The sequence below is a fragment of the Streptomyces sp. NPDC004752 genome (genome assembly GCF_053601275.1).
Genome location: NZ_JBSGBN010000010.1, coordinates 1 through 57671, shown reverse-complemented (window position 1 = coordinate 57671; position 57671 = coordinate 1). Strand labels below are relative to the sequence as shown.

General features: G+C 71.0%; 44 protein-coding genes and 4 pseudogenes (1 of these 48 running past the window's edge). 31 read left to right on the top strand and 17 right to left on the bottom strand.

Going from position 1 to position 57671, the window contains the following annotated elements:
• The 6 genes from ACWEKM_RS06550 to ACWEKM_RS06525 all read left to right on the top strand — a co-directional run.
• Positions 1 to 1255: the 3' portion of a DNA gyrase/topoisomerase IV subunit B gene (locus tag ACWEKM_RS06550; RefSeq protein WP_451620045.1), read on the top strand. Its footprint begins 869 nt before the window's first position; 1255 of the gene's 2124 nt are visible here — the last part of the coding sequence; the start codon falls outside the window, past its left edge; its stop codon occupies positions 1253 to 1255.
• Between the two features lie 528 nt (positions 1256 to 1783).
• On the top strand, positions 1784 to 2293 hold the full coding sequence (locus ACWEKM_RS06545) for a DUF1453 domain-containing protein (protein ID WP_451620044.1): 510 nt from the start codon (positions 1784 to 1786) through the stop codon (positions 2291 to 2293).
• Positions 2294 to 2304: 11 nt separating this feature from the next.
• On the top strand, positions 2305 to 3456 hold the full coding sequence (locus ACWEKM_RS06540) for a sensor histidine kinase (protein ID WP_451620043.1): 1152 nt from the start codon (positions 2305 to 2307) through the stop codon (positions 3454 to 3456).
• On the top strand, positions 3453 to 4133 hold the full coding sequence (locus tag ACWEKM_RS06535) for a response regulator (protein WP_451620042.1): 681 nt from the start codon (positions 3453 to 3455) through the stop codon (positions 4131 to 4133). Before ACWEKM_RS06540 ends, ACWEKM_RS06535 begins: the two co-directional genes overlap by 4 nt.
• Before the next feature lie 234 nt (positions 4134 to 4367).
• Positions 4368 to 4916, top strand: coding sequence for a DUF485 domain-containing protein (locus ACWEKM_RS06530; protein WP_451620041.1), 549 nt, complete (start codon positions 4368 to 4370; stop codon positions 4914 to 4916).
• The gene (locus ACWEKM_RS06525; RefSeq protein WP_451620040.1) at positions 4913 to 6505 is read left to right on the top strand and encodes a solute symporter family protein; all 1593 of its coding nucleotides are present in this window, start codon (positions 4913 to 4915) and stop codon (positions 6503 to 6505) included. The genes ACWEKM_RS06530 and ACWEKM_RS06525 overlap by 4 nt, the downstream gene beginning before the upstream one ends.
• Positions 6506 to 6560: 55 nt before the next feature.
• On the opposite strand, the gene ACWEKM_RS06520 is transcribed toward ACWEKM_RS06525, so the two are convergent.
• Positions 6561 to 7253, bottom strand: a complete 693-nt coding sequence (locus ACWEKM_RS06520) for a response regulator (RefSeq protein WP_451620039.1) — start codon at positions 7251 to 7253, stop codon at positions 6561 to 6563.
• A 161-nt stretch (positions 7254 to 7414) separates the two neighbouring features.
• Between ACWEKM_RS06520 and ACWEKM_RS06515 the strand changes: the two genes are divergently transcribed.
• From ACWEKM_RS06515 to ACWEKM_RS06505, 3 genes are read left to right on the top strand one after another with little or no spacing between them, the layout of a single operon-like run.
• On the top strand, positions 7415 to 8230 hold the full coding sequence (locus ACWEKM_RS06515; RefSeq protein WP_451620038.1) for an ABC transporter ATP-binding protein: 816 nt from the start codon (positions 7415 to 7417) through the stop codon (positions 8228 to 8230).
• Positions 8220 to 9083 carry an ABC transporter permease gene (locus tag ACWEKM_RS06510; protein WP_451620037.1) on the top strand — a complete coding sequence of 288 codons (864 nt, stop codon included), beginning with the start codon at positions 8220 to 8222 and terminating at the stop codon, positions 9081 to 9083. The genes ACWEKM_RS06515 and ACWEKM_RS06510 overlap by 11 nt, the downstream gene beginning before the upstream one ends.
• Before the next feature lie 58 nt (positions 9084 to 9141).
• Complete coding sequence (locus ACWEKM_RS06505; RefSeq protein ID WP_451620036.1) at positions 9142 to 10209, top strand: ABC transporter substrate-binding protein; 1068 nt, start codon at positions 9142 to 9144, stop codon at positions 10207 to 10209.
• Here the strand turns inward: ACWEKM_RS06505 and ACWEKM_RS06500 are convergent.
• The 4 genes and pseudogenes from ACWEKM_RS06500 to ACWEKM_RS06485 all read right to left on the bottom strand — a co-directional run.
• Positions 10209 to 10463: pseudogene (locus ACWEKM_RS06500) on the bottom strand (two-component system response regulator); the annotation flags it as partial. The gene ACWEKM_RS06505 and the pseudogene ACWEKM_RS06500 sit on opposite strands and share 1 nt — an antisense overlap.
• 56 nt (positions 10464 to 10519) lie before the next feature.
• Positions 10520 to 12229, bottom strand: coding sequence for an ATP-binding protein (locus ACWEKM_RS06495; protein ID WP_451620035.1), 1710 nt, complete (start codon positions 12227 to 12229; stop codon positions 10520 to 10522).
• A 171-nt stretch (positions 12230 to 12400) separates the two neighbouring features.
• Positions 12401 to 13357, bottom strand: coding sequence for a sucrase ferredoxin (locus tag ACWEKM_RS06490; RefSeq protein ID WP_451620034.1), 957 nt, complete (start codon positions 13355 to 13357; stop codon positions 12401 to 12403).
• Between the two features lie 10 nt (positions 13358 to 13367).
• Positions 13368 to 14675: a citrate synthase gene (locus ACWEKM_RS06485; RefSeq protein ID WP_451620033.1), complete on the bottom strand. Its 1308-nt coding sequence runs from the start codon at positions 14673 to 14675 to the stop codon at positions 13368 to 13370.
• A 121-nt stretch (positions 14676 to 14796) separates the two neighbouring features.
• On the opposite strand from ACWEKM_RS06485, the gene ACWEKM_RS06480 reads away from it, so the two are divergent.
• Entirely contained in the window at positions 14797 to 15963 is a 1167-nt protein-coding gene (locus ACWEKM_RS06480) for a citrate synthase/methylcitrate synthase (protein WP_451620032.1), read from the top strand.
• 118 nt (positions 15964 to 16081) lie between these two features.
• On the opposite strand, the gene ACWEKM_RS06475 is transcribed toward ACWEKM_RS06480, so the two are convergent.
• Complete coding sequence (locus ACWEKM_RS06475) at positions 16082 to 16318, bottom strand: hypothetical protein (protein WP_451620031.1); 237 nt, start codon at positions 16316 to 16318, stop codon at positions 16082 to 16084.
• Between the two features lie 334 nt (positions 16319 to 16652).
• Positions 16653 to 17237: a DUF6082 family protein gene (locus tag ACWEKM_RS06470; protein WP_451620030.1), complete on the bottom strand. Its 585-nt coding sequence runs from the start codon at positions 17235 to 17237 to the stop codon at positions 16653 to 16655.
• 320 nt (positions 17238 to 17557) lie between these two features.
• Here ACWEKM_RS06470 and ACWEKM_RS06465 point away from each other — a divergent pair.
• Positions 17558 to 18679 (top strand): annotated as a pseudogene (locus ACWEKM_RS06465) (CobW family GTP-binding protein); the annotation flags it as partial.
• 260 nt (positions 18680 to 18939) lie between these two features.
• Here the strand turns inward: ACWEKM_RS06465 and ACWEKM_RS06460 are convergent.
• Positions 18940 to 21399, bottom strand: coding sequence for a DNA gyrase/topoisomerase IV subunit A (locus tag ACWEKM_RS06460; protein WP_451620029.1), 2460 nt, complete (start codon positions 21397 to 21399; stop codon positions 18940 to 18942).
• 312 nt (positions 21400 to 21711) lie between these two features.
• Between ACWEKM_RS06460 and ACWEKM_RS06455 the strand changes: the two genes are divergently transcribed.
• The 4 genes from ACWEKM_RS06455 (at position 21712) to ACWEKM_RS06440 (ending at position 26627) form a co-directional block, all read left to right on the top strand.
• Positions 21712 to 23118 carry a M16 family metallopeptidase gene (locus ACWEKM_RS06455; RefSeq protein WP_451620028.1) on the top strand — a complete coding sequence of 469 codons (1407 nt, stop codon included), beginning with the start codon at positions 21712 to 21714 and terminating at the stop codon, positions 23116 to 23118.
• Positions 23115 to 24503: a M16 family metallopeptidase gene (locus ACWEKM_RS06450; protein ID WP_451620027.1), complete on the top strand. Its 1389-nt coding sequence runs from the start codon at positions 23115 to 23117 to the stop codon at positions 24501 to 24503. The genes ACWEKM_RS06455 and ACWEKM_RS06450 overlap by 4 nt, the downstream gene beginning before the upstream one ends.
• 486 nt (positions 24504 to 24989) lie before the next feature.
• Positions 24990 to 25745 (top strand): M23 family metallopeptidase, encoded by a 756-nt coding sequence (locus tag ACWEKM_RS06445; RefSeq protein ID WP_451620026.1) that lies wholly within the window; start codon positions 24990 to 24992, stop codon positions 25743 to 25745.
• 186 nt (positions 25746 to 25931) lie between these two features.
• Positions 25932 to 26627, top strand: a complete 696-nt coding sequence (locus tag ACWEKM_RS06440) for a GntR family transcriptional regulator (RefSeq protein WP_451620025.1) — start codon at positions 25932 to 25934, stop codon at positions 26625 to 26627.
• A 210-nt stretch (positions 26628 to 26837) separates the two neighbouring features.
• Here ACWEKM_RS06440 and ACWEKM_RS06435 read toward each other — a convergent pair whose 3' ends face one another.
• Positions 26838 to 27119: an HPr family phosphocarrier protein gene (locus tag ACWEKM_RS06435; protein ID WP_451620024.1), complete on the bottom strand. Its 282-nt coding sequence runs from the start codon at positions 27117 to 27119 to the stop codon at positions 26838 to 26840.
• Positions 27120 to 27329: 210 nt separating this feature from the next.
• Here ACWEKM_RS06435 and ACWEKM_RS06430 point away from each other — a divergent pair, with 210 nt between their 5' ends.
• The 4 genes and pseudogenes from ACWEKM_RS06430 to ACWEKM_RS06415 form a co-directional block, all read left to right on the top strand.
• A complete protein-coding gene (locus tag ACWEKM_RS06430; RefSeq protein ID WP_451620023.1) occupies positions 27330 to 30314 on the top strand; it encodes a bifunctional acetate--CoA ligase family protein/GNAT family N-acetyltransferase in 2985 nt (994 codons plus the stop codon).
• Positions 30315 to 30474: 160 nt separating this feature from the next.
• On the top strand, positions 30475 to 31071 hold the full coding sequence (locus tag ACWEKM_RS06425) for a DUF5998 family protein (RefSeq protein WP_451620022.1): 597 nt from the start codon (positions 30475 to 30477) through the stop codon (positions 31069 to 31071).
• A complete protein-coding gene (locus ACWEKM_RS06420; protein ID WP_451620021.1) occupies positions 31071 to 32270 on the top strand; it encodes an alkaline phosphatase family protein in 1200 nt (399 codons plus the stop codon). Before ACWEKM_RS06425 ends, ACWEKM_RS06420 begins: the two co-directional genes overlap by 1 nt.
• Positions 32271 to 32291: 21 nt before the next feature.
• A pseudogene (locus ACWEKM_RS06415) lies at positions 32292 to 32411 on the top strand (transposase family protein); the annotation flags it as partial.
• 174 nt (positions 32412 to 32585) lie between these two features.
• Here ACWEKM_RS06415 and ACWEKM_RS06410 read toward each other — a convergent pair.
• The 3 genes from ACWEKM_RS06410 to ACWEKM_RS06400 all read right to left on the bottom strand — a co-directional run bounded on the left by ACWEKM_RS06410 (position 32586) and on the right by ACWEKM_RS06400 (position 35147).
• On the bottom strand, positions 32586 to 33662 hold the full coding sequence (locus ACWEKM_RS06410; RefSeq protein WP_451620020.1) for a LacI family DNA-binding transcriptional regulator: 1077 nt from the start codon (positions 33660 to 33662) through the stop codon (positions 32586 to 32588).
• Positions 33663 to 33824: 162 nt separating this feature from the next.
• Entirely contained in the window at positions 33825 to 34040 is a 216-nt protein-coding gene (locus tag ACWEKM_RS06405; protein ID WP_451620019.1) for a hypothetical protein, read from the bottom strand.
• Positions 34041 to 34178: 138 nt separating this feature from the next.
• Positions 34179 to 35147 carry a zinc-dependent alcohol dehydrogenase gene (locus ACWEKM_RS06400; protein ID WP_451620018.1) on the bottom strand — a complete coding sequence of 323 codons (969 nt, stop codon included), beginning with the start codon at positions 35145 to 35147 and terminating at the stop codon, positions 34179 to 34181.
• A gap of 491 nt (positions 35148 to 35638) precedes the next feature.
• Here ACWEKM_RS06400 and ACWEKM_RS06395 point away from each other — a divergent pair, with 491 nt between their 5' ends.
• The 7 genes and pseudogenes from ACWEKM_RS06395 (at position 35639) to ACWEKM_RS06365 (ending at position 42675) form a co-directional block, all read left to right on the top strand.
• Entirely contained in the window at positions 35639 to 36451 is an 813-nt protein-coding gene (locus tag ACWEKM_RS06395) for an acetoacetate decarboxylase family protein (RefSeq protein ID WP_451620017.1), read from the top strand.
• Between the two features lie 187 nt (positions 36452 to 36638).
• Entirely contained in the window at positions 36639 to 37268 is a 630-nt protein-coding gene (locus tag ACWEKM_RS06390) for a GntR family transcriptional regulator (protein ID WP_451620016.1), read from the top strand.
• A 178-nt stretch (positions 37269 to 37446) separates the two neighbouring features.
• On the top strand, positions 37447 to 38460 hold the full coding sequence (locus ACWEKM_RS06385) for an Ldh family oxidoreductase (protein WP_451620015.1): 1014 nt from the start codon (positions 37447 to 37449) through the stop codon (positions 38458 to 38460).
• Between the two features lie 40 nt (positions 38461 to 38500).
• Positions 38501 to 39796 (top strand): iron-containing alcohol dehydrogenase, encoded by a 1296-nt coding sequence (locus ACWEKM_RS06380; protein WP_451620014.1) that lies wholly within the window; start codon positions 38501 to 38503, stop codon positions 39794 to 39796.
• A 9-nt stretch (positions 39797 to 39805) separates the two neighbouring features.
• Positions 39806 to 41254, top strand: coding sequence for an NAD-dependent succinate-semialdehyde dehydrogenase (locus ACWEKM_RS06375; protein ID WP_451620013.1), 1449 nt, complete (start codon positions 39806 to 39808; stop codon positions 41252 to 41254).
• A gap of 196 nt (positions 41255 to 41450) precedes the next feature.
• A pseudogene (locus ACWEKM_RS06370) lies at positions 41451 to 41787 on the top strand (IS1380 family transposase); the annotation flags it as partial.
• On the top strand, positions 41776 to 42675 hold the full coding sequence (locus ACWEKM_RS06365; RefSeq protein WP_451620086.1) for a GntR family transcriptional regulator: 900 nt from the start codon (positions 41776 to 41778) through the stop codon (positions 42673 to 42675). The pseudogene ACWEKM_RS06370 and the gene ACWEKM_RS06365, both read left to right, overlap by 12 nt.
• A gap of 383 nt (positions 42676 to 43058) precedes the next feature.
• Here ACWEKM_RS06365 and ACWEKM_RS06360 read toward each other — a convergent pair whose 3' ends face one another.
• Positions 43059 to 44402, bottom strand: coding sequence for an MFS transporter (locus ACWEKM_RS06360; protein WP_451620012.1), 1344 nt, complete (start codon positions 44400 to 44402; stop codon positions 43059 to 43061).
• A gap of 449 nt (positions 44403 to 44851) precedes the next feature.
• Here ACWEKM_RS06360 and ACWEKM_RS06355 point away from each other — a divergent pair, with 449 nt between their 5' ends.
• Positions 44852 to 47623: an FAD-binding and (Fe-S)-binding domain-containing protein gene (locus ACWEKM_RS06355; protein WP_451620011.1), complete on the top strand. Its 2772-nt coding sequence runs from the start codon at positions 44852 to 44854 to the stop codon at positions 47621 to 47623.
• A gap of 533 nt (positions 47624 to 48156) precedes the next feature.
• On the opposite strand, the gene ACWEKM_RS06350 is transcribed toward ACWEKM_RS06355, so the two are convergent.
• Complete coding sequence (locus ACWEKM_RS06350) at positions 48157 to 48960, bottom strand: VOC family protein (protein WP_451620010.1); 804 nt, start codon at positions 48958 to 48960, stop codon at positions 48157 to 48159.
• Between the two features lie 361 nt (positions 48961 to 49321).
• Here ACWEKM_RS06350 and ACWEKM_RS06345 point away from each other — a divergent pair, with 361 nt between their 5' ends.
• Complete coding sequence (locus tag ACWEKM_RS06345; RefSeq protein ID WP_451620009.1) at positions 49322 to 50173, top strand: sulfurtransferase; 852 nt, start codon at positions 49322 to 49324, stop codon at positions 50171 to 50173.
• Positions 50174 to 50273: 100 nt separating this feature from the next.
• On the opposite strand, the gene sepH is transcribed toward ACWEKM_RS06345, so the two are convergent.
• Complete coding sequence (gene sepH, locus ACWEKM_RS06340) at positions 50274 to 51305, bottom strand: septation protein SepH (protein ID WP_451620008.1); 1032 nt, start codon at positions 51303 to 51305, stop codon at positions 50274 to 50276.
• 468 nt (positions 51306 to 51773) lie between these two features.
• Here sepH and ACWEKM_RS06335 point away from each other — a divergent pair, with 468 nt between their 5' ends.
• Complete coding sequence (locus ACWEKM_RS06335) at positions 51774 to 52619, top strand: hypothetical protein (RefSeq protein WP_451620007.1); 846 nt, start codon at positions 51774 to 51776, stop codon at positions 52617 to 52619.
• Here ACWEKM_RS06335 and ACWEKM_RS06330 read toward each other — a convergent pair.
• The gene (locus ACWEKM_RS06330) at positions 52543 to 53862 is read right to left on the bottom strand and encodes a D-arabinono-1,4-lactone oxidase (protein WP_451620006.1); all 1320 of its coding nucleotides are present in this window, start codon (positions 53860 to 53862) and stop codon (positions 52543 to 52545) included. The genes ACWEKM_RS06335 and ACWEKM_RS06330 overlap by 77 nt on opposite strands.
• Positions 53822 to 55060: an MFS transporter gene (locus tag ACWEKM_RS06325; RefSeq protein WP_451620005.1), complete on the bottom strand. Its 1239-nt coding sequence runs from the start codon at positions 55058 to 55060 to the stop codon at positions 53822 to 53824. The genes ACWEKM_RS06330 and ACWEKM_RS06325 overlap by 41 nt, the downstream gene beginning before the upstream one ends.
• A 201-nt stretch (positions 55061 to 55261) precedes the next feature.
• On the opposite strand from ACWEKM_RS06325, the gene ACWEKM_RS06320 reads away from it, so the two are divergent.
• Complete coding sequence (locus ACWEKM_RS06320) at positions 55262 to 56389, top strand: ferrochelatase (protein WP_451620004.1); 1128 nt, start codon at positions 55262 to 55264, stop codon at positions 56387 to 56389.
• A gap of 8 nt (positions 56390 to 56397) precedes the next feature.
• Entirely contained in the window at positions 56398 to 57213 is an 816-nt protein-coding gene (locus ACWEKM_RS06315; protein WP_451620003.1) for an inositol monophosphatase family protein, read from the top strand.
• Positions 57214 to 57671: the final 458 nt, after the last annotated feature.

Below are 57671 nucleotides of genomic sequence, written 5' to 3'. Positions count from 1 at the left end.
CCCGGTGCTCGACGAGCACGGCCAGATGACCCCGACGGAGGTCACCCGCGAGCTCGGCGTGGACGTCGCGCTGCGCTGGGGGACCGGCTACGACACGACTCTGAGGCCGTTCGTCAACATCATCGCCACCCCCAAGGGCGGCACCCACGTCGCGGGCTTCGAGCAGGCCGTCAGCAGGACGATGAACGAGGTGCTGCGCGCCAAGAAGCTGCTGCGTGTCGCCGAGGACGACATCGTCAAGGACGATGCCCTGGAAGGGCTGACCGCAGTCGTCACGGTGCGTCTGGCCGAGCCGCAGTTCGAGGGCCAGACCAAGGAGGTCCTCGGCACGTCGGCGGCCCGCCGCATCGTGAACACGGTGATCTCCAAGGAACTCAAGGCGTTCCTGACCTCCACGAAGCGGGACGCCGCGGCCCAGGCCCGGGTGGTCCTGGAGAAGGCCGTCGCCGCCGCTCGTACGCGCATCGCGGCCCGCCAGCACAAGGACGCTCAGCGCCGTAAGACGGCCCTGGAGTCCTCGTCCCTGCCCGCCAAGCTCGCCGACTGCCGCAGCGACGACGTGGAGCGCAGCGAGCTGTTCATCGTCGAGGGAGACTCCGCGCTCGGCACTGCGAAGCTCGCCCGGAGCTCCGAGTTCCAGGCGCTGCTGCCGATCCGCGGAAAGATCCTGAACGTCCAGAAGTCATCCGTGACCGACATGCTGAAGAACGCCGAGTGTGGTGCGATCATCCAGGTCATAGGGGCGGGGTCGGGCCGGACCTTCGACCTCGACGCCGCGCGGTACGGCAAGATCATCATGATGACGGACGCCGACGTCGACGGCTCCCACATCCGCTGCCTGCTGCTGACGTTGTTCCAGCGCTACATGCGGCCCATGGTCGAGGCCGGCCGGGTGTTCGCGGCGGTGCCTCCGCTGCACCGCATCGAGCTCGTCCAGCCGAAGAAGGGCCAGGACAAGTACATCTACACCTACTCGGACCGTGAGCTGCGCGACAAGCTCATGGAGTTCCAGAGCAAGGGCGTCCGGTACAAGGACTCCATCCAGCGCTACAAGGGCCTGGGCGAGATGGACGCCAACCAGCTGGCCGAGACGACGATGGACCCGCGCCACCGCACCCTTCGCCGGATCAACCTGTCCGACCTGGACGCCGCCGAGCAGGTCTTCGATCTGCTGATGGGCAACGAAGTGGCCCCCCGCAAGGAGTTCATCTCCAGCTCGGCGGCCACGCTGGACCGCTCGCGGATCGACGCCTAGCGACCATGCCGCGGCCCCGCCGGGGGCCGCGGCGGGCTCGACAGCTGTCGAGCCCGCGCCCCAGCCGGTACGGCCCTGGCATCGGCCACACCGGCCCTTGCTGTGGTCCGGCACAGCGGCCCCGCAGGGCCGTGCCGCCGCGGTCCGCGACGGCACCCGGGCTGGGGCAGGTCGACGATCACGCACTGGCGCCGGTTCCGACGCCCGCACGCCGACGCCACCGTGTCCCCAGGCCCGGGCTGTCTCTGGCGCCGGTGGCGACGCCCGCACACCGGCGTCAGTGCGTCACCGGTCGAACTCACCGGACCGAACTCACCGGTCCCCGGCCCTCACACCCGCACCTGCGCTTCCGCATTGCCGGCCGAGTGGCCGGGGCGCGCTGGTTCTCCACCCGTGGGTGGAGGTCGGGCCGCCGTGCGGATCCACCCGTGATCCACCCCGGCTCCGATTCGCCAGCCTGCGAATTTCCGTAGCGTCTTAGGCGTCGGAAGCACCCGCTGCCGGCATCCCCCTTCGACGGAGGCTCTGATGTCCGGGCTGGTCAACGCGTTGGTGATCGTGGCCGTGGTCGCGCTGGTGCTCGCGCGGCAGTTCCGCGCCCGCCCGATCGGCACCGACCGGCGCTGGTGGATCCTGCCCGTGATCCTGGCGGTCGTCGCACTGCGCGAGCCCGGCATGATCGACGCCCACCACCGCACCGAATCCATCGCACTGCTCGGCGCCGAACTGCTCATATGCCTGGCGATGGGCGCCGGCTGGGCCTGGACGACACGGGTGTGGACGGAGTCGGACGGAGTCGTCTGGACGAAGAGCACCAAGGCGAGCGTGGCCGTCTGGGTGGCCGGCATCGCGCTGCGCGTCGGACTCTTCGGCCTCGGCGCGGCGCTGGGCATCCATCAGGACAGCTCGGCCCTGCTCCTTGCGTTCGCGGGCACTCTCGTCGTCCGCTCCGGAATCCTGGTCTGGCGAGCGCAGTCCCTCACCACGGCGGCCGACCGTGCCACGGCGTACGGTGACGCCATGCGCCGGTCGGCGTGAAAGGAGGGCGTGTGACGGAGAACGGCTGGACACGCTGGCCCTCCCGGGAGGCACTCGGCCGCGAAGGGATCACTCGACCGAGGCGTCTGCTCGCCTGGTCGGCGCGAATGGTGGGGATCGGCGTGCTGGCATGGGGCGCCTTCGCCGCCAACCACATCCACGGCTGGGGCACGGTCGCGACGGTGGCCGGGATCCTCCTCACCGTGGTCCTGTCCTGGGGCTTCTACCGCACCACCTACGACCACCGGCTGTGGCCGTCCCTCGTGTTGATCGCTCTGCTCCTGGGCATGGCTGCCCTCGCCCAGGCCACGGGGTTCCAGGGGCCGGCGCTCGTCGTGTGGTGCGGCTGCGCCATCGTGGCGCTGGAGCGGCTCCCGCTCGGCGGGGCGCTGCCCGTTGCCGCGGTCGCCCTCGCCTCGTTCTCTGTGATCAACAACGGCGTCTGGCTGACCACCGCCGCCGTCGTGACGGGCATGGCTCTCGCGGGATACGTCATGCGTCTGGACGCCGAGGCACGCGGCGGCGCCCAGCGTCTGCTCGCGCAGGAGCGGGCCGCCCGGGCCGCCGAGGCAGAGTCCGCGGCGCTCGCGGAGCGGGCCAGGATCGCCCGGGAGATCCACGACGTCCTCGCGCACAGCCTCTCGGCCCAGCTCGTGCACCTGGAGGCGGCCCGGTTGCTGATCGAACGGGACGCGGACCGGGAGCAGATCCTCGATCGGGTGGTGGCGGCGCGCGGCATGGCCCGGGACGGGCTCGCGGAGACCCGGCAGGCGCTGTCCGCGCTGCGTGGCGAGATGACCCCGCTGGAGGACTTCCTGAGCGATCTGGTCAGAGGGAGCGATGGGGCCGAGGTCACCGTGACGGGTGATCGCAGACCGCTGTCCGTCGAAGCGGCACAGGCTGTGCGCCGGGTCGCGCAGGAGGCGCTGACGAACGCCCGCAAGCACGCGCACGGGGCCAAGGTCCGTGTGCTGCTGGAGTACGGCGAGCACGAGGTGAGGCTGGACGTCAGAGATTCGGGCGGTACGCCGGGCGAACTCACGAAGGCCGGCGGCGGGTACGGTCTGCTGGGAATGCGGGAGCGCGCCGAACTGCTGGGCGGCTCGCTGGAGGCCGGGCCCGACAAGGAGGGGTTCGCGGTGACGTTGAAGGTGCCCGTATGACCGAGGAGACGGGAAGGAAGCCCGCGCGGGTGGTCGTGGTCGACGATCAGACCGTCGTCCGCGAAGGCATTGTGATGCTGCTCGGACTCCTGCCGGGCATCGAGGTCGTCGGTGCGGCAGGCGACGGGGAGGAGGCGGTCAGGGCGGTCGCCGAACTCGCGCCGGATGTGGTGCTGATGGATCTGCGGATGCCGCGCTGCGACGGGGTGGAGGCCACCCGCCGCATCCGGGCGGAGCACCCGGGGACCCAGGTCGTGGTGCTCACCACCTTCGGGGACGACGAGTCACTGTTCCCCGCGCTACGAGCGGGGGCACGGGGCTACCTCACCAAGGACGCGGGCGGCGACGAGATCGTACGCGCGGTGGAGAGCGTGCTGTCCGGGGACGCGGGTCTGTCGCCGAGTGTCCAACGGCGATTGCTGGAGCGGCTGTCGGAGCCGGAGCCGCAGCCGGTGCGCGCCGAGGCGCCCGACGGGTTGACCGCCCGGGAGACCGAGGTCCTGGTGCTGATCGCGGAGGGACTCAGCAACCAGGAGATCGCCCGCAGACTGCAGGTCTCCACCGCAACAGTGAAGACCCACATCAACAATCTCTTCGCCAAGACCGGGGTCAAGGACCGTGCCCAGGCGGTGCGTTACGCGTACGGGAAGGGGCTGGTGCGACCATCGGCGGACTAAGAACTGCGAACAGAATGGGCGCCCGGCGTGCGACGCCTGGCACGCACGCTCGCGGCGTTGCCGAAACGCCCTAGTAGCTCCGCTACGAGGGCCTTCCGGCGCCTTGCGATCGCACGCACCAGACGCCGCACGCTGATCGGACTCCCACTCTGTTCGCAGCTCTAAGTCACCTGATGGGGTGAAGAGCGGAGAGAAGAAGAGTCGGGGATCTTCCCGTTCTGTCCATCCTTGGGCATGCAGTCAAGCAACGGTCGTCCCGGCGGCGACAGGGGCGGTCCAGAGAGTTCGGCCGAGAACCACGAAGTGGCACGCACGGCGTCCCACGAGGTGAGGTACGACGATCCCTGGTACGACGCGCTGGCCTCCGGCTGGGGCGAGTCGGACGGTATGGGCGTACCCGCGCCCTGTGTGCCTGCGGCGCCGGACGGGAAGGACGCGGCGGCCGTTCGCACCCGTGACGTCTATCTGGAGGTGCAGCGCAGCGCGGCCTTCCAGGAAGTGCGCAGCAGGTACCGCAGGTTCGTGGTGCCCGGTGTCGCCACCTTCTTCGCCTGGTACGTGGGCTATGTGATCACCGCGACGACCGCGCCCGGATTCATGGCCAGGCCCGTGGCCGGTGCGCTGAACGTGGCCATGCTTGCCGGACTGGGACAGTTCCTGACCACCTTCCTGCTCACCTGGGCCTATGCGCGGCACGCGCGGCTGCGTAGGGACCGGTTGGCGCTCGAACTGCGGTGGAACACACAGGAGTTGGCGCGCAGCGTGGAGGGCGGTGCGTCGTGACGGGGCAGCATCAGACGCTGGCGCTTGTGCTGTTCAGCGCGTTCGTGGCGGTCACCCTGGGGATCACGACCTGGGTGAGCCGCAGGCGGCACGGTTCCGCGGAGGAGTTCTACGTCGGCGGGCGGCTCTTCTCACCGATGGAGAACGGTTTTGCCATTGCGGGGGACTACATGTCGGCCGCATCGTTCCTGGGCATCTCCGGGCTCGTCGCGCTGTTCGGCTACGACGGGCTGCTGTACGCCGTGGGCTTTCTCGTCGCATGGCTGGTGGTGCTCTTCCTGGTCGCCGAACTGGTCCGTAACTGCGGGCGGTTCACGCTGGCCGACGTGGTGGCCGCGCGGATGAACGAGCGACCGGTACGGATCGCCGCGGGAACTTCCTCGGTCACCGTCTCCGTTCTGTACTTGGTGGCGCAAATGGTGGGGGCGGGCAGCCTGGTCGCGCTGCTGCTCGGGCGGACGGGCGCGGCGGCGCAGGCGTGGACGGTGATCGGCGTCGGCGCGCTCATGGTGATCTATGTGTCGTTGGGAGGGATGCGGGCCACGACCTGGATTCAGATCGTGAAGGCGGTCCTGCTGCTCGGCGGGACCATCGCGCTGACCGTGCTGGTGCTGCTGCGCTTTCACGGCGATCTCGACCGGCTGCTGCTCACGGCCGCGGAGCGCAGCGGGCACGGGGACGCGTTTTTGGCGCCGGGCCTGAAGTACGGCGGGGGCTGGACCGCCCGGTTCGACTTCATCAGCCTGGGGCTCGCACTGGTCCTGGGCACGGCCGGTCTGCCGCACATCCTGTCCCGCTTCTACACCGTGCCGACCGCGCGGGCGGCACGCCGCTCGGTGGTGTGGTCGATCGGGCTGATCGGTGGCTTCTATCTGATGACGTTCGTCCTCGGGTTCGGGGCGGCCGCGATCGTCGGGCCGGAGGCTGTGCGCGACTCGAACGCGGCGGGGAACACGGCGGTTCCGCTGCTCGCCCTCGACCTGGGCGGCGGGGCGGACTCCACCGGTGGGGCAGCGCTGTTCGCGATTGTGGCGGCCGTCGCCTTCGCCACGATCCTTGCGGTGGTCGCCGGGATCACGTTGGCCTCTTCGGCGTCCGTGGCCCACGACCTGTATGCCTCGCTGCGGCGGGGGCGTGGCGCGGCGCGCAGTGAAGTCACCGTGGCGCGGGTGGCGGCGGTCGGCATCGGTGTGATCGCGATCGCGCTCGGCCTGCTGGCCCGCGACCTCAACGTGGCCTTCCTGGTGGGCCTCGCCTTCGCCGTGGCCGCGTCGGCGAACCTGCCGGTGCTGCTGTACTCGCTGTTCTGGCGCGGCTTCACGACACGCGGCGCGGTGTGGGCCGTATACGGCGGGCTGGTACCCGCGTTGGGGCTGGTCGTGCTGTCTCCGGTGGTGTCGGGAAGTCCCGGGTCGCTCTTCCCCGCCGTGGACTTCCAGTACTTTCCGCTGGAGAACCCGGGCATCGTCTCCATCCCGCTGGGCTTCGTCGCGGGCTGGCTCGGCACCGTCACCTCGGACGAGGTCCCGGACGAGGCCAAGCACGCGGAGACCGAGGTGCGGTCGCTGACCGGGGCGGGAGCGGTGTAGGGGCCGTCCTCCGTGTTCCGTACGGCGAACCGTTACGGCGCGGGGGCGGGGGACGTCACGGTGTGACCCAGGCGTACCGGTGCTCGGGCCGTCCCGTGTCGCCGTACTTCAGGGACAGGCGCAGCCGGCCCGCCTGTTCCAGATGGCGCAGATAGCGCTGGGCGGTGGAGCGGCTCAGGCCCGTCTCGGCGGCCACCTCGTGCGCGGAGAGCGGATGGTCCGCGCGGTGCAGCACACCGCAGATGAGGTCGGTGGTGGGCTCCGAGTGGCCGCTCGGCAGGCCGGGCGAACTCGCCCTGGGCGCGGTGCGCAAGGCGCCGAAGATCCGGTCCACCTGCTCCTGGCCCGTCAGGCCCCGCCCGCCGACCCGGTCGACGGTGCGGCGCAGGGCGGCGTACGAGTCCAGGCGGGTGCGCAGCGCGGTGAACGTGAACGGCTTGACCAGATAGTGCAGCGCGCCCAGGCGCATCGCCCGCTGCACCGTCGTGACGTCACTGGCCGCGGTGATCATGATGACATCGATGCCATGGCTCTGTTCCTGCATCCGGTGGACCAGTTCCAGCCCGGTCTGGTCGGGCAGATAGTGGTCGAGCAGGACCAGGTCGATGGCTCCGCGTTCCACGGCGGCCAGGGCCTGGGCGGCACTGTGCGCGCGGGCGGTCACCCGGAAGCCGGGAACCTTCCCCACGTACTTGGCGTTGATCTCGGCGACACGGAAGTCGTCGTCCACCACCAGGACGTCAATCATGGGGCCTCATTTCCTCAAGGCCAGGCGAGCGTCAAGCCCGTGTTTCGGCTCCGCAGTTGTAGCGCGAGCAGAACGAGCACAAAAGGCTCTTGCGAGCAAAAGAACGGCTTGCGCTCAGAAGACTGCTGCTGTGGCAGGGACCACACCTACGGTCCCGGAACATGAGCGCAGACACCAGCCCTGCCGTCGAGCTGCGGGGCGCGAGCAAGACCTTCAGGACCCCGTCAGGGGGTCTGCACACGGCTGTCCGGGGTCTGGACCTCACCGTCAGGCGCGGTGAGTTCGTTGCCGTCGTCGGCCCGACCGGCTGCGGCAAGTCCACCACGCTGACCTTGGTCAGCGGCCTGGAGGAGCCCACAGAGGGCGATGTGCTGGTGGCCGGAGAGCCGGTCGCCGGCGTAGGCGACAAGGTCGGCTTCGTCTTTCAGCAGGACGCGACCTTCCCCTGGCGGACGGTCCTGTCCAACGTCATGGCGGGCCCCCGCTTCCGCGGCGTACCGAAGGCCGAGGCCAGGCAGAAGGCCCGTGAGTGGCTGGCCCGGGTCGGTCTCGCCGCCTTCGAGGACCGCTACCCGCACCAGCTCTCCGGCGGCCAGCGCAAGCGCGTCGCGCTCGCCGCGACCTTCGTCAACGACCCCGAGATCCTGCTCATGGACGAGCCGTTCTCGGCGCTCGACGTGCAGACCCGGGCGCTGATGTCGGACGAACTCCTGGAGCTGTGGGAGGGCACGGGCGCCTCGGTCGTCTTCGTCACCCACGACCTGGAGGAGTCCATCGCGCTGGCCGACAGGGTCGTCGTGATGACCGCAGGGCCGGCGACTGTGAAGCAGATCTTCGACATCGACCTGCCCCGGCCGCGCAAGGTCGAATCGGTGCGCCTGGAACCGCGGTTCATCGAGATCTACCGCGAGATCTGGGAGTCCCTCGGCGAAGAGGTCCGTATCACCCGCGAGAGGGGTGCGGCCCATGTCGGATGACGTTCTCGGCACCCCAGCCGTCGACACGGGCAAGACCACGGACCGCACACAGAGCCGGGCCAAGGCCGCCCGCAGACGCAAGACCGTCGTCATGGCGGGTCGGGCGCTGCTCCTGCTCGCCGTGCTCGGCCTGTGGGAATGGCTCTCCCGGGCGAAGGTCATCGATCCGTTCAACTTCTCGATGCCGTCCAAGATCTGGGACCAGATCTCCACCTGGGTCACCCACGGGACGGCGCTCGGCTCACTGGGCGAACAGATCTGGTACACGCTGTACGAGGCGCTGCTGGGCTGGGCCATCGGTGTGGTCGCCGGTGTCGTCCTCGGTATCGCGCTCGGACGGATCGCCTTCCTCGCCGATGTCCTTGGTCCATACATCAAGGTTCTCAACTCGATACCCAGGATCGTCCTCGCCCCGATCTTCGTGATCTGGTTCGGCCTCGGCCCCGCCTCCAAGGTCGCGTCCGCCGTGGTGCTCGTCTTCTTCCCGGTCTTCTTCAACGCCTTCCAGGGCGCCCGGGAGGTCGACCGCAACCTGGTCGCCAACGCCCGCATCCTGGGCGCCGGCGACCGGAGGGTGACCCTTCAGGTCGTCATCCCTTCGGCCACCTCGTGGATCTTCACCAGCCTCCACGTCAGCTTCGGCTTCGCCCTGATCGGTGCCATCGTCGGCGAGTACATCGGCGCCACCAAGGGCATCGGCCTGCTCGTCGCGCAGTCCCAGGGCACCTTCAACTCGGCCGGTGTGTATGCCGCGATGGTCATCCTCGCCGTCGTCGCGCTCGTCGCCGAGGGGCTGCTGACCTTTGCCGAACGGCGCGTCTTCCGCTGGAAGTCGGCCGACTCCGAGCACTGACGCCCCGAAGCCACCCCCCCCTTCCCCGCACCGCATTCTCACAAGGACGTGAACCGCCATGCGCAAGACCGCCAGACTCGCGGCGCTTTCCGCCGCCGGCCTGCTCGCCCTCTCCTCGCTCACCGCCTGTGCCGACGAGGCGGCCGGCCCGTCCGCCGACAGCGGTGGCGGAGGGGGCGGCAAGGGGGAGCAGGTCAAGATCATGGTCGGTGGCCTGGACAAGGTCATCTACCTGCCCGCGATGCTCACCCAGCGGCTCGGCCACTTCGACGCCGAGGGCCTGAACGTCCAACTCCTGAGCGAGCCCGCGGGTGTCCAGGCGGAGACCGCGCTCGTGGCCGGCCAGGTCCAGGGGACGGTCGGCTTCTACGACCACACACTCGACCTCCAGGTGAAGGGCAAGTCCGTCGAGTCCGTCGTGCAGTTCTCGCACGCACCCGGCGAGGTGGAGGTCGTCTCCCACAAGGCGGCCGGCCTCATCACCTCGCCCAAGGACTTCAAGGGCAGGAAGCTCGGCGTCACCGGACTCGGTTCCTCGACCGACTTCCTCACCAAGTACCTGGCCGTCAAGAACGGAGTGGACGTCCACGAGTTCACGCCCGTCGCGGTGGGCGCCGGCCCGACGTTCATCTCCGCGCTGGAACAGGGTTCCATCGACGGTGGCATGACGACCGACCCGACTGTGACGACGATCCTGGACAAGAAGGCCGGCGAGATCCTCCTCGACATGCGCACCCCGGAGGGCTCGCAGGAGGCGCTCGGCGGCCCGTACCCGTCGTCAAGTCTGTACATGCAGACGGACTGGGTGAACAGCCACAAGGACACCGTCCAGAAGCTGGTCAATGCATTCGTCAAGACGCTCACGTGGATGTCCACGCACGGCGCCGACGAGATCGCGGCCCAGATGCCCGCCGACTACTCACAGGGCGACAAGACCCTGTACGCGGAGGCGATCAAGAGCACGCTGCCGATGTTCACCGACGACGGCGTGATGCCGGAGAAGGGCCCGGAGACCGTCGAGAAGGTCCTCAAGTCGTTCAACCCCAACATCAAGAACGCCGAGGTCGACCTCGGCAAGACCTACACGACGGTGTTCGTCGAGAAGGCCGCGCGGTCGGCGGGCTGACGTCGGCTCACCCCGGTCCGCTCGGCGATCTCCTGGGCCGACAACGAGCCCACGGCGTTCATCAGGCACTGGCGTACCAGTTCGGCGGTGGTGGGGGAGCGCCCCTTGGGCAGCCCCGGCCTTGACGGCGCCGACAGCACCCCGAAGATCCGGTCCACCTCGGCCTGTTCGGCCTCCCGGTCGCTGTCCAAGGTGCGGCGCAGCCGAGCGTACGCCTCCGGGCGGGCGCGCAGTCCGGCCAAGGCGAACGGTTTCTAGGCGGCGTCCACCCGGGCGACCCAGGCGTCGTCGTCCACGACCTGGACCTCGATCATGGGGCATCCTCCTCGGCGACGGTCTCCACGGGCGCCGTCAGCGCCGGTTCCAGCCCCCGCTCCGGCCCCGTTTCCGGCCCCGTTTCCAGTTCCGGCTCGGTCAGGGCCTCGGGCAGTACGACCGTGAACTCCGCGCCCCCGCCGCCCGCTTCGCCCACCGTCGCGCTCCCGCCCTGCCGCTCGGCGAACCGGCGCACCAGGGACAGCCCGAGGCCGCGTTTGCCGTGCGCGGGCGGCTCCTTGGTGGACCAGCCCTCGGTGAAGACCAGTGCGCGCTGCTCCACCGGCACGCCGGGTCCCGTGTCGCGCACCCTGAGCACGGCCGTGCGCCCCTCGGCGCGCAATTCGACCTCCACGCGCGCGTGCGGGGTTCCGGCGACGGCGTCGAGGGCGTTGTCGATCAGGTTGCCCACGACCGTGACCAGGCCCCTGGGTTCGATCAGCCGGTCCGGGAGCCGGGTACGGTCCGAGACCCACAGGGCGACCCCGCGCTCGGCCGCGACCGTCGCCTTGCCGACCAGCAGGGCCGCGAGCAGCGGGTCCTGGATCTTCTCGGTGACCTGCTCCGCGGTGACCCGGTGGTCGCCGACGACCTCTCCGACGAACTCCGCCGCGTCGTCGTACATCTCCAGTTCGAGCAGACCGAGCAGGGTGTGCATGCGGTTGGCGTGCTCGTGGTCCTGGGCGCGCAGGGCGTCGATCAGGCCCCGCGTGGAGTCGAGTTCGCGGCCGAGTTGCTCCAGCTCGGTGCGGTCGCGCAGGGTGGCCACCGCACCGCCGTCGCCGGTGGGCATCCGGTTGGCGACCAGCACCCGCCGGCCGCGCACGGTGAGCAGATCGGTGCCGGTCACCCGGCCCGCCAGGACGTCGGTCGTCCGTCCTCCCTCGCCCAGCGCCTCGTCCGGGGTCTGCCCGACGGCCTCGTCGCCGATGCCGAGCAGGCGCCGCGCCTCGTCGTTGAGCAGCCGTATGCGGCCGGTGCGGTCCAGGGCGACGACGCCCTCCCGGATCCCGTGCAGCATCGCCTCCCGTTCCGCGAGCAGGGCCGAGATGTCGGAGAAGGCCAGGTCCCGGGTCTGCCGCTGCACCCGCCGGGAGATCAGCCAGGCGGCCAGGGCACCGACCGCGAGGGCGCCGCCGGCGTGGGCGAACAGCCCCGGGATCGCGCTGAGCAGCCGGGCCCGCACGCTGTCGTACGCGATGCCCACCGAGACCGCCCCGATGATCCGGTGGTCGGCGTCGTACAGCGGCACCTTGCCGCGCGCGGAGCGGCCCAGGGTGCCGTTGTCGATCTCCATGACCTGACGTCCGGCCAGGGCCGCGCTCGGATCGGTGGAGACGAGGCCGCCGATCTCCGAGCGCGTCGTGTGCGACCAGCGCACGCCGCGCAGGTCCATCACCACGATGTACTCGGCGTTCGTGGCGTGCCGGATCCGCTCGGCCGCCACCTGCACCGGGCCGTCGACGGACGGCTCTGTGTGCTGGACGCCCGCGGCCATCTGCGGATCCTGCGCCGTGGTCTCCGCGATCGCCAGCGCGCGGCGCATCGCCTCCTGGTCGAGCTGCCTGCTCAACGGGGCCAGGAACAGCCCGGTGGCGAGCACCGCGACTCCCGCGGCGATCGTCACCTGCATCAGCAGGACCTGGGAGAACACCCGCCGCGGCAGACCGAGACGCAGACGGCGTGCGGGCGGAGTGGGGTGCATGTCCATGACGGTACGTGGGCGGGCGGATCGAGCCGTAGGAGGTGTGGCACGGATCTGTTGACTGACTGTTGGGGAACGGGGGTGGCCGGTCCTCGGCGGAACGGGGTCGGTCGCTTCTCGGTGGAACGGCGCGGCTCTTGGGCGAACGGGCAGGCTCGGCGGACGACGGGGTCAGCCCGTCGGGGACGCCGCCGTCACGGCCGCGGCCGTCAGTTGGCGCACGGACACCACGTCCATCCGCGCCGGCGTGCCCAGCACCGAGGCGCCGCAGCTCTCCGGGCGCGGCGGCAGCGAGGCGCCCTGGGCCACGATGACGCGCCAGCGGCGGCCGTCGGCATGGGCCACGGTCACCGCCCAGCGGGGCGCCGCGCCGTCGGTGCGCAGGACGCTCAGCGTGTCCGCCGCGTACTCGTCCGCCGCCGTGCGCACGGCCAGTTCGGCCGCCTGACCGGGCCTGCCCCAGGCCGAGTTCCCGCGGCACCCCTGGACGACGATCCGCCCCTCCTGGACGCTCTGCAGGACCTCCTTGACCGTGTGCGCCTCGGCCCTGCCGTACGAGTAGCCGTACGGCAGGACGAGCACCGTCGGCGAGAAGCGATGTCCACCCAAATGGGTGACCTCCCACACGCCCGGTACGCCGGAGGCGGTGAGTTCGGTCGCGAGGGGGCGGCCGAGCAGCGCGCAGCAGCGGTCGCGTTTGCCGTTGGTGCAGACGAGCGCGAGCGGGCCGGCCTCGTGCGCGCGACCGCCGAGCGCCGCGTCGAACGTGCGGTGGTCGCCCGAGCCGAGCGCGCCGTAGTCGAGGTCGAGGAGGGTGCGCGGGTCGCGGATCGTGGCGGCGCGCAGCCACACCGTTCCGGGAACGGTGTGGGCCGCGTACACCTGGCGCTCGGCGGAGGTGCCGGGATCGGCGTGGCGCCCGGGTCGCCGGACGAGCGCGATCCGTACGCCGGTGCCGTCGGCGGCGGCCTCCAGGGCGCGGCCGAGCGCGCGGTCCAGATGGCTCGACGTGAGTGCCTTGACACCCCAAGGACCGGGCTGTTCCAGCAGCAGCCATGTCGTCGCCGTGGCCGCCGTACCGGAGACGGGCTCGTCGAGGCTCCGGGAGACGGTTGCGCACCTACTCACAGAGGTGAGCCTAACCTGACTTTGCCCGGGGTGACTTCCGGCCCCGCCGTTGCCCGTTCATGTCCTGATCCGGCAGCGGCTGCGGGGGCCTCGGGCCCACGTAGTGGCCGCTGGGGCGCATCCGCAGCGGGCGCTCGCCGTACTCCTCCAGGGCATGCGCGATCCAGCCCGCCGTCCGGGCGACGGCGAAGACCGTCTCGCCCGCCGTCGCGGGCATGCCGCAGGCGACGGTGAGTACCGCGAGGGCCAGGTCCACATTGGCGTGCAGCGGGCTGTGCCGGGCCGTGGTCGCGACGATGTCGCGAGCCGCGAGGAGGGCGGGTTCCGCGCGCGGGACGTGCTCCAGGAGCGCGAACAGGGCACGCGCGCGTGGGTCCTGGCCCGGGTAGAGCCGGTGGCCGAGTCCGGGGATGCGGCGGCCGGCGCGGAGCTCGGCCGCGATCACCGGAACGGCGCTGCCCTCGTCCAGCACGTCGAGCAGCAGCCGGTGGGCCAGCCCGCTTGCCGCGCCGTGCAACGGGCCCTCGATCACGCCCAGTCCGGCCGAGACGGCCGCATAGACGTGGGCCCGCGCCGAGGCGGCGACCCGCACCGCGAGCGTCGAGGCGGCCAGGTCGTGATCGACCAGCAGGGCAAGTGCCGTGTCCAGGGCGCGCAGTGACGCCTCGTCGGGCTCACGGCCGGTCAGCCGGCCCCACAGGCGCAGGGCGAGCGGGCCGGCCTCTCGGGCGTGCGGGTGGGGCGGCAGAGCGGCGACGAGGGTCGGGATGAGGATCCGCGCCGTCGCGAGCACGGCCTCCTCGGACAGGTCGAAGCGCAGTGGGTCCTCGGTCGCCGCGGCGACCGCCGCGACCCGCAGCCGGTCGGTGGGCTCGGTGTGCTCGGGCAGGGCGGTCACCGCCCGGCTGGCGACGGCCGCCGTGGCCTCGGGCGCGGTGAATGTGACGCCGGGGCTCAGCCGCCCGGTCCACAGCCAGTCGGCGACCTCCTCGTAGGAGTGGCGCGCGGCGAGTTCCGCGGCGTCGACGCCGCGGAAGTAGTACCGGTCCCCGTCGATCAGCGTGATGCGGGTGTGGACGGACAGCTCTCCGGCGGCGGTCTGGCCGGCCTGGCTCTCCCGTCTGTGGCGCCGGGCGAGGGCGGTCACCTCCACGGCGTCGAAGGTGCTGCCGCGACCGCCGGGTTCGCGCATGCTGCTGAGCTGACCGCGGCTCACGTACGCGTACACGGTCTCCGGCTTCACGCCGAGCAGTTCGGCGGTCTCCCTGGTGCTCAGCCTCCGCTCGGGGCCGCGGGGAGCGGGTTCTTGATCGCGCATGGGGGTCACCGTAGTCGCCTTGGTGGCATATGGACTGAACTTTGGACGAGTATTGATCGGATCAATATTGACAGAGGAATAGTCAATCATGGACAGTTTGATCAAGTCCAGGGAGGAAAACATGTCCATCAACAGGTCCGCATCCACCCTTGTCGACGTGCCGCGCGGACTCGCGGGTGTTGTCGTCGCCGAGACCGAGATCGGCGACGTCCGGGGGGCCGAGGGCTTCTACCACTACCGCCAGTACTCGGCCGTCGAACTCGCGCGGACCCGCGGCTTCGAAGACGTCTGGCACCTCCTCGCGTACGGTGAACTCCCCGTCGCGGAGCGCCGCGCTGCCTTCCTCGCCGAAACCGCCGCGCTGCGCCGGCTGCCCGCAGAGGTCCGCGCCGCCCTGCCCGCCGTCGCCGCCGCGAGCCGCGCCTCGGGCCCGCTGGCCGGGGCGCGCACCGCGCTGTCGCTGCTCGGCGCGGCCAAGGGCTTCCGGCCCGTGTACGACATCGACGCCGACCGGCGCCGCGCGGACGCCGTCGCCGCCTGCGCGGCTGTACCGACCCTGCTCGCCGCGCTGTACCGGCTCGGACGGGGGCAGGAGCCGGTGGAGCCGCGCGAGGACCTCTCGTACGCGGCCAACTACCTGTACATGGTGACCGGTGAGGAACCGGACACGCGGCGGGCCCGAGCGGTCGAGCAATACCTGATCTCAACCATTGATCATGGATTCAATGCGTCAACCTTCACCGCGCGGGTCGTCGCGTCCACCGGCGCCGATGTGGCGGCATGCCTCGTAGGTGCTCTGGGGGCGCTGTCCGGGCCGCTGCACGGCGGTGCGCCCAGCCGTGCCCTGGACACCCTGGACGCGATCGGCACCCCCGACCGGATCGACGGCTGGATCCGTGAGCGCGTCCTGGCCGGTGACCGCGTCATGGGCTTCGGCCACGCGATCTACCGTACGGAGGACCCTCGTTCGCGGATGCTCCGTGAGATCGCCGAGGGCTTCGGCGGCCCGCGCGTCGCCTTCGCCGTCGAGGTCGAGCGCCGGGTCGAGGCGATCCTCGCCGAGCTGAAGCCCGGCCGCGAGCTGCACACCAACGTCGAGTTCTACGCGGGCGTCGTCATGGAGCTGTGCGGAGTGCCACGCGAGATGTTCACGCCCACGTTCGCGGCGGCGCGCGTGGTCGGCTGGAGCGCCAACGTCCTGGAACAGGCGGCCGACTCGAAGATCATTCGGCCGGTGGCCCGCTATGTCGGGCCGCCCCCGCCCGCGGCGGTCCCGGCGATGGTCTGAGGAAAGCCCAGCCCGCTGCCGAAGGCGCATCGAGCTGGGCCCCCGCGGGGCGCGGTTCGTCCGCGGATCACGGTGCGCTCGCCACGGCGGCGCGTTCCCCGTGACCGGATGGCAGTCCCTAGACGTCCGGAATGTCGGCCTTCGCGCGCACCAGCGTCTCGCGGCTGATCACCACGATCCGTTCGTAGTCGGCGCGTGCGGCGTCCGACGGCAGCTCGGGGTCGAGTGCCTCGGTCCGGTCCGTACCGATCACCGCGAAGTTCCCGTCCTGCAGTTCAAAGATGTCCGGGCAGGTCTGCCCGTTAACGCTCCCTCTTTCGCGAGGTGACGCACCAATGCGGCGCACGATCTTCAAGTCGATCCCGGTCCTTGCTTGAATCGGTCATGGGCTGTCCTCGTGCCGGGTGCCGGGGCATGGGTGTGTCCGGACGGCAACGACGTCTGGGCCTGCTGGGACGGTGGGTGTGCACGTGGCAGGCGGGGACAACCTAGCCTGCGGAGATCGCGCTTGGGGCCGGGACGTGTGTGTCTGAGCGAGTGATTCGATTTTGCGGGCCTCACTCGTCCCTGTGGAGCCCCCGTCTTGCGGTCGAGTCCCAGCCGTCTTGCGAAGACCCCGTCTTCTTGTGGAGCCCCCGTCTTCTTGTGGAGTCCTCGCCTCTTTGTAGAACCCCGCCTTCTCGCGGGCCTCACTCCTCGGCGGGACGGTCGCCCACCACCCACCACTCGTCCGTATCGGCCTCGTCCAGCTCCGCCAGCAACTCGTCGGTCATCTTGCCGATCTCGGCCTCCTCCGAGCCGTCCCGCAGGCTCGCCCGGTGGTGGCGCGTGGCCTCCCAGTAGGCGCGGGCCGTCGGGCTCTGGAACAGCACGCGGACGTAGCCGCGCAGTTCGGCCCGGGTGAGCAGGCCGATCTGGTAACCGTGCAGGGCGTGCACGTACAGGGCGTTGGCGAAGAGGTACTGCTTCTGCACCCGTGGCGGCACGTCGCCCTCGTAGGCGTCGAGCACGGGAAGCAGGTCCTGGTCCTTCATCGCCGCGAGCAGGAGCTGCCGGTGATCGCGCTGGTACTCGATGCGGTCCGCGCGCCGAGACGCCTGCCGGCGCTGGTCGTCCAGCGCGTCCAGCCGCCGCAGGATCTCGGCGTTCGTGCGCGCGAGCGTCTCCAGGGCGCGGCGGTACGCCAGGAGGGACGCCACGGTCCCGGTGATCGAAAGTGCGAGGACCGCGGCGACTGAGCCCGGCCCCCAGTTCCCCGTCTTCTGTGTGGCCATGTCAACCCCCGATTTCAGGCGGCCGTCCGCCGGTCGTCGGGGTGTGGGTCGACTGGAGGGGACCGGCGAGCGGTGGGCGGCGCTAGCCGTCTCCCAGAGTGTGCCGAGCGGCTCTGATCGGCGGGGAGGCGGAGAGGCGGCGCACGGAGGGAAGCGAGGGTCGCACACTCCGACGCCTGCAGATCGTCTGCCCCGCAGCGGCTGCTGACAATCGTTCACATCGTGGGTTCTCCCTGCTCGTATCCTGGTCGGCATTCCATCCCCGTCCGTGCGCCGGGCCGTGAGCCCGGTGCACACGTTCGCGTGAGAGAGGTCGCACAGTGGGGCACCGCCGCAGTGCGCAGCAGATCCCGGTCGTCGTACTCGCCGGATTCCTGGGCTCCGGGAAGACCACGCTCCTCAACCACCTGCTCCACCGCAGCGGCGGCAGCCGCATCGGGGCGATCGTCAACGACTTCGGTGCCGTCGAGATCGACGCGATGGCCGTGGCCGGCGCGCTCGGCGACTCCACGGTCTCGCTGGGCAACGGATGCCTGTGCTGCGCCGTCGACGCGAGCGAACTCGACGAGTACCTGGCCCGGCTCGCCGCACCGGCCACGGGGATCGACGTCATCGTCATCGAGGCCAGCGGGCTCGCCGAACCCCAGGAACTCGTCCGGATGGTGCTCGCCAGCGAGCATCCGGGGATTGTCTACGGCGGGCTGGTCGAGGTGGTCGACGCCGCCGAGTTCGACGCGACCCGTGCCCGGCACCCGGAGATCGACCGGCACCTCGCCCTTGCCGACCTGGTCGTGGTCAACAAGCTCGACCGGGCCGAGGACGGCGCGCGGGTGCTCGGCCTCGTCGGCTCGCTCACCGACCGCGCCGCCGTCGTGCCCGCCGCCTACGGCCGCATCGACCCGGAGTTCCTCTTCGACTGCAGGCCGGCCGAGGAGCGCGTCGGGCAGCTTTCCTTCGACGACCTGCACGAGCACGGCGAGAACGGCAAGCACGGCGAGAACGGCAAGCACGGTGAGGACGGGCATGCCGGCCATCTGCACACCGGCTACGACAGTCTGTCCTTCGTCTCCGAAGCCGCCCTGGACCCGCGCCGGTTGATGCGGTTCCTCGACAGTCGGCCCGAGGGGCTGTACCGGATCAAGGGGTACGTAGATTTCGGGGGGTACGACAGCCTCAACCGGTACGCCGTGCACGCCGTAGGCCGGTTCCTGCGCTTCTACCCCGAGCCGTGGGCGGCGGCCGGGGAGCGGCTGACCCAGCTCGTCCTCATCGGCTCCGGCATCGACACCGACGCCCTCGACAGGGAGCTGAGGGCCTGCGAGAGCGACGCCCCACACGCCGATGAGCACGGCATGTGGGGCGTCCTGCGCTATGTGACGGCCCCGGACGAGAAGGACCCCGGGCGGCGGGCCGCCGGGGAACCGGACCCCGAGGAGCCGCCGTTCCTGGAGCCGGCCGAGCCGGCCGAGCCGACCGAGCCGGCCGAGGAGCTCGCCCACTCGGTCCGGGAGCCCGTTCAGCCGGTTCGGGAGTCTGTCCACTCGGTCCGGGAGCCCGTCCAGCCGGTTCGGGAGTCTGTCCACTCGGTCCGGGAGCCCGTCCAGCCGTCCGGGCGGTCCATCCCCTTCTCCGAGGAGTCCGTCCAGTCCTTCGAGGAGTTCGAGGACCCCGTCTAGAGTCGACCCCGTCCAGTCGACCCCGTCTAGTGGACCGGGCCCGCCACCACCCACACCGTCTTCGGCAGGGACGTGCCCGAGCCGTCGCGGCGCGGGTCCAGCTCCGGCAGGCCGACCGGTGTGCCGTTCTTCTGCGCGGCCAGCGCCGGGACGGCGCCCGCCCAGGCCAGCGACAGGCAGTCCTCGCCCTTCAGGAACCGGTGGCAGCGCACGCCGCCGGTGGCCCGGCCCTTACGTGGGTACTGGTCGAACGGGGTCAGCTTGGCGGTCGTCTGCACCGAGTCGTCCAGCGTGCCGCGCGAGCCCGCCACTGTGAAGACCACCGCGTCAGCGGCCGGGTCGACGGCGCCGAAGGAGATCACCCTGGCGCCCTCGGCGAGCTTGATGCCCGCCATGCCGCCCGCCGGGCGGCCCTGCGGGCGGACCTGGGATGCCTGGTAGCGCAGCAGTTGCGCGTCGTCCGTGACGAACACCAGGTCCTCCTCGCCGGTGCGCAGCTCCACCGCGCCGACGATCCGGTCGCCCTCCTTGAGCGCGATGACCTCCAACTCGTCCTTGTTGGACGGGTAGTCGGGCACCACCCGCTTGACCACGCCCTGCTCGGTGCCGAGCGCCAGGCCCGGCGACGATTCGTCGAGCGTGGTCAGACAGACCACCGTCTCCTCGTCCTCCAGGGTGACGAACTCCGCGATCGGCGCTCCTCCGGCGAGGTTCGGCGGCGCCGCCGTCTCCGGCAGCTGCGGCAGGTCGACCACGTTGACCCGCAGCAGGCGCCCGGCCGACGTCACCACGCCCACCTCGCCGCGCGCCGTCGCCGGGACCGCCGAGACGATCACATCGTGCTTGGCGCGCTTGGCGTCCGCGTCCGCCAGGAAGTGCTCGCCGTTCGTCGTCCGGGCCAGCAGCCCGGTCGAGGACAGCAGCACCCTGCACGGGTCGTCGGCCACCTGGAGCGCCACCTGAGCGGCCGGGGCGGCGCCCGCCTCCAGCAGCAGCGTGCGGCGCGGGGTGGCGAACTTCTTGGAGACCGCGGCGAGTTCGGCGGAGACCAGCTTGCGCAGCTCGGCGTCCGACTCCAGGATCCGGGTCAGTTCCGCGATCTCCGCGTTGAGCCGCTCCTTCTCCGCCTCCAGCTCGATCCGGTCGTACTTGGTCAGCCGGCGCAGGGGCGTGTCCAGGATGTACTGGGTCTGGATCTCCGAAAGCGAGAAGCGCTCCATCAGCCGCTGCTTCGCCTGCGCGCTGTTCTCGCTGGAGCGGATGAGCTGGATGACCTCGTCGATGTCGACCAGGGCGGTGAGCAGGCCCTCCACCAGGTGCAGCCGGTCGCGCCGCCTGCTGCGGCGGAACTCGGAGCGGCGGCGCACCACGTCGAAGCGGTGGTCGAGGTAGACCTCAAGGAGTTCCTTCAGGCCCAGCGTGAGGGGCTGGCCGTCGACCAGGGCCACATTGTTGATGCCGAAGGACTCCTCCATCGGCGTCAGCTTGTAGAGCTGCTCCAGGACCGCCTCGGGCACGAAACCGTTCTTGATCTCGATGACCAGGCGCAGGCCGTGCTCCCGGTCCGTGAGGTCCTTGACGTCGGCGATGCCCTGGAGCCGCTTCGAGCCGACCAGATCCTTGATCTTGGCGATCACCTTCTCCGGGCCCACGGCGAAGGGCAGCTCCGTGACCACGAGGCCCTTGCGGCGGGCGGTCACCGCCTCCACCGTCACCGTGGCACGGATCTTGAACGTGCCCCGGCCGGTCTCGTACGCGTCGCGGATCCCGGAGAGGCCGACGATCCGGCCGCCGGTGGGCAGGTCGGGGCCCGGCACGTGCCTGATCAGGGCGTCCAGGTCGGCGTTCGGGTGCCGGATCAGGTGCCGGGCGGCCGCGATCACCTCGCCGAGGTTGTGCGGCGGCATGTTCGTGGCCATGCCGACCGCGATCCCCGACGCGCCGTTCACCAGCAGGTTCGGGAACGCGGCGGGCAGGGCCGCCGGCTCCTGCTCCTGGCCGTCGTAGTTCGGGGCGAAGTCGACCGTGTCCTCGTCGATCGAGTCGGTCATCAGGCTGGTGGCCTCGGCCATGCGGCATTCGGTGTACCGCATGGCGGCCGGCGGGTCGTCGTTGCCCAGCGAGCCGAAGTTGCCGTGCCCGTCGACCAGCGGGACGCGCATCGAGAAGGGCTGGGCCATGCGCACCAGGGCGTCGTAGATGGACGCGTCTCCGTGCGGGTGGAGCTTGCCCATGACGTCGCCGACGACACGCGCGCACTTCACATAGCCGCGGTCGGGGCGCAGGCCCATCTCGTTCATCTGGTACACGATGCGGCGGTGCACCGGCTTGAGGCCGTCGCGGGCGTCCGGCAGGGCACGGGAGTAGATGACCGAGTACGCGTACTCAAGGTAGGAGCCCTGCATCTCGTCCACGACGTCGATGTCGAGGATTCTCTCCTCGAACGGTTCGTCTGGCGGCGGGGTCTTCGTGCTGCGGCGGGCCATCGCTGCCGGCTCCTCCTGTTTTCGGTCGCTCGCCTACGGGGCGTTCGTGTGGAAGCGTGAACGTGATCTGATGCGGACCATTGTGGACCGCGACACCGACAACCCGGGCCGGGCCCCGGTGTCGGCGGCCCGCCCCGGCGCCGCGGCTGCCGCGGGGGACCGCCCTGCGGCACAACCCCCGCAGGCTACGCGATCCGCTGTGGGCGTACGTCCCGCGGGAACTTCGCACGGGGCGCGCACGCTTGCATACAGTGGCAGGACTGGCAGGAAAACCGCGGTTTCGCGACCGCATCCGCGATCGAAGGGACGTACATGCCCATGGGTCACACGGCCACAGCCGAGGCAGGCTCCGGGGGCCTGACAGCGACCGAGCACCGCCTGGCCAACGGTCTGCGCGTGGTGCTTTCGGAGGACCACCTGACCCCGGTCGCGGCGGTCTGTCTCTGGTACGACGTCGGCTCCCGCCACGAAGTCAAGGGACGTACCGGTCTGGCTCACCTCTTCGAGCACCTGATGTTCCAGGGCTCCGCCCAGGTGCAGGGCAACGGGCACTTCGAGCTGGTGCAGGGCGCCGGCGGGTCGCTGAACGGCACCACCAGCTTCGAGCGGACCAACTACTTCGAGACCATGCCCGCCCACCAGCTGGAGCTGGCCCTGTGGCTGGAGGCCGACCGCATGGGCTCCCTGCTGGCCGCGCTCGACGACGAGTCCATGGAGAACCAGCGGGACGTCGTCAAGAACGAGCGCCGCCAGCGCTACGACAACGTGCCCTACGGCACGGCCTTCGAGCGGCTGACCGCCCTCGCCTACCCGGAGGGCCACCCGTACCACCACACGCCCATCGGCTCGATGACGGACCTGGACGCGGCCACCCTGGAAGACGCGCGCACGTTCTTCCGCACCTACTACGCGCCGAACAACGCCGTACTCTCCGTGGTCGGCGACATCGACCCGGGGCAGACGCTCGCCTGGATCGAGAAGTACTTCGGTTCGATCTCCTCCCACGACGGCAAGCCCGCCCCCCGTGACGGCTCGCTGCCTCAGACCATCGGGGAGCAGTTGCGCGAGGTCGTGGTGGAGGAGGTCCCGGCCCGCGCCCTGATGGCCGCCTACCGGCTGCCGCAGGACGGTACGCGCGCGTGCGACGCGGCCGATCTGGCGCTCACGGTGCTCGGCGGCGGCGAGTCCTCCCGCCTGTACAACCGGCTCGTGCGGCGCGACCGTACGGCGGTGGCGGCCGGGTTCGGCCTGCTGCGGCTGGCCGGCGCGCCCTCCCTGGGCTGGCTGGACGTGAAGACCTCCGGTGATGTCGAGGTGCCGGTCATCGAGGCCGCCATCGACGAGGAGCTGGCCCGGTTCGCCGAGGAGGGCCCCACACCCGAGGAAATGGAACGCGCCCAGGCGCAGTTGGAGCGCGAGTGGCTGGACCGGCTCGGCACGGTCGCGGGCCGCGCCGACGAACTGTGCCGGTACGCCGTCCTGTTCGGTGACCCGCAGCTCGCCCTCACCGCCGTGCGGCGCATCCTGGAGGTGACCGCCGCGGAGGTCCAGGCGGTCGCCCAGGCCACGCTGCGTCCGGACAACCGCGCGGTGCTCGTCTACGAGCCGCTCTCCGCCGAGTCCGCGGAGCACACCGAGGACGTGGACGTCCCCGAGGACCCCGAGTCCGAAGCCACCGTCGAAGCCGGCGACGACGACAACGAGGAGGCGGCCAAGTGACCGAGCTGGCCACGATGGAGTTCCACCCGCAGCCCCGCGCGGGCGAGGCGAAGCCATGGGCCTTCCCGGCCCCCGAGCGCGGCACGCTGGACAACGGCCTGACCGTCCTGCGCTGCCACCGGCCCGGCCAGCAGGTCGTCGCCGTCGAGGTGCTGCTGGCCGCGCCCCTGGACGCCGAGCCGGCCGGTCTCGACGGCGTCGCCACGATCATGGCGAGGGCCTTCTCCGAGGGCACCGACCGGCACTCCGCCGAGGAGTTCGCCGCCGAACTGGAGCGGGCGGGCGCCACGCTGGACGCGCACGCCGACCATCCGGGCGTCCGGCTGAGCCTGGAGGTCCCGGCCTCCCGCCTGGCCAAGGGCCTCGGGCTGCTGTCCGACGCGCTGCGCGCGCCCGCGTTCGCCGACAGCGAGGTGGAGCGGCTGGTCCGCAACCGCCTCGACGAGATCCCGCACGAGCTGGCCAACCCGTCCCGCCGCGCCGCCAAGGAACTCTCCAAGGAGCTGTTCCCGGCGGCCTCGCGCATGTCGCGCCCGCGCCAGGGCACCGAGGAGACCGTCGCCAAGATCGACGCGGCGGCCGTGCGTGCCTTCTACGAGCGGCATGTGCGGCCCGCGACGGCCACCGCCGTGGTCGTCGGCGACCTGACCGGCATCGATCTGGACGCGCTGCTCGGCGAGTCCCTGGGGGCCTGGACCGGCGCCACGTCCCGGCCGCGGCCGGTGCCGTCGGTGAGCGCCGACGACCGCGGCCGGGTCGTCATCGTGGACCGTCCCGGTGCCGTCCAGACGCAGCTGCTCATCGGCCGCGTCGGCGCCGACCGGCACGACCGGGTCTGGCCCGCCCAGGTGCTCGGCGCGTACTGCCTCGGCGGCACCCTCACCTCCCGCCTTGACCGCGTCCTGCGCGAGGAGAAGGGCTACACCTACGGGGTGCGCGCGTTCGGCCAGGTGCTCCGGTCCGCCCCGGACGGCACGGGCGCCTCGCTGCTCGCCATCAGCGGCTCCGTGGACACCCCGAACACCGGTCCCGCGCTGGCCGACCTGTGGACGGTGCTGCGCACGCTGGCCGAGGAGGGGCTCACCGACGCCGAGCGGGACGTCGCCGTGCAGAACCTCGTCGGGGTGGCGCCGCTGAAGTACGAGACGGCGGCGGCCGTGGCGAGCACGCTCGCCGACCAGGTGGAGCAGCATCTGCCGGACGACTACCAGGCGACCCTGTACCGGCAGCTGGCCGTCACGGGCACCGTGGAGGCCACCGCCGCGGTGGTGAACGCGTTCCCGGTGGACCGGCTGGTGGCGGTCCTGGTCGGCGACGCGGCCCAGATCAAGGAGCCGGCCGAGGCGCTCGGCATCGGCGAGGTCCACGTGGTGTCCGCGGAGTAGCCCGCAACCCGGCACACGCGCGTGGGGCCCTGGCGACCGACCGGTCGGCAGGGCCCTTTCCGTTCCCTCGGCATGCCCGAATTGCGGTGGAGGTTGCCCGTCTGCCCTGTGGGATACGCAACAAACGCCCTGTTCGGTTTGAGGGGGGAAAGTCGTCCCCCTTAGCGTCGTCCGGGCTGTTCGTCAGGCACGCGCCGCGCCCGCGGCACCGGACAGCCATCGCCGAGTCCCCGTACGGCGTGAGCCAGGGGAGCCGGGGACCCGCCCTCCGGTCGCCGCCTTCGCGGCTGCAGGGGCCCACCTTGTTGAGGTGAGTCGAGGTGCATCGGGCGTCCGCGCGGTACGCGGGTCCCGTAGGAGACCTTCCTGCTCCGAACCGTCCCCCAGGGCCTTGCCGGGCCTTGACGGGCCTGAACGGCCGGTGGGGACCGGGACCCCCCATCGCTGACCCGGTAGGCGAGAAGGAAGGAAAGGACCAGCCACTTCATGGCGTTCACCCACGCCACCGGAAAGCACCGTCGTCCCGGCCGGATGCACCGCACCACCGCTCGCGCGGCGGGCGTCGCGACCCTCGCCTCCACCGGCGTCATGGGCAGCCTCGCGGCAGGTCCGGCGCACGCCGTCGGGACCACCGCGGAGCAGACCGGCCTCACCCCCGTCGTCAGCATCGGCGACTCGGTCGCCGAGCAGATCGGCGCCCAGGCGGCCGCGCAGCGGCAGGCCGCCGACGAGAAGGCGGCAGAGGAGGCCGCGCGCAAGGCGGCGGCGCGGAGAGCGGTGAAGGAGCGCGCGGCCGAGGCTCGGGCCGCCCGTGAGGCCGAGCGCAGGCGGCTGACCGCCTTCGTCACGCCGATCGCGCACTCCTACGTCTCCACCGGCTACCGGACCGGCGGCTCCCTGTGGTCCTCCGGCGCCCACACCGGCATCGACTTCCACGCCGCCGCCGGCACCGCCGTCCACGCGGTGGGCGCCGGCACCGTCGTGTCGGCCGGCTGGGGTGGCGCATATGGCTACGAGGTCGTGATCCGGATGGCCGACGGCATGTACACCCAGTACGGCCATCTGTCCTCCATCGGTGTCTCGGTGGGCGAGCGGGTCACCCCGGGCCGGCAGATCGGGCTCTCGGGTTCCACGGGTAACACGACCGGGCCACACCTCCACTTCGAGACGCGGACGACCCCGGAATACGGCTCCGACGTCGATCCCGTCGCTTATCTCCGCAAGCACGGTGTGAACGTCTGACGTCCGTCGGCGAGGGTCGCCGCGGCCCCGGCTCGCGAGCCGGGGTTCCCGTCGTTTCGAACGCCCCCTGTCCAAAAGATATCCATGGATTCCGGCCCGCCATCGGAAATTCCGGCTAACTGCCATAGAGTCTCGGCACACACGTCAATAGTCGACGTTTCACGGGGATTGAGGCGGAGGTCGGTCATGCGTATTCCGGCGCACTCGGTGTGCACGGCGATCCGGGACGACATCGTCGCCGGTGTCCACGCGCGCGGCAGCCGGCTCACCGAGGAAATCCTCGCGCGCCGTTACGGAGTCTCACGTGTCCCCGTCCGCGAGGCCCTGCGCACGCTGGAGGCGGAGGGGTTCGTGGTGACGCGGCGGCACGCGGGCGCGTGCGTGGCCGAACCCACCGCGCACGAGGCCGCCGACCTGCTGGAGATGCGCCTGCTCCTGGAGCCGCTGGGCGCCTTCCGGGCCGCCCAGCGGCGCACCGAGGCCCACCTCAAGGTGCTGCGCGGCCTGGTCAGGCTGGAGCGCGAGCGGGCCGGGCGGGGCAACAGCGAGGACCTGCGCGCGCTCGACGGCTGGTTCCACGAGACGCTCGCCCAGGCATCCGGCAGCCATGCCCTGATCTCGATGCTCAGCCAACTGCGGCACAAGATCGCCTGGATGTACGCGGCGGAGTCGCCCACCGGTCCCGTCGAGTCCTGGGCGGAGCACGGCGCCGTCGTGGAGGCGGTGGCGCGCGGCGACGCGGAGCGCGCCCGTGCGGTCATGGCCCTGCACACCGAGCGCGCGACGGCAGCGTACCGGCTGCGGTTCTCCTCGGGCGGTGACCGCCCCGAGCGCGTGAGGAATGCGCAACACGCTGTAAACAGATCGAGCCTGCGAAATTAACATGGGCGCCGTATATATGGGTGCCGTGTGTATGGGCGCCGTATACAAGAGAGATGTTCGGAAGAGCAGGTCCTGCCGCCGACCTTTTCTGTCGTGCCCTGAATGTGTGGTCGACTGTCGGCCGTATACCCCAGGTGAAATGCATTCGGCGGCCGTGAAAACACGGAAGCCGGGTCATCTTTTCCGGGCGACGCGGATTTCGGAGCCGGCTCAGACGGTTTCCGGCAGCTCTTCGAGTCCCTCGGCGACCAGCCTCGCCAGCCGGTCCAGGGCGGCGTCCGCGCCCTCGGCGTCGGAGGCGAGAACGATCTCCTCGCCCCCTCGGGCGCCCAGGCTGAGGACGGCCAGCACGGAGGCCGCATTGACCGGGACGCCCCCGGCCTTGGCGATCGTCACCGGGACGCCCGCGGTCGTGGCGGCTTGGACGAAGATGGCGGCGGGACGGGCGTGCAGGCCCTCGGTCCAGCCGACGTTGACGCGGCGCTCAGCCATGTGGTGCTGCCCTTCGGTGGTCAGGGTTGATCGGGGTTGATCAGGGTTGTCTAGACCATGGTTGTCTAGACCAGTTTTCCATAAGGTGAAGCGTGCCCGGAGCGGGCCTGCGCCCGCTCCGGTGTGTCGTCGGACCGCGGCCTCGGCGCGGCTCCGTCCCCCACAGACTGCCTCGCGACGTTGTCGTTGGCGAGCCGTACTCTGGGGCCCATGCAGACCCCGGCGGACCGGCACGACCGGCATGAGTACCCCGCCCACTGGGAGGCGGACGTGGTACTGCGTGACGGCGGCACCGCGCGCATCCGGCCCATCACCGTCGATGACGCCGACCATCTGGTCAGCTTCTACGAACAGGTCTCGGACGAGTCGAAGTACTACCGCTTCTTCGCGCCGTACCCCCGCCTGTCAGCCAAGGACGTCCACCGCTTCACGCACCACGACTTCGTGGACCGGGTGGGACTCGCGGCCACCGTCGGCGGCGAGTTCATCGCCACCGTGCGCTACGACCGCATCGGTGCCGGCGACGCATCCGCCACCGCCCCAGCCGACGAGGCCGAGGTCGCCTTCCTGGTGCAGGACGCGCACCAGGGACGCGGGGTCGCCTCCGCCCTCCTGGAACACATCGCCGCCGTCGCCCGCGAGCGCGGCATCCGCCGCTTCGCCGCCGAGGTGCTGCCCGCCAACACCAAGATGATCAAGGTGTTCATGGACGCCGGCTACACCCAGAAGCGCAGCTTCGAGGATGGCGTCGTGCGCCTGGAGTTGGACCTGGAACCCACCGCCCGCTCGCTCGCCGTGCAGCGCGCGCGGGAACAGCGCGCCGAGGCGCGGTCGGTGCGCAGACTGCTGGCGCCCCGCGCCGTCGCGGTCCTCGGTGTGGGCCGTACGCCCGGCGGCGTCGGCCGCGGCGTCCTCGGCAACATCCTGGACGCGGGGTTCACCGGGAGCCTGTACGCGGTCAACATCGCCTTCCCCGAGGAGCTGAAGGAGATCGACGGCGTACCCGCGTACCGCTCGGTCCAGGACATCGAGGGCCCCGTCGACCTCGCGGTCGTCGCCGTCCCCGTCGAACAGGTGACCGAGGCGGTCACCGAGTGCGGCGAGCACGGTGTGCAGGGCCTCGTGGTGATCACCGCCGGATACGCAGAGAGCGGGCCCGAGGGACGCGAGCGGCAGCGCGCGCTCGTGCGGCACGCGCGCACGTACGGCATGCGGCTCGTCGGGCCGAACGCCTTCGGGATCATCAACACCTCTCCCGAGGTGCGGCTCAACGCCTCGCTCGCGCCCGAGATGCCGCGACCCGGGCGGATCGGCCTGTTCGCCCAGTCCGGGGCCATCGGCATCGCCCTGCTGTCCAGGCTGCACCGGCGCGGGGGAGGGGTCACCGGCGTCACGGGCGTGTCCACCTTCGTGTCGTCCGGCAACCGGGCGGACGTCTCCGGCAACGACGTCATGCAGTACTGGTACGACGACCCCGACACCGACGTCGTCCTGATGTACCTGGAGACCATCGGCAACCCGCGCAAGTTCACGCGGCTGGCGCGCCGGACGGCCGCGGCCAAGCCGCTGGTCGTGGTGCAGGGGGCCGGATCCGTGCCGCAGGGCCACGCGGTCCGGGCCACCCGGCTGCCGCACGCGACCGTGTCCGCGCTGCTGCGACAGGCGGGCGTCGTCCGGGTCGACACGATCACCGAACTGGTCGACACGGGACTGCTCCTCGCGCGGCAGCCGCTGCCCGCCGGCCCCCGGGTGGCGATCCTCGGGAACTCCGAGTCGCTGGGGCTGCTCAGCTACGACCGGTGCCTGGCCGAGGGGTTGCGCCCGGCACGCCCGCTGGACCTGACGACCGGGGCCACGGCGCAGGACTTCCACCGGGCGCTGTCCCGGGCGCTGGCGGACGACACCTGCGACGCGGTGGTCGTCACGGCCATCCCGGCGATCGGAGAGGGCTCGCCCGGGGACGCGGAACTGGCGGCGGCCCTGCGGTCCGCCGCCGCGACGGCGCCCGCGAAACCCGTGCTCGTCGTGCACGTGGAACTCGGCGGGCTCGCGGAGGCGCTGTCGGCCGCGGCCGGCACGGCGCCCCAGGCCGGGGCGTACGCGTCCGTGGATGTGGCCGACACAGCGCCCCAGGCGGGGGCGCATGCACCCGCGGACGCGGTCGGTACGGCGCCCCAGGCCGAGGCGCATGCAGCCGCTGACCTGGCCGGCAGGTCGCCCCAGGCCGGGACGCACGCCCCCGCGGACCCGGCCCGGATCCCCGCGGCCCAGAAGCCGCCCGCCGCGCCGCGGGACCAGGCGACCACCGCACCCGAAGCGCCGCACGAGGGCTCCCGCCTGATTCCCGCCTACCCCGCGGCCGAACGCGCCGTGCGGGCCCTGGCGGAAGCCGTCAAGTACGCGCAGTGGCGGCGCGAGGCGGCCGAGCCCGGGAAGGTACCCGAGTACGAGGACATCGACGAGAAGGGGGCCGCCGAGCTGATCGACGGCCTGCTCACGCGCGGAGACGGCCTCACGCTCGGCGCGGAGGAGACCTGCGAACTGCTCGGCCGGTACGGCATCCAGGTGCGCCGCGCGCTTGCCGCCCCCACCCCCGACGCCGCCGCCGAGGCCGCCCGCTCCCTCGGCTACCCGGTCGCCCTCAAGGCGACCGCGCCGCACCTGCGGCACCGCGCCGACCTTGGCGGGGTGCGCCTCGACCTGGCCGACGAGGAGCAACTGCGCCGCGCCTACGCCGAGTTGACCGAGCTGTTCGGGAAGCCCGCCGAACTGCGCCCGGTGGTGCAGGCGATGGCACCCCGGGGCGTCGACACCGTCGTACGGGCCGTGATCGACCCGGCGGCCGGGGCCGTGCTCTCCTTCGGACTGGCCGGGGCCGCCTCCCAGTTGCTCGGCGACACGGCGCACCGGCTGATCCCGGTGACCGACCGGGAGGCGACCTCGCTGGTGCGCGCCATCCGGACCGCACCGCTGCTGTTCGGCTGGCGGGGCTCCGCGCCGGTCGACACACCTGCGCTGGAGGAGCTGCTGCTGCGCGTCTCCCGGCTGGTCGACGACCACCCCGAGGTGGTGGCGGTCACCCTGGAACCGGTGGTCGTCGCCCCGCACGGCCTCAGTGTGCTCGGCGCCACGGTGCGGCTCGCGCCCCCGCCGGCCCGCGACGACCTCGGGCCCCGGACGCTCCCCGCGTACTGACCCGGACCCGCCGGCCCGACCGGTGCTCGCCCGTCCGAATCCGGCCGCCGAACCGGCCCGGCGAACCTGGCAGCCGAACCGGCCCGCCGAACCGCCGCCGGACCCGCCCGTCGGATCCGGTGCTCCCGACTGGGCTGGAGCCTTTGTGCCACGGACTAGGATGGACGCCATGGCCAAGACCAGTACGACGACCCAGGGGCTGCGTGCGGCGATCGAGCGCAGCGGCTACTACCCGGCCCTCGTGGCCGAGGCGGTGGAGGCCGCGGTGGGCGGCGAGCCCATGCGGTCGTACCTGGTCCACCAGGAGACGACATTCGATCAGAACGAGGTCCGTCGGCATGTGACCGTGCTGGTTCTCACCGGCACCCGCTTCATCGTCAGCCACACCGACGAGCAGTCCGCCGACAGCACCTCCCCGACGCCCTACGCCACCACCTCCACGGAGTCCGTGAAGCTCGGCCGGATCTCGTCCGTGGTGGTCAGCCGCGTGGTCGCCAACCCGGAGCAGTACACGCCGGGCACACCGCCCCGTGAGGTCGTGCTGACCGTCGGCTGGGGCGCCGTCTCCCGTATCGACCTGGAGCCCGCCGCCTGCGGCGACCCGAACTGCGAGGCCGACCACGGCTATACGGGCAGTTCCACGGCGGACGACCTCAGCCTGCGCGTCAGCGAGGCCGGGGACGGCCCGGAGACGGTGCGCCAGGCGCTCGCCTTCGCACAGGCCGTCTCCGAGGCGACCGCGGACTTCGCCCGCTGATGGCGCAGATCGCAGCCTGGGACCCGCACCCGGAACCGCTCGCCCTGGACACCGCGCCGCTGCCCGAGTACGGCAGCGGCTCGCTCGCCGACCTGCTGCCCACCCTGGCCGCCGGGATGGCCGTACCCGGTATGACCGCGGCGATCCCGGAGCTGACCGCCGCCGACCGCAACTGCGTCTTCCTGATCGACGGGCTCGGCTGGGAGCAGCTCGCCGCCCATCCCGCCGAGGCGCCCTTCCTGACCTCGCTGCTCAGCAGCTCGCGCGGCGGCACCGGCCGTCCGATCACCACCGGCTACCCGGCGACCACCGCGACCTCCCTCGCCTCCGTCGGCACCGGTCTGCCGCCGGGCGCCCACGGCCTGCCCGGCTACACCGTGCGCGACCCGGCCACCGGCACGCTGATGAACCAACTGCGCTGGCAGCCGTGGACTTCGCCGGCTGTCTGGCAGCCGTACCCCACCGTCTTCCGGCTGGCCCACGACGCGGGCGTGCACGCGGCCCAGGTCTCCTCCCCGGCCTTCGAGAACACCCCGCTCACCAAGGTCGCGCTCAGCGGCGGCACGTTCCACGGGCGGCTCACCGGCGAGGAGCGCATGGACCTGGCGGCCGAGCAACTGGCCGCCGCCGACCGGGCCCTGGTGTACACGTACTACGCCGAGCTGGACGGCGCGGGACACCGCTACGGCGTCGCCTCCGACACCTGGCGCGGCCAGCTCATGTACGTGGACCGGCTCGCCCAGCGGCTGGCCGAGCAACTGCCGCCGCGCAGCGCGCTCTACGTCACCGCCGACCACGGCATGGTCGACGTGCCCTTCGACGAGCAGCACCGCATCGACTTCGACGAGGACTGGGAGCTGCGGGCCGGCGTCGCCCTGCTCGGCGGCGAGGGTCGCGCGCGGCATGTGTACGCGCTGCCGGGTGCCGAGGACGACGTCCTGACGTGCTGGCGCGAGGTGCTCGGGGAGCGGTTCTGGGTGGCCTCGCGCGACGAGGCGATCGCCGCGGGCTGGTTCGGGCCGCCCGGCGCGTGCGACGAGCGGGTGTACGCACGCCTGGGCGACGTGGTCGCGGCTGCGCACGACGAGGTCCTGATCATCGCCTCCGAGCGGGAGCCGAAGGAGTCGGCGATGGTCGGCAACCACGGTTCGATGACCCCTGCCGAGCAGTTGGTCCCCCTGCTCGAAGTACGCTCCTGACGCCCCGACCCGCCGCCTTTCACCCACGCCATTCACGAGATCCGCCCGCTGCTCGCAGCCCGCGGCTTCGCCGTCCCCGGCCACACCGGCATCCGCCTGCGCACCCTGGCCGATGTCTTCGCCTACGCCGAGGCCGAAGGTACCTCGGCCGCCGGGAGTCCTACGCCGAAACGCACGCCGCCATCGCCGGACTGGTCTGCGACCGCACCGCCCGCAGGGCCTCCCGACCACGCACAAGCACCGAACTCGTACTCGTCCGCCGAACCACCTGCTGATCACCCACCAGCCGATCGGCCAGGCCGGCAGGCCCCAACCTCAATCGCGTACCGAGTCGTCAGCGATTCCCGCCCGGGGGGCGGTGGATCCGCGGACGATGAGCGAGGTAGGGACGATCACCGGGTCGAGGGTCCGGCCGTGCTCGATCATCTGGTGCATCAACTCCACCACCGCGGCGCCCATGGCGTCCACGTCCTGGCGAACGGTGGTCAACGTCGGGCGGACCATCGAACTCAGCGGAAGGTCGTCGAACCCGACGACCGAGACATCGCCCGGCACTCGCAGACCGTGGTCGACCAGCGCGCCGATGACGTTGATCGCCATGATGTCGCTGCCGACGGCGACGGCGGTGAACGGCTTGTCGCGCTCCAGCAGCCGCAGCGTCGCCTGGTAGGCGCCCTCGGCATCCCAGTCGTCGGTCTCGACGACCAGGTCCGGGTCCTCCGGCAGGCCCGCGGCGGCGAGTGCGTCGCGTCCGCCGTCGATGCGGTCGCGGCCGGCCAGCGGATCGGCGCTGTTGGAGACGCGGGCGATGCGGCGGTGGCCGAGTCCGATCAGGTGCTCGACGGCCAGGCGGCCGCCGCCGCGATGGTCGGAGGTCACGTAGGTGGCGCGGGGGCCGGTCGCCCGGGAGTCGACAAACACCGTGGGCAGCTCCGCCTCCAACAGGCCCTGCACGCGCACGTCCTCGACGCTGCGGGACATCATGATCGCCCCGGCGGTGCGGCGGGAACGGAGCCGACGCACGTAGCCGGGTCCGGTGGAGTCGTGCGGGCGCGACGGTGTCAGCAGGTCGTATCCAGCACGCGTCGCGTGCATCTCAATGCTGTGATACACGCCGGTGTAGAAGTACGCCTTGGGCTCCACCAGCTCCGACAGCGCTGACCAGCTGCCGCTCAGGCCGTCCACGGCCAGCGTCTTGGACGTCGCGCCGGCCATGACCGCGGCGGCGGTATCGGGCTCGTAGCCCAGGTCCTCGATGACCTGGAGCACGTGCTGCCGGGTCGCCTTCGCGACCGGCCGACGCTGAGACAGCACGTGCGAGACCGTCGTCAGGCTCACCCCTGCCGCCGCGGCCACCTCGGCGATCGTGGCCCGGCCGCGCTGCGATCCCACCCTGGCCTCCCTTCCGCGGCATCCAATGCGGCGGAGCTCAAGCCTATGGCAGGAGTCGGCTCCTTGAAGTCAAGTACGTCAGCCGTAGCCTGCGCCTCGCGCCGAGCGCCCTTGGCCGCCGCAAAGTGGTGACGTCCTGATCCACCGCTGCCGGTGGTTCGATCACGTCCGCCAGCAGTGTGGACGCCGCCGACCTCGGCCCGGCCTTTCCGGGTATGCGGCCGCGTCCCAGGTGTCCGCGTGTGTGTCGTCGGCGGCACTGTCACCGCCGATGTTCGTGGCGACATCGAGCCGGGTGGGGTCGTATGCCCGGAACGGGCGGGCCGGGGTCGCCATGTCCAGTGCCTGGCGCGGCCGGTGACGGGTGCGGCTTTCCATCCGGGCATCGATGAATTTCGCTGAAGTGCGTGCTGCGACCTTCTGCGCGCCTACCGTTCCGCGGAGAGTCCCTATCCCAAATCGTGCGGAAGCCGATCCCTGCTCGCTGGTCTCTCGATGCCACCAGGTCCGGTGACATCAGGCCATGAAATCCAGCACCACCTTCAGGCGATCAGGGTGGACCGTATCGGCCAGCGCGAACGCCTCCTGTGCCTGGTGGACCGAGAATGTGTGTGAGACGAGAGCTTTGAGCAGCCCAGGGTGCTCCGTCGCATAGCGGATCGCTTCGCGCAGCGCTCCGCTGTGGTCCCGGACGTTGCCCGACATCAACGTCAGCGACTGCCGGAACATGCGGTCCATCGGCAGCGGATAGATGTCGTCGTCAGGAACCCCGAAGTAGAAGAGGGTGCCTCCCGGCCGAAGCGCGTGCAGGCAGTGAGTCAATGTGCCGACCTGATGTCCGACCGCCTCGATCACCAGATCGGGACGGTCCTCCGGCTCGAGGTTCATGCTCCACAGCTGCGCCGAGGTCATGATGGTGCGGTTCATGCCGAATGTCTCGGCCACGGCGGTACGGTCCACGGGGTCGACGCCCACGACCTCGGACACACCGGCGGAACGCAGCACATGACCGAACAGCAGGCCGATGGGGCCCAGGCCGATGACCGCGGTCCTCGCACCCGCCACTCGCGGGATGCGGCGCGTGATGTCGAGGACGCATGCGAGGGGCTGAAGCGCTACGGCGATCGTGGGTTCCATTCCTTCGGGCACCTTGACCACGCTCGAAGCCGCCGTGACAACCCGTTCGGCGAGACCGTCGCTGTCGGTCACCCATCCGACGACGACATCGCCAGGTGTGTGCTCACCCCCTGGACACTCAAGTACCTCGCCGACTGTTTCGTGAAGTGAGAAGCCGGGCACCTCGCTGCGCCTGGCGATGTCGATGTCGTGGTGGTGCGAGACCTGCCCGCGGTAGTACGCCATGTCACTGCCGCAGATTCCTCCGGACAGCGGCCGCAGGAGCACCTCACCTGGCCCGACATTCTGCGGGGTGGGCGCGTCCAGGCGCCGCAGACGGCCGGGGCGTTCGATCGAGTAGGTCCACATGAACGATGACGCTAGCAGGGAAACGGTCAACCGTAAACCGTTCACTGAGCGAAAAGGGGCTTGCCCGGCACGCAGGTCTCAGGCGTACGACCGCCGATCGCCGACCTCGCAGCTCGCCGCGAATCGCGTTCGGGCGAGAAAACCCGATCGGATCGTTGCCAGGATCCGATCGGATCGGATACGGTCCTCGTACTTTGCCCGAACGAACAGCGATGGCCCCCGTGTGGACTGAGCGTGTTCGTTACTGCCCTGGCTGATTCAGCGGCCCTGCGCTGTCCTGCGAGCAGCCCCCGGACTTCCGCGCCGGCGGGGGAGACTTACCGGCACGTGTGAGTTCGACCGAACTCATGACACATCACGCCGAGTACGGCCGGATCACGGGCGCGCCCGATGGCGATGCACGGGAGTTCTTGGCGGTACCGAATGACGACTTGAGTCGCTGCCCTGTTGGCACACGTTGGGCATCGCACGACCTTCAGGAGGAGTCCATCATGGCCGAGCCGATCGGTTTTCTTTTCCCGCGTTCGCCTCAGGGGCGTGCGAGCCTCATCTCCGAGCCGCCCTGGTACTACTCGAGCACCGCGGCGACCGTGGAGTACCGCACCAACCCCGACAACGTACGTGCGGTGCTGCCCGAGCAGCTGGCATTGGACGAGGACGACCCGGGTCTTGTCGCGATGGTTTTCTCCGACATCCAGTCCTGTTCGGAGGGGGGAGAGGAGCTCCTCGACCCGGTCCGGTCCCAGTACGGGGAAGTATTTCTGGCTGTGAAGGCGCGGTATCGGGGCGTGCTCTACACCCGGATCGTTTACATCTGGGTGACCCGTGATTTCTCCCTCGGTCGCGGTATTCACATGGGGTATCCGAAGAAATTCGGCTCGATCCACATGACCCGGCCGTTCCCCTACGGACCGGCGCCGCGAGTGGCGCCGGGTGGTCGCTTCGGCGCAAGCCTGGCCGTTGCCGACCGTCGACTGGCCGAGGCTCGATTCACCTTGCGCGAGCAGGTGGACCGTGGCCCGTCGGTGACCAGCCGGCCGTTGCTGCACAGCCGCCTGCTCCGGTCCATCGAGCCGGGCGGGCCGGACAGCCTCGACGAGCTCGTCGTGCACAGCGAGGTCGAGTTGGAGAGCGGTCGGCCGTGGGCTGCCGATGGCGACCTGCGTCTGTTCGAGTCGCCGGTGGAGGAGCTTGCCACGCTGACGGTGGACGAGATCGTGGGCGCCTACTATCAGCAGGCGGCCAGCCGGTGGGACGGCGGAACCTTGCTCAGCGCCCGGCTGAGCGACGAGGACCCGGCGTGACTGTGCTGGCAACGACCTCTCCCTTGTCTCGGCTCTGACGCGCGAGCGCACCTCGGTGCGCAACCGCGCGCTGCCAATGTCTGAATGAGATGACTTTGATATGGGCTCCTCTGGCGAAGATGCGTTGAATGTTCGGTCGCTGTCCTCCGGGCGGGCTTCGGTGCCGTCGTCGGCGGGGTCCGGGGGGATGGCCGTCGCCGCGTACGACGCCATTTATGCGCGGTTGTTGTCTCGGGAGATCGCGCCGGGGCAGCGGATTTCGGTGGACAGGCTGGTGCGTGAGCTTTCGATGTCGCAGACTCCGGTGCGCCAGGCGCTGTCCACTTTGGAGGCCGACGGGCTGGTGACGTCAACGCATTTGACGGGTTATCGTGCCGCCGAGCTGCTGACTCGTGAGGAGTTCGACCAGCTTTTCGAGGTGCGTCTGTTGTTGGAGCCGGTCGCGGCCGCGGCGGCGGCCACGAACCGCACCGAGGCCGAACTGTCGGCCATGCGTGAGCTCCAGGCCGAGATGCGCGCGGAGGCCGGCCGCGAGGGGACGTTGCCGTACAGCATTTTCGCTCAGCGTGACGGGCAGTTGCATGAGCTGATCGCGTCGGCCGGGCGGAATCAGTTCCTGCATGATTCGGTGGCGCGGTTGCATTCCCATGTCCATTTGTTCCGCCTGTACTTCGACGGCGCGGTGACCGCAGAGGCCCTTGATGAGCATGCTGCTGTCGTCGATGGCATCGCGGCGGCCGATGACAGGGCTGCGCGGAAACATATGAAGGACCATTTGATCCGGTCGCGGCGCCGGCTACGAAAAGCGTTCGAGTGAGCCGGAAGCGTTCGAGTGAGCCGGCCGACGGGATATCGCACGATGGGGCGGGCCCGCTGCGGCCGACTGCCCGGTGGAAAGTGAGGAAGCACCATGATCGGAGCGGGTGATCGCAGGGCGGTCTCGACCGGCACTGTGGGGTCGGCGGCCGTGGCGATGGTTGCAGCGGAGCGGGTCCATGTGCGCTGACGTGGTGCGGGTCGGTGTCGAGGACGCGATGCGGGTCGCTGTGGATGCGTTGATCAAGGCGGGTGTTCCCGCTGAGAACGCCCGTCTCCAGGCCGACCTGCTCGTCGACGCGGAGGCCAGGGGGTTGCCGTCTCATGGTCTCCTGCGCCTGCCGCGGGTGCTGGAACGGATCGGCAACCGGGTCACCGACCCGGTGACCAGCGGACGGATCACCTGGCGCGGCGAGGCACTGGCGTCGGTGGACGGCCAGAACGGTCTCGGCCCGGTGGTGGGGGCCCATGCTCTGGACGTGATCTCGCAGCGGTGCGCGGACGGTGCGGGTGTGGCGGCGGCTGCCGTGCACTCCTGCAATCACCTGGGCATGCTGGCCTGGTACGTCCGCAGAATCGCCGACCGTGGCCAGGTGTGTATCGCGCTGACCACGAGCGAGGCGCTCATGCACCCCTACGGGGGGCGGATCGCGATGGTCGGCTCGAACCCGGTCGCCATCGGCGTGCCCGCGTGGCCGCGGCCGCTGGTGTTCGACATGGCGACCTCGCTGGTGTCGATGGGCAAGATCCACGACCACGCCAACCGGGGTGCTCGACTGGAACCCGGCTGGGCGCTCGACGAGGACGGCGAGGACACCGTTGACGCCGAGCGGGCCAAGCGCGGATCGATCGCCCCGTTCGGTGGTGCGAAGGGCTATGGCCTGGGGCTTGCGTTCGAGGTGCTGGTCACCGCGCTCACCGGCGCGGCGCTGGGACGTGAGGTGGCCGGCACGCTCGACTCGGTCCACCCGTCCAACAAGGGTGATGTGTTCATCGTGGCCGAGGCCGGCGGTTTCGGGGACGCGGTGTCGGAGTACCTGGCTGCCGTGCGCACATCGCCACCCGTCGATCCCGCCAGCCCCGTCCGGGTTCCCGGGGATTCCTCGGAGGCCCGCCGCGTCCGTGCCGTGACCGATGGCATCGAGCTTCCCGCCGGGCTGTGGGACGAGATCAGCACGCTGCCCCGGGTCTGAACAGGACACGCTGCCCCGGCTCTCACAAGAAAGGCATTCCATGAGCTTCACCGCGACCACCGACACACCGGGAGGCGCGGGTATCGGCACCGTCGCGCCCGCGGCATCGTTCGGAGTGCTGCGACTGCCGCGCACCGTGTTGTTCGGTGCCGGCCAGCGCGAGGCGCTGGGCCGTGTTGCCGCTGGATACGGACGCGATGCGCTGGTGTGCACGGACGCCCGTCTCGGGGCGTCGCCCGAACTCGCCGAGCTGACCGCCTGTCTCACCGCCGCGGGTGTGCGCGTCCACGTCTTCGACCGGACCGAACCCGAGCTGCCGGTGTCGGGCATCGTCGACTGTGTCGCCGGCCTGGCGCACACGCCCGTCGACTCGGTGATCGGGCTGGGCGGCGGCAGCTGCATCGACATGGCGAAAGTCGTGGCGTTGCTGCTGTCCCACGGCGGCGGGCCGTGCGACTACTACGGGGAAAACGCCGTCCCGGGGCCTGTGCTGCCGGTCATCGCGGTGCCGACGACCGCGGGCACGGGTTCGGAGGCCACACCGGTGGCGGTCATCGCCGATCCGAACCGGGCGATGAAGGTCGGCATCTCCAGCCCGCACCTGGTGCCGCAGGCCGCCATCTGTGATCCCGAGCTGACCTACTCGTGTCCGGCGTCGCTCACCGCCGCATCCGGTATCGACGCGGTCGTGCACCTGGTCGAGTCCTACACCGCGGTGGGCCGCACCCCGACCGCGGAGCTGAGTTCCGAACGGGTCTTCGTCGGGAAATCGATGTTCAGCGATGCCGCCGCGCTGGAAGGGCTGTCGCTGATGGGGCGAAGCCTGCTGACCGCCCAGCGGGAGCCGTCGAACGCCGATGCGCGCCACGACGTGATGCTCGCGTCCTTTCTCGGCGGCGTGGCGCTGGGCACCGGCGGGACCTCGGCGGCACACGCCCTGCAGTATCCGATCGGCGCGGCCACGCACACACCACACGGGTTCGGCGTCGGCGCGCTGCTGCCCTATGCGACCCGCTACAACCTGCCGGTTCGGGTCGGTGAATTCGCCGCCATCGCCGCCGCGCTCGGCGTCGCCTCCGGCGCCGACCCGTGGACCGATGCCGTATCGGCGATCGAGGCGCTGGACGCCCTCGTCGATGGGCTCGCCGTGCCGACCCTCGCCGAACTCGGCGTGCGGGAGGCGGACCTGCCGACGATCGCCGAGCAGGGACTGCTGGCCAAACGGCTGGTCGAGAACAACCCCCGCCCGCTCGATCACGCCGCCCTGCTCACCATCACGACCCACGCCTTCCGCGGCGACCGCACGATGCCCGAACCCGGTCCCTGCCAGAAGTAGGAGAACTCCGTGGCCACCACCGAAACCCGCTACCCCAACGACCTGTTCATCGGCGGTCGCCGGCTGCCCGGCAGCAGGGCCGACCGCATCGACGTGATCAACCCCTCCGACGGCACGGTGATCACCACCGTCGCCGATGCCTCTCCCGAGGACGCCACCACCGCCGTCGACGCCGCCGCGGGCGCACTGCAGGCATGGTCGGCGGCACCGCCCCGGCAACGCGCCGAAGTCCTGCGCCGCGCCTACGAGTTGATGACCGAGCGGGCCGAGGAACTCGCCTTCCTGATCTCACTGGAGAACGGCAAGTCGCTGGCCGATGCCCGCGGCGAGGTCGGTTACGCGGCCGAGTTCTTCCGCTGGTACTCCGAGGAAGCGGTCCGGATCCTCGGTGAGGTATCGCTGGCCCCCTCCGGCGCGAACCGGATCATGGTGCAGCACCAGCCGATCGGCGTGTGCCTGCTGGTGACACCGTGGAACTTCCCCGCGGCCATGGCCACCCGCAAGATCGCCCCGGCCCTGGCCGCCGGGTGCACCACCGTGCTCAAACCGGCCACCGCGACCCCGCTGACCGCCTACGCGATCGCCGAGATCCTGGTCGAGGCCGGTGTACCCGCCGGCGTCGTCAATGTCCTTACGACCAGCAGCACTTCCACGGTGATCAACCAGCTGCTGCACGATCCGCGGGTGCGGAAACTGTCCTTCACCGGGTCCACGGAGGTCGGGCGGCTACTGCTGCACCAGGCCGCCGACCAGGTACTCAAGTGCTCCATGGAACTCGGCGGCAACGCGCCGTTCATCGTGCTCGCCGACGCCGACCTGGACAAGGCACTGGACGGCGTCATGGTGGCCAAGATGCGCAACGGCGGGCAGGCATGCACCGCGGCCAACCGCATCTACGTGCACGCGTCGTTGCACGACCGGTTCGCCACCATGCTCGCCGAACGCTTCGCCCGCCTGTCAGTGGGCCCCGGCACCGACGAGCAAACCCAGTGCGGCCCGCTCGTGGACCGTCCAAGCGTCGACAAGGTCACCGAACTCGTCAACGACGCACGCGACCGCGGAGCACAGGTGCTGACCGGCGGCTCCGCCCCCGAACGCGCCGGTTCCTACTACCTGCCCACGGTCCTCGCCGACGTACGGCCCGACTCCCGACTGGTCAGCGAAGAAATCTTCGGACCGGTCGCAGCCCTCATCCCGTTCCAGGACACCGCCGAAGCCATCGCGGCCGCCAACGACACCGAGTACGGGCTCAGCGCCTATGTCTACAGCGGCGACCTCGCCAATGGACTGCGAGTCGCCGAGAAACTCGAAAGTGGCATGGTTGCAGTCAACCGCGGCCTGGTCTCCGACCCAGCGGCACCTTTCGGCGGCATCAAACAATCCGGCCTGGGCCGCGAAGGCGCCCACCACGGCATGCTGGAATTCACCGAGACCAAATACATCGCAGTCGACTGGTAACACCATTCGACAACTGGCCGCACAGGGCATAGGAGCGCATTCCCCTACCCCGAATCCATCGGCAATCTCGCCCCCGATACCGGCGAGATCCCGAGCCGTGGGCACCTCGTCGGCGGCCCACTTCACTCGGCGAGTGGCCCGCAGAAACGGACCGGTGGCGACACCGGCACCGCGCTGCGGGCCGACTTACTTGTCCGGGGCCCGGTTGCGGCTCACCGAAGCGGACGGCATGCGGCTGACCTGCTTCGCCACCCACACCATTGCCCGGCCGATCGCCGACCTCGAACTCCGTCCCCGCCGCCTGCGGGCCCGGGCCGAGGACCGCATCCGGGCCGCCCGGCCGCCTGGCCGCCCGGGCCGTCGGCCCGCGTAACCTGCCCCTGCGTCACACCGCCCAGAACCGGGTCTGGCTCCCGATGGTCCCGATCATCCTGATCGTGTTGGACCCGCCGGCCCGGATGCAGATGCTCGCGCCGACCGGCGAGGCCAGGCTCCGGGAACCCCGCTGCCTGCGCCTCGGCATGTCGACAGCCCGCCACATCGGCTCGATGGACCTGCGCTCCCGCACGCCATTCCGTGGCACCGGTGAACGAGCGGATCCCCTTTTCGAGCCTCCTGCGGAACGTATCCGACACACGTCCGCTACACGCCAAACGGTTATCCGTCAACTGTTAGCCGGTTGCAATGAGCGTTGCGCTGCGGCAGACTGGCCGCCTGACCACTCGGTGAAGGAGGGCCATGTGAGCGTGGCAGGACGGGTCACTCGGTCGGCAGCGCTCGGCGAGCAGGTGGCGACGGCGCTGCGGTCCGACATTCTCACCGGTGCCTTGGCGCCGGGTGAGCAGCTGGTCGAAGCGTCGATCGCGGACTCGTTCGGCGTCAGTCGCGGCCCCGTCCGGGATGCCCTGCGCACGCTCGCCGCGGAGGGCCTCGTCGCTCCTGTCGGCCGGAGTTATCGAGTCGTGGGCCTGGACGAGCAGGATCTGAAGGATCTCTTCCAACTGCGTGCGCTGCTGGAGGTCGCGGCGGCTCAGCAGGCCGCAGTCTTGGATTTGGAAGGATTCCGGGAAGCCGCGGAGTCGGCACTCGAGGACATGCGGCGCGCTGAAAAGGCCGCGGATCCCACAGCCTTCGCGCAGGCCGATGTCGCATTCCATTCCGCGTTTTTCACGTTCTGCGGCAATCGGCGCCTGCTCGCCGTATGGGAGCAGCAGGCGCCGACGTTCACGGAGCTGTTCCGGCTGACGAACGCACTGGAGGAGTCGCTGTCCTCTTCGGTCGACTATCACCGCGCGATGCTCGACACCATGTGCCAGGGCGACCCCGAGGCGATCGCAGCAGAGGTACGAAAAGTGATCACGGGTGGCGAGGAGCCGATCATCAGCGCCCAACGCCGGATGCGCAGCGCCCGCGAGGGCTGAATTCCCGCGGTCAGGTCCGTATGACATTCCGGCGGGTAGTGCCCGAAGCCTGCCGGGCCACTTCGTCACCGCGCGTGCCGATGCACGTAACCGCGTGTGCCGTCCGCGTCGGCCTCTCCGAGGATGACCGAACCACGGTTGCGCCGCACACATCCGCCATCCGCCGCCGTGTTGTTCGTGCCGCGAAGGCCGCGACCGAGAGGGTACGCCGCCGGCCGTGCCGATCACGACATCGCCGCGATCGGCACGGCCGGCTTCACACATCACCGTGCGTCGTGTCCTTCGTCGGACGTCTCCAGCGGAACCGGTCGCTGTCAGCGGCATCTGACCGACCTGACCGTGGCTTGGCCAACAGGCGTTCGCGGCCTGGTGAGTCACTCATGTCACCCAGGGATCCGGCTGAGTTCGGTGACCGATGCCTCGGAACCCGGCTGCACCCGTGGTGTACGCCAGATCAGCAGCAGTACGACCGTCACCACGAGGGGGATGATCGAGAGAATCATTCCCTGTGTCGCGCCCTGATCGGCGCTCAGACCGACGACGTAGGGGCCGACGAAGCCCCCGAGGTTGCCGATCGAGTTCACCACGGCGATACCGACCGCGGCCTGTGTGCGGGAGATGCTCATGGAAGCCATCGTGAAAAAGGCCGGGCCCCACGCGTAGACCCCGACCGAGGTGAGGCAGATACCGACCATGGCCGGCACGGACTGATCCTTGTACAGCACCACGATCACCAGCCCGAGGATGGTGAGCAGGACAGGACCAAGGATGTACATCCGCTGTTCCCTGGCCCGTGCTCCGGCCCGTGCGAGTACGACCGTGAACACACCGGCGGCCACGAACGGCAGGGCCGCCGCGAGCCCGATGTTGGTGTCGGAGTACTCCGGGTTGATCTGCTTGATGATCAGGGGGAGGAAGAAGCTGAATCCGTAGTCACCGGTCTGGACCATGAAGAAGATCGCGGCGAGATGCAGAACCCGCCGCTCACGCAGCGCGGCGAGCTGAGCCCGGATGCCGTGATTCGGGGGCGGCCCCTGCTCGGCGTTCAAAGTGGCGGTCAACCAGCGCTTCTGGTCGTCGTCCAGCCACCTGACCCGATCCGGAGACTCGGGCAGTTTGAACAGGGTTATGAGGCCGACCACGAACGTGGCCGCGCCGGGAAGGAAGAACACCCAGCGCCAGCTGGACAGGCCGAACCAATGGACGTGCTCCAGGATCAGGCCCCCGACGGACCCGCCGAGGATGTAGGCGACAGGCTGAGCAAGGATCAGCCACCCCAGCGCGACCGACCGGCGCTTCTCCGGAAACCAGCTCATCAGGTAGAGGATGATCCCGGGGAAGAACCCGGCCTCGGCCACACCCAGCAGGAACCGCAGTACCAGCAGCGCGTTCAAGCTGTGAACGAAGATCATGGCTGCCGAGATGAGACCCCAGGTGATCATGATCCGGCCGAGCCAGATGCGCGATCCGAAGCGGCGAAGCATCAGGTTGCTCGGCACTTCGCATATGAAGTAGGCGATGAAGAAGATCCCGGCGGCCACCCCGTACGCGGCCGCGGAGATGCCGAGTTCGGTACCCATCCCGAGTTGGGCGTAGCCGACATCGATCCGGTCCAGATAGGCCATCACATAGCCGACGACGACCAACGGCATGACCCGCCGGCTGATCGTCGCGAGCGTGGCGCGTTCCCGTTCGGGAGAGAGCTGGTGTCCTGTGCCCCCTGTCATCGGTCGCTCCCTCGGGTCGGCGAGGCAGCGTGCTCGTCCCGGCTGAAGGCGTTATGGCCAAACACTTCATCGAAGCTGTTCCGGCGGATCATCGGCGATCCTTTCGCTGTTTGAGGTGATCAACGTTGATCAGCGTCACCAAGCAGGTGGCAAGCATGCACCTCGGGCTAAATTCAGTCAACGGTTAACCGCTTGCGGTTTTCTGTATCCCTGTGATGCACTGGATCGAGTGCCCACCCCACGCGGATGACTTTGCGAACGCGGATCGGACATGCCCGGCGAGGAGACGTCATCCACTGGCTGTCCCGTACGTGACGCGACAGCCGAGCGAGCGAAACCGGCACCGGTTACCGGGTGGGATCACAGCCTTTTCCGGAAGAAGCCTCGGTCGCGGTCGCAGTTGCGTATTCGCGCGGCGACGGCCGGCTCTGTCCTCGAAGGAGTGTCGCATGAGCGATGCAGTGATTGCCGATCTGCGTGCCGCGGTGCGGGGGGCCGTCGAGACCGATGCGAGGCGCCGCGGTGAGTACTCCACGGACGCCTCCAACTACCGGGTCGTGCCCGAGGTCGTGGTGACTCCGCTGGACACCGCGGACGTGCTCGGCGCGCTGGAGGTCTCGCGGCGGCACGGGCTGCCCGTCACCTGCCGTGGCGGCGGGACGTCGGTGGCGGGCAATGCGATCGGGCCGGGGCTGGTGCTCGACTTCTCACGGCACCTGAACCGGATCGTGGACCTCGACCCGGTGGCGCGGACCGCGGTGGTGCAGCCGGGCGTGGTGCTGGCCGATCTGCAGCGCGCCGCGGCGCCGCACGGCCTGCGGTTCGGGCCCGACCCGTCCACACACGCCCGCGCGACGCTCGGCGGGATGATCGGCAACAACGCCTGCGGACCGCACGCCGTCGCCTACGGCCGCACGGCCGACAACGTACGCGAACTCCGCGTCATCGACGGCACCGGCCGACAGTTCACCACCACCGACCCCGTACCAGGGCTCGACGCCCTCGTCGACGCGCACCTGCCGGTGTTGCGCACCGAACTGGGCCGCTTCGGCCGACAGGTGTCCGGCTACTCCCTGGAGCATCTGCTGCCGGAGCACGGCCGGTCCCTGGCCCGCGCCCTGGTCGGATCCGAGGGCACGCTGGCGGTCACCCTCGAAGCGACCGTCGACCTGGTCCCCGTCGCCCCCGCCCGGCTGCTGGTCGTGCTCGGCTACCCCGATATGCCGGCCGCGGGCGACGCCGTGCCGCCGCTGCTCCCGCACCGGCCGCTGGCGATCGAGGGCCTCGACGCGCGCCTGGTCGACCTGGTGCGCAGCCACCGGGGCGGGGTGCCGGACCTGCCGGCCGGTGGCGGCTGGCTGATGATCGAAGTCGGCGGCGAGACCGAAGGCGAAGCCCGCCGCAACGCCGACCGCATAGTCGCCGACGCCGGCGCGCTCGACCACGTCCTGCTGCCATCGGGTCCCGCCGCGGTCGCGATGTGGCGCATCCGCGAGGACGGCGCCGGACTCGCCGGCCGCACCCCGTCCGGAAAGCAGGCGTGGCCGGGCTGGGAGGACGCGGCCGTCCCACCCGAGCGGCTCGGCGCGTATCTGCGGGACTTCGACACGCTGCTCGACGCATACGGCGTCGAAGGTCTTCCCTACGGCCACTTCGGTGACGGCTGCGTCCACGTCCGGATCGGCCTGCCGCTGGAGAAGGACGCGTCGGTGTTCCGCGCGTTCATGACCGAGGCCGCACAGCTCGTCGTGTCCTACGGCGGCTCTTTCTCCGGCGAGCACGGCGACGGCCGCGCCCGCGGCGAACTCCTTCCTCGGATGTATTCGGCCGAAGCGATCGCCCTGTTCGGCGCGGTGAAGGACCTGTTCGACCCGGACGACCTGCTCAACCCAGGCGTGCTCGTCCGGCCACGGCCGCTCGACGCCGATCTCCGCCGCCCGCGCGCCCGGCCGCTGCCGATGGCCGGCGGGTTCTCCTTCCCCCACGACGAAGGCGACTTCACCCAGGCCGTGCACCGCTGCGTCGGGGTCGGGAAGTGCCGTGCGGACAACCGGTCCGCGGGCGGTTTCATGTGCCCGTCGTTCCTTGCCACGCGCGACGAGAAGGACAGCACCCGCGGCCGGGCCAGGGTGCTGCAAGAGGTGGCCAACGGCTCGCTGATCCGCGACTTCGACGCGCCGGAAGTCCACGATTCCCTCGATCTGTGCTTGTCCTGCAAGGCGTGCAGCCACGACTGCCCGGCCGGGGTCGACCTCGCCCAGTACAAGTCCGAAGCGCTGTACCGGAAGTACCGCCGCCGCGTCCGCCCGATCTCGCACTACACGCTCGGCCGACTGCCCGACTGGCTCCGCCTGCTCCACCGCGTGCCAGGGCTCGGTGTCCTCGTCAACGCCCTGATGTCCTTCCGCCCGCTCGAAAAAGTACTGCTCGCACTGGCCGGTGTGGACACTCGCCGCCGGACGCCCCGCTTCGCCCGCACCGCGTTCACACGGACCCGGCGCCACGCACGCGTCCACGCCGAGGGGCCGGAGGTCCTGCTGTGGGCCGATTCCTTCTCCGAAGGTCTCGACCCGGACGTCGCGACCGCCGTCGCGGCCGTACTCACCGACGCCGGGTACCGCGTCACCACACCGAAGCACCGGCCGTGCTGCGGGCTCACCTGGATCACCACCGGCCAGCTCGACACGGCCCGCGCCAAGCTCCGCGACCTCGTGCACACACTGCTGCCCTACGCGCAGGCCGGCGTTCCGATAGTCGGTGTCGAACCGTCGTGCACCGCTGTGCTGCGTTCCGATCTGCTCGACCTGTTCCCCGACGATCCGGACGCGAAAGCCGTTGCCGCCGCGGCCACCACGCTCGCCGAGCTGCTGCGGAAGACCGACGGTTGGCAGGCCCCCGACCTGTCCGACACGACGGTGGTGGCGCAGCCGCACTGCCACCACCACTCCGTCCTGGGCTACGAAGCCGACCGCGCTCTGCTCGAAGCCACCGGCGCCAGGGTCGAAACGCTCGCCGGCTGCTGCGGCCTCGCAGGGAACTTCGGTATGGAACGCGGCCACTACGAGGTTTCCGTCGCCGTCGCGGAAAACGCGCTTCTGCCCGCGTTGCGCGAACACCCCGACGCCGTCCTGCTCGCCGACGGCTTCTCCTGCCGCACCCAAGCCGACCAGCTGGCCGGAGTCCGCGGCGTGCACCTGGCGCAACTCCTCCGCAAACGCTGAAGACGCTGAAGACAAGCAGCGGTGCGGAAGACCCGGCCGGGCCTTCCGCACCACTGCGGACTGTTCACCCTTCCCCCGGCGTCCTGCCGTCACATCGGGCTGACCCACGCGGCCACGGCGACACCGGGAGCCCGGCATCGGCCAGGGCGACAGGGATCGCCGCGTCCGGAGAACCGAGCCACACCATGCCCGCGCCGTTTCCCGCGCCCCTACGATGCGCCGGATCGGACAGTCCTGGGCGATCCGCTCTGCTCGTACGACCTGGCGCGCCCCGTGACCGGCATCGAGCCGCCGCGCAGCGCGGCGGCGCACGGCCGTGAGGCACCGCACCCCTGACCCGGCACTTCCACCGCGGCGGTCCAGGACGCCACCGCGGACGGTCGGACCGCTCCGGACGGTCGGGCCGACCCGGACGAGCGGGCTGACCGGGACGAGCGGACCTCCGCCGGCAACTCACCGCCGCCATAGGCCGCGTGCGCCACGCAGGGCGCGCACGTCCGTCGGGGAGACGGTCGTTCACCGGCCGCAGACTGTCAGCGCGGGCTCTGGATCACCGAGAACCTGGCCCCTTCGGGGTCCGCCACGGTGGCCACCCGCCCGTGGGCGCTGTCGTGGGCCGGCCTCAGCACCCGGCCGCCCAACTCGACGACCTGGTACAGCGTCGCGTCCGTGTCGGCCACCTCGAAGTACGTCCGCCAGTGCGGGCCGCGGTCCCGCGGCAGTCCGTGCCCCATGCCGTGCACACCGGCCACCGGACGGCCGTCGATGTGCAGGGTGACGTAGTCGAAGCCGGCCGACACCACCGGCTCCTGCTCGTAACCGAACACCGTCGCATAGAACTTGACGACGCTCGCGGTGTCGAAGGTGACCAGTTCGTTCCAGGCCGGGGTGCCGGGCACCCCGGTGACGGCCGTACCGGCGTGGGCCCCGCCCTGCCAGATCCCGAACACGGCCCCCGACGGGTCGGAGGCGATCGCCATCCGCCCGGCGTCGGCCGCGTCCAGCGGGCCGACCGCCACCGTGCCGCCGCACAGCCGTACCGTTTCGGCAGTACGGTCCGCATCATCCGAGGCAAGGTAGGGGGTCCAGGCGACGGACAGGGGCCGGTCCGCCGGCAACTGGCCGATGCCGCCCACCTCCCGCCCGTCCAGCAGGGCCCGCACATAGGGGCCGAGCTGCTGCGGCCCGGGCCGGAACTCCCAGCCGAACAGCGCCCCGTAGAACTCCTCCGTCGCGGTCAGCGAGTGCACCATGAGACTCACCCAGCAGGGCGTGCCGGGCGTGCGCCGGGCGCGCATGCCGCCGTTCGCTCCGGCCGACCCCCGTGACTCGGTCATCGTCACCCTCTCCCCGGCCCCTCGCGGTGGCCGTGTCGCTTCCGCTCCGCGGAACCGGTGTGCCGCGACGGCGTGCGGTTCCGTGCCGTTGCCCGCACCGTCCGTGGCGTCACCTCACAGCCACGGCGCCGCTCGGCACCGTCCGTGGCGTCACCCCACGGCCACGGCGCCGCTCGGCGGTACACCACCGCGAGAATGCCTGGGCCGCAGTTCCCCACCCGTTCCCCGGCGATCGCCGTCGGGCGACCGTAAGCTGCACGGCATGTGCCCGGTCCCGTACGTCACGTGATCGAACCTGTCCGGCGGAGCAGAGTAGCCGGACCTGGACGACGCGGCCACCCCTGGCGTATGGATGGGGGCCATGGAAGCCATCATCACCGCATCCCGACTCGCGCACGACCTGACCACGGACCGCCCGCCCGTGCTGCTCGACGTCCGCTGGCAGCTCAGCCCGCCCGCCGCGAGCGGCGCACCGGCCTTTGACGGCCGTGCCGAGTACGCGGCGGGGCACATCCCCGGCGCGGCCTACGTCGACCTCGACAAGGAACTGGCCTCGGCCCCGGGGGAGCGCGGCCGGCATCCGCTGCCCGACCTGGCGGAGTTCGGCGCCGCGATGCGCCGGGCGGGCGTGTCGGCGGACCGGCCGGTCGTCGTGTACGACGGCGGCCAGGGCTGGGCGGCGGCCCGCGCCTGGTGGCTGCTGCGCTGGACGGGTCACTCGAACGTGCGAGTCCTGGACGGCGGGCTTGCCGCCTGGGAGGGCCCGCTGTCGACCGACACGTCCGAGCCGGCCGAGGGCGACTTCCGGCCGGTGCGACAGGAAGCGGGGCTGCTCGATGTGGCCGGGGCCGCTGCGCTGGCCCGTTCCGGGGTGCTGCTCGACGCCCGCGCGGGCGAGCGGTACCGGGGTGACGTGGAGCCGATCGACCCCGTCGGCGGGCATATTCCCGGCGCCGTGTCGGCGCCGACGAACGAGAACGCGGGGCCGGACGGCCGGTTCCGGTCCGCGGACGAGTTGAAGGCACGGTTCGCCTCCCTCGGCGCCTCGGACGGGACGCGGGTCGGCGTGTACTGCGGCTCCGGTGTCTCGGCGGCCCATGAGGTGCTGGCCCTCGCGGTCGCGGGCATCCCGGCGGCGCTGTACGTGGGTTCGTGGTCCGAGTGGTCCGCGGACCCGTCCCGGCCGGTCGCCGTGGGGCCCGACCCGCAGTGACGGCCCGGGGCCTGCAGTGACGGTCCGAGGGGGCCGGCGGTGACAGCCCGAGAAGGGGGCTCGGAAGTCCGAGCCCCCTCCTCATGGGTCGTACGCCTGGTTATTCCTGTTTCTTGCGGCGCGTGCCGAAGACGATCTCGTCCCAGCTGGGGACGGCCGCCCGGCGGCCCGGGCGGACGCCGTCGGCCTCGGCCTGGCGGTCGGTGGCCCCGACGAGGCGGTCGCGGTGGCTGCCGACCGAGCGCGGCATGAGGACGTCCGCGTAGGCGGAACCGGCCGACGCCGCCGGGGCGGGGGGCTCCTCCGCGGCGGGTTCGGCGACGGGCTCCTCCGTGGGCTCCGCCGGGCGTTCCGGCACCACCATGTCGCCTCGGAAGCTCGGCACCGCCTCCAGCAGGCTGGTCAGCGAGTCGCGCTCGCCCACGCTCTCCTCGGCGGGCTCGGGCGCCGGGGCCGGCAGGCTCGGCCGCTCCCGGTCCAGGGAGCGGTCCAGCGGGCGGTCGCGCGGCAGGCGGGCGATGCGCGGCACGAACGGAAAGCTCGGCTCCGGTACGGCCGGGTCGTCGGACTCGCCGATCAGTGAGCGCGCCTCGTCGTCGACGGCCTGGACGAGCCGTCGCGGCGGGTCGTACGTCCAGCTCGCCGCGTGCGGCTCGCCCGCCACCCGGTAGACCAGCAGGACCTCCCAGGTGCCGTCGTCGCGGCGCCACGAGTCCCACTGCACGGTGTCCTTGTCGGCGCCGCGCAGCAGCAGTCGCTCCTGAACGGCCTCACCGAGCAGCGGGCCGGAGTTCTCGCCGGGGCGGCGGACCGGGGTCTTGCGGGCCCGCTCCGCCATGAAGGCGCGCTCCGCGAGCACGGGACCCTCGAACCGGCGTACGCGGTCGACGGGGATGCCGGCGAGTTGGGCGACCTCTTCCGCGGTCGCGCCCGCGCGTATCCGCGCCTGGATGTCGCGGGGGCGGAGATGGCTCTCCACCTCGATCTCGATCTGGCCGAGGCGGGGGCGGTCGCCGCGCACGGCCGCGCGCAGCCGCTCGTCGATCGGAAGCGTGTATTCCGTAGCGTCGGCAGCCTTGAGCACCAGCCGTGTGCCGTCATTGGAGACGGCCACGACACGCAGTTCGGGCATGGGGACCTCCCGGGTGGTGCCTGCCGACGTCACCTGCGTCGCTGCTTCCGCTAGTCGAGTGTGGCCTGCCCGGGTGCAGCCTGCCACAACCTTGCCGAGTTGCCCGGCGTGTCGGGCACAGGCCCTGGATCGCCGTTATGGCACGGTTACCTATTCGCAACGCTAAGTGACCATCTCCGTCACCCTGTGCACCTAGCCCCCTCCCGGCGGTCCAGCATGGCCCCGGACACCCTGGCGGGAGGCCGGTCCCAGGGCTCGCAACAGTACTCCATTTGGGCCACGTGCGTGGATTGGCGCGCCGCCCAACTTCTGGCGAGGAGCGGGAGTCGGCCGTCCGCGACCCGGTTTTCGCGAGCGCTGCCGTGGCGAACTTCACGCAATCCACAGAACCGGAACTATCGGTTTCGCCGGTACGTCACCTTCTCGTGTAATCGGTCGATCATGTATGCGAAAGGCGTGAAAGGTCCGGTGAAGGATGAAAGGCCCGATATCGGTGGTGAACCAAGTGGACGTGCGGAACGGGCAGAGCGGGATGAATGGACGGAACAGGTAGAACGGGAGAAACGTGAGGAGCGCGAGGAGCGCGAGGGGTCGCGGCGCAGGCGCATCGATCTGAGCGTCCCCCAGGTCGCGGGCAGCGCCGTCGCCGCCGTCGTGGCCGCCAAACTCGCCTCCTCCTTCGGCGTCTACGGCACGATCCTCGGGGCCGGCGTCGTCAGCGTCGTCGCCACCTGCGGCGGCAGCCTCTTCCAGCACTTCTTCTCGCGCACCGGCGAACAGCTCCGCGAAGCGGCGGTCGCCGCCAAGCCCAAGGAGCAGGCCTTGCCGACGCCCGGCGAGTTCACCGAGGGCACGGTGTACCGGGCGCGGATCCGCAGCCATCGGCGCCCGGTGCTCGCCGCCGCCCTCGTGTTCGGGGTCACCATGGCCGGTATCACGGCCTACGAGCTGGTGTCCGGCACCAGCTTCGGCGGCGGCACCGGCACCACGGTCAGCAACGCGGTCCGCGACTCGACCTCCTCGAAGTCCGGTGACGACACCTCGCCCTCCTCCCCGGCATCCTCCGCGTCGCCCTCGTCCCCCTCGGACGCTCCTTCGGCGGGCACCGGCGGTACGCCGGGGAGCGACGGTGCCACGACGGACGGCCCGACACCCTCGCCGAGCGGCGCCACACACCGGGGACAGGACGGCCGGACGGACCCGGCGCCCGCGCCCACCCCCACGTCCAGTGGCTCCGCTACGGCCCCAGCACCCTCCGCAAGTAGTCGTTCTGGAACCGTCGGTCCGGATCCAGCCGGTTCCGCAACGCCGTGAACTCGCCGAAGCGCGGGTACGCCTCGGCGAAGTAGGCGGCGTCCCGGGTGTGCACCTTGCCCCAGTGCGGACGGCCCTCGTGCGCGGTGAAGATCCGCTCGGCGGCGGTGAAGTACGCCTGGTACGGCGTGCCCCGGACCATGTGGACGGCGATGTAGGCGCTGTCCCGGCCCGAGGCGGTGGACAGGGCGATGTCGTCGGCCGGGGCCGTGCGCACCTCGACCGGGAAGCTGATCCGCAGGCCGGAGCGATCGACCATCGACTTCAGCTCGCGCAGCGTGTCCACCAGGGCCGCCCGCGGAACGGCGTACTCCATCTCCACGAACCGCACCCGGCGCGGGGAGGTGAAGACCTTGTAGGGGATGTCCGTGTAGCTGCGCGAGGACAGCGCCCTGCTGGAGATCCGCGCGATGGCCGGGACGGTCGCGGGCGCCGCCCGGCCGACCCACTGGGCCACCTGGAACACTCCGTTGGACAGGAACTCGTCCTCGAACCAGCCTGCCATCCGCCCCACCGGCCGTTCCGGGCCCGCGCTGCGGTTGTTGCGCTTCGTATGGGTGTTGCCGGTGTGCGGGAACCAGTAGAACTCGAAGTGCTCGTTCTCGGCCCAGAGTTCGTCGAAGTCGGCGAGGACCCGGTCGAGCGGCATCGGCTCCTCGCGGGCCGTCAGCAGGAAGACCGGCTCCACGGCGAAGGTGAGCGCGGTGACGACACCGAGGGCGCCCAGGCCGATCCGGGCGGCCGCGAAGACCTCCGGGTTCTCCCTCGCGGAGCAGGAGAGCACCGATCCGTCCGCCGTGACCAGCTCAAGTCCCTTGATCTGGGCGGCTATGGAGGCGGAGTCCCGGCCGGTGCCATGGGTGCCGGTGCTGGTGGCCCCGGAGACGGTCTGCTCCATGATGTCGCCCATGTTGGTGAGCGACAGACCCTCGCGCGCGAGGGCCATGTTGAGCCTCTTGAGCGGGGTGCCCGCCGCAACGGTGACAGTCATGGCGTCCCGGTCGATCCCGCGGATGCCGGTCAACAGTTGAGGGCGGATCAACACACCGTCGGTGGCGGCGACGGCGGTGAAGGAGTGCCCGGCGCCGACTGCCTTGACCGGCAGGCCGTCCTCGGCGGCCCGGCGCACGGCCGACGCCAGCTCCTCCACCGAGGCCGGGGTCACCTCCCGCGCGGGGCGGGCGACGACATTGCCCCCCCAGTTACGCCACGTGCCGTTCTTTCCGCTCGCTGTGCTGCTCAACGACGCCTCCCCGACCCGCGGCCGGCCTGCTGAGCCGGCGGTACCCGAGGAAACCGACCACGACCGCGACGGCCCCGGACACGGCCGGAACCCCGTACCCGGCGCGCGCACCGGCGGTGTCGATCACCCAGCCGGCCACGGAGGAGCCGAGCGCGACCCCGACCGCGAGGCCGGTACTCACCCAGGTCATGCCCTCGGTGAGCTTCGCGCGAGGTACGTGCTGTTCGATGAGGGACATCGTCGTGATCATCGTCGGCGCGATGGACAGACCCGCAACGAACAGCGCCACGGCCAGAAGCGGCAGGTTTCCGACCAGTAGGAGGGGGATCATACTCACGGCCATCGCGCATATGCCCAGCAGCCACCGGCGTTCCGGCGCCCCGGAGAAGCGCAGCAGGCCGAACACCGCACCGGCCACGCAGGAGCCCGCCGCGTACACCGCGAGGACCACGCTCGCGGCGGCCTTGTGGCCGCCCTCGTCGGCGAAGGCGACCGTGACCACGTCGACCGCCCCGAAGACAGTCCCCGTGGCGACGAAGGTGGCCACCAGCACCTGGAGGCCGGGCGCGCGCAGCGCGCTGCCGCCGCCGTGGTGCTCGCGCGGGTGGGGCTCGGGCTCGGTGGCGCGCTGGGCGGTCAGCCAGAAGACGCCCACGGCCAGAAAGCAGGCGGCGAGCAGCGGCCCGGCCTCCGGGAACCAGGCCGTGGACAGGCCGATGGAGATGATCGGCCCGAAGATGAAGCAGACCTCGTCGATCACCGACTCGAACGAGTAGGCGGTGTGCAGCTGCGGGGTGCCCCGGTACAGCACCGCCCAGCGGGCCCGGACCATCGCGCCCAGGCTGGGCACGGAGCCGATCCCGGCGGCGCAGACGAACAGCACCCAGTCCGGCCACGAGAAGTACGCGGCGCACAGCAGCCCGGCGGTTGCGAGGAGCGCCACCAGGGTCGCGGGACGCAGCACCCTGCGCTGCCCGTACCGGTCGACCAGGCGGGAGATCTGCGGACCGATCGCCGCCGCCGACAGCGCGAGGGTGGCCGACAGGGCACCCGCGAGCCCGTACCGCCCGGTGAGTTGGGAGATCATCGTGACCACGCCGATGCCCATCATCGACAGCGGCATCCGGCCGAGGAGGCCGGCGGCGGAGAAGGCCCTGGTGCCGGGCGCGGCGAACAGGGCGCGGTAGGGGCTGGGCACGGGGTCTCCGGAGTCGCGCGGGCGGCCCGGCCGACGGCGGGTACGGGACACGCGGCGGCTCGGTAAGGCGTGAAGGAAGCTGATACAGCTTACGAGTGAGGTCACCCTAATGCACCTGGAAAGTCGCGGGAAATCCGCCCGGAACCGCACTCGTCACCCGGCCGTTTCCCGGCCGTCAGCGCCGGGTGGCAGGATCGAGGCATGCCAGACGCGCTCGATGCCACCCCCTACGACGCCCTGCTCCTGCTCTCCTTCGGCGGCCCCGAAGGCCCGGACGACGTGGTCCCGTTCCTGGAGAACGTGACACGGGGGCGCGGCATCCCCAAGGAACGCCTCAAGGAAGTCGGCCGGCACTACTTCCTGTTCGGCGGGGTCAGCCCCATCAACGACCAGAACCGCGCCCTGCTTTCCGCGCTCCGCAACGACTTCGCGGAGCACGGCCTCGACCTGCCGGTCTACTGGGGCAACCGCAACTGGGCGCCGTACCTGACGGACACCCTGCGCGAGTTGGTCGCCGACGGCCGCCGTCGCGTCCTGGTGGTCGCCACCAGCGCCTACGCCTCCTACTCGGGTTGCCGGCAGTACCGCGAGAACCTGGCCGACGCGCTGGCCGCCCTTCGGGCAGAGGGCATCGACCTGCCGAGGATCGACAAGCTGCGGCACTACTTCAACCACCCCGGCTTCGTCGAGCCCATGGTCGACGGCGTGCTGGAGTCCCTAGCCGACCTCCCCGAGGACGTCCGCGACGGCGCCCACCTCGCCTTCACCACCCACTCCATCCCGACCTCTGCCGCAGACACCTCGGGCCCCGAGAAGACGCACGGCGAGGGCGGCGCATACGTCGAGCAGCACCTGGACGTGGCCGAGTTGATCGCCGACGCCGTCCGCGAGCGCACCGGCGTCGACCACCCGTGGCGGCTCGTCTACCAGTCCCGCTCGGGCGCCCCGCACATCCCGTGGCTGGAGCCCGACATCTGCGACCACCTTCAGGAGCGGCACGCCGCCGGGGTCCCGGCCGTCGTCATGGCCCCCATCGGCTTCGTCTCCGACCACATGGAGGTCCGCTACGACCTCGACACGGAGGCGAAGGCCAAGGCGGCGGAGCTGGGCCTGCCGGTGCGCCGCTCGGCCACGGTCGGCGCCGACCCGCGGTTCGCCGCCGCGATCCGCGAACTGGTCCTGGAGCGTGCCGCCGCGGAGAGCGGGCGGGCGGTCACGCGCTGCGCCCTGGGCGCGCTCGGCGCGAGCCATGACGTCTGCCCGGTCGGCTGCTGCCCGGCCCGCGCCCCCAAGCCGGCCGCCGCGGGCGCCGACAGCCCCTACGCGTGAGGAACCCCGTGACCGACACCCTGTACCCGGACCTGCTCGCACTCGCCCGGGAGGCCGCCCGCCGCGCGGGCGAGCTGCTGCGGGACGGCCGTCCGGCCGACCTCGCGGTGGCGAGGACCAAGTCCAGTCCGATCGATGTCGTCACCGAGATGGACATAGCGGCCGAGAAGCTGATCACGGGACTGATCGCCGACCACCGCCCGGACGACGGCTTCCTCGGCGAGGAGGGCGCCTCGAGCGAGGGCACGAGCGGCATCCGCTGGGTGATCGACCCGCTCGACGGCACGGTGAACTACCTGTACGGGCTGCCGACCTGGGCCGTGTCCATCGCGGCCGAGCAGGACGGCGAGACCGTCGCAGGAGTGGTGGCCGCCCCGATGCGCGGCGAGACGTACCACGCGGTGCGCGGCGGCGGCGCGTGGGCGACCGGCGCCTGGGAGGGGGAGCGCGCGCTGTCCTGCCGTCCGTCGCCGCCCCTGGAGCAGGCCCTGGTGTCGACCGGCTTCAACTATGTGACCGAGGTCCGCACCCACCAGGCCGAGGTGGCCGCCCGACTGATCCCGCTGCTGCGCGACATCCGCCGCAGCGGCTCGGCCGCGGTCGACCTGTGCGATGTGGCGGCGGGCCGTCTCGACGGCTACTACGAGCGCGGGCTGAACGCTTGGGACATGGCCGCGGGCGACCTGATCGCCCGGGAGGCGGGTGCCCTGACCGGTGGGCGCCCCGGAGAACGCCCCTCCCGTGATCTGACGGTCGCGGGCACCCCGGGCGTCTTCGAGCCCCTCCAGCGCCTCCTGGAGGACTTCGGCGCCTGGCACGACTGACGGGCGTGCCCGCGCCCGAGCCCGTCCCGACCGACGGCGAGGGCCGTCCCCTCCGGCTGTCCGCACGCGTCGGCCGGGAGAGGGCTGAAGGGGCGCGCCGACGGTGAGAAGGCGATCCTCTCCGGCGTCTGGCATGACTGGCGGGCGCGCCCGTCGGCACCGATGGGGAAAGCCGGACGGCGCAGGTCCAGCGGCCGGGGCTGCACGGCGTCCGAGGCGGGCCCCGGTCGACGGCGAGGGCCGTCCGAGTCCGGCTTTCCCCACGCGTCGGCCAGGGAGGGGGCTGAAGGGGCGCGCCGGTGGTGGGAGCCCGAACGCGCGGTGCGCAGGTCCAGCGGCCGGGGCTGCACGGTGCCCGAGGCCGGCCCCGGTCGACGGCGAGGGCCGTCCGAGTCCGGCTTTCCCCACGCGTCGGCCAGGGAGGGGGCTGAAGGGGCGCGCCGGTGGTGGGAGCCCGA

Coding starts and splice junctions, on each gene's coding strand:
- ACWEKM_RS06380 (WP_451620014.1), top strand. CDS start 38,501: ATGAGCTTCACCGCGACCACCGACACACCGGGAGGCGCGGGTATCGGC.
- ACWEKM_RS06545 (WP_451620044.1), top strand. CDS start 1,784: ATGTCCGGGCTGGTCAACGCGTTGGTGATCGTGGCCGTGGTCGCGCTG.
- ACWEKM_RS06440 (WP_451620025.1), top strand. CDS start 25,932: ATGCGTATTCCGGCGCACTCGGTGTGCACGGCGATCCGGGACGACATC.
- ACWEKM_RS06510 (WP_451620037.1), top strand. CDS start 8,220: ATGTCGGATGACGTTCTCGGCACCCCAGCCGTCGACACGGGCAAGACC.
- ACWEKM_RS06480 (WP_451620032.1), top strand. CDS start 14,797: ATGTCCATCAACAGGTCCGCATCCACCCTTGTCGACGTGCCGCGCGGA.
- ACWEKM_RS06390 (WP_451620016.1), top strand. CDS start 36,639: ATGGCCGTCGCCGCGTACGACGCCATTTATGCGCGGTTGTTGTCTCGG.
- ACWEKM_RS06320 (WP_451620004.1), top strand. CDS start 55,262: ATGCCAGACGCGCTCGATGCCACCCCCTACGACGCCCTGCTCCTGCTC.
- ACWEKM_RS06535 (WP_451620042.1), top strand. CDS start 3,453: ATGACCGAGGAGACGGGAAGGAAGCCCGCGCGGGTGGTCGTGGTCGAC.
- ACWEKM_RS06360 (WP_451620012.1), bottom strand. CDS start 44,402: ATGACAGGGGGCACAGGACACCAGCTCTCTCCCGAACGGGAACGCGCC.
- ACWEKM_RS06505 (WP_451620036.1), top strand. CDS start 9,142: ATGCGCAAGACCGCCAGACTCGCGGCGCTTTCCGCCGCCGGCCTGCTC.
- ACWEKM_RS06435 (WP_451620024.1), bottom strand. CDS start 27,119: ATGGCTGAGCGCCGCGTCAACGTCGGCTGGACCGAGGGCCTGCACGCC.
- ACWEKM_RS06385 (WP_451620015.1), top strand. CDS start 37,447: ATGTGCGCTGACGTGGTGCGGGTCGGTGTCGAGGACGCGATGCGGGTC.
- ACWEKM_RS06395 (WP_451620017.1), top strand. CDS start 35,639: ATGGCCGAGCCGATCGGTTTTCTTTTCCCGCGTTCGCCTCAGGGGCGT.
- ACWEKM_RS06460 (WP_451620029.1), bottom strand. CDS start 21,399: ATGGCCCGCCGCAGCACGAAGACCCCGCCGCCAGACGAACCGTTCGAG.
- ACWEKM_RS06515 (WP_451620038.1), top strand. CDS start 7,415: ATGAGCGCAGACACCAGCCCTGCCGTCGAGCTGCGGGGCGCGAGCAAG.
- ACWEKM_RS06485 (WP_451620033.1), bottom strand. CDS start 14,675: ATGCGCGATCAAGAACCCGCTCCCCGCGGCCCCGAGCGGAGGCTGAGC.
- ACWEKM_RS06530 (WP_451620041.1), top strand. CDS start 4,368: ATGCAGTCAAGCAACGGTCGTCCCGGCGGCGACAGGGGCGGTCCAGAG.
- ACWEKM_RS06445 (WP_451620026.1), top strand. CDS start 24,990: ATGGCGTTCACCCACGCCACCGGAAAGCACCGTCGTCCCGGCCGGATG.
- ACWEKM_RS06365 (WP_451620086.1), top strand. CDS start 41,776: ATGTCGACAGCCCGCCACATCGGCTCGATGGACCTGCGCTCCCGCACG.
- ACWEKM_RS06495 (WP_451620035.1), bottom strand. CDS start 12,229: ATGCACCCCACTCCGCCCGCACGCCGTCTGCGTCTCGGTCTGCCGCGG.
- sepH (WP_451620008.1), bottom strand. CDS start 51,305: ATGCCCGAACTGCGTGTCGTGGCCGTCTCCAATGACGGCACACGGCTG.
- ACWEKM_RS06400 (WP_451620018.1), bottom strand. CDS start 35,147: ATGTGGACCTACTCGATCGAACGCCCCGGCCGTCTGCGGCGCCTGGAC.
- ACWEKM_RS06355 (WP_451620011.1), top strand. CDS start 44,852: ATGAGCGATGCAGTGATTGCCGATCTGCGTGCCGCGGTGCGGGGGGCC.
- ACWEKM_RS06470 (WP_451620030.1), bottom strand. CDS start 17,237: ATGGCCACACAGAAGACGGGGAACTGGGGGCCGGGCTCAGTCGCCGCG.
- ACWEKM_RS06520 (WP_451620039.1), bottom strand. CDS start 7,253: ATGATTGACGTCCTGGTGGTGGACGACGACTTCCGTGTCGCCGAGATC.
- ACWEKM_RS06455 (WP_451620028.1), top strand. CDS start 21,712: ATGCCCATGGGTCACACGGCCACAGCCGAGGCAGGCTCCGGGGGCCTG.
- ACWEKM_RS06420 (WP_451620021.1), top strand. CDS start 31,071: ATGGCGCAGATCGCAGCCTGGGACCCGCACCCGGAACCGCTCGCCCTG.
- ACWEKM_RS06345 (WP_451620009.1), top strand. CDS start 49,322: ATGGAAGCCATCATCACCGCATCCCGACTCGCGCACGACCTGACCACG.
- ACWEKM_RS06425 (WP_451620022.1), top strand. CDS start 30,475: ATGGACGCCATGGCCAAGACCAGTACGACGACCCAGGGGCTGCGTGCG.
- ACWEKM_RS06405 (WP_451620019.1), bottom strand. CDS start 34,040: ATGGAAAGCCGCACCCGTCACCGGCCGCGCCAGGCACTGGACATGGCG.
- ACWEKM_RS06430 (WP_451620023.1), top strand. CDS start 27,330: ATGCAGACCCCGGCGGACCGGCACGACCGGCATGAGTACCCCGCCCAC.
- ACWEKM_RS06350 (WP_451620010.1), bottom strand. CDS start 48,960: ATGACCGAGTCACGGGGGTCGGCCGGAGCGAACGGCGGCATGCGCGCC.